Annotated in this window: 44 protein-coding genes and 1 pseudogene (2 of these 45 cut by a window edge); 24 read left to right on the top strand and 21 right to left on the bottom strand. The window is 31.3% G+C overall.

All coding sequences use genetic code 11. From position 1 onward, the window contains the following. Positions 1 to 756: the beginning of a putative porin gene (locus tag ASC44_RS13205; protein ID WP_055448098.1), read on the bottom strand. The gene continues 1206 nt to the left of window position 1, outside the view; only the first 756 of its 1962 coding nucleotides appear in the window; it begins with the start codon at positions 754 to 756; its stop codon lies beyond the left edge, outside the window. A gap of 211 nt (positions 757 to 967) precedes the next feature. Between ASC44_RS13205 and ASC44_RS13200 the strand changes: the two genes are divergently transcribed. The 4 genes from ASC44_RS13200 (at position 968) to ASC44_RS13185 (ending at position 7652) form a co-directional block, all read left to right on the top strand. Next, a complete protein-coding gene (locus ASC44_RS13200) occupies positions 968 to 1567 on the top strand; it encodes a ribonuclease HII (protein WP_055448097.1) in 600 nt (199 codons plus the stop codon). Between the two features lie 32 nt (positions 1568 to 1599). After that, positions 1600 to 4038 carry a hypothetical protein gene (locus ASC44_RS13195; RefSeq protein WP_055448096.1) on the top strand — a complete coding sequence of 813 codons (2439 nt, stop codon included), beginning with the start codon at positions 1600 to 1602 and terminating at the stop codon, positions 4036 to 4038. Between the two features lie 153 nt (positions 4039 to 4191). After that, positions 4192 to 4833 carry a hypothetical protein gene (locus ASC44_RS13190; protein ID WP_055448095.1) on the top strand — a complete coding sequence of 214 codons (642 nt, stop codon included), beginning with the start codon at positions 4192 to 4194 and terminating at the stop codon, positions 4831 to 4833. 68 nt (positions 4834 to 4901) lie between these two features. Beyond that, positions 4902 to 7652 carry a CHAT domain-containing protein gene (locus ASC44_RS13185; protein WP_055448094.1) on the top strand — a complete coding sequence of 917 codons (2751 nt, stop codon included), beginning with the start codon at positions 4902 to 4904 and terminating at the stop codon, positions 7650 to 7652. On the opposite strand, the gene ASC44_RS13180 is transcribed toward ASC44_RS13185, so the two are convergent. Both ASC44_RS13180 and ASC44_RS13175 read right to left on the bottom strand, forming a co-directional pair. Beyond that, positions 7649 to 8377 (bottom strand): tetratricopeptide repeat protein, encoded by a 729-nt coding sequence (locus ASC44_RS13180; RefSeq protein WP_055448093.1) that lies wholly within the window; start codon positions 8375 to 8377, stop codon positions 7649 to 7651. The two genes, ASC44_RS13185 and ASC44_RS13180, sit on opposite strands and share 4 nt — an antisense overlap. Continuing rightward, entirely contained in the window at positions 8377 to 8943 is a 567-nt protein-coding gene (locus ASC44_RS13175) for an RNA polymerase sigma factor (RefSeq protein WP_055448092.1), read from the bottom strand. Before ASC44_RS13175 ends, ASC44_RS13180 begins: the two co-directional genes overlap by 1 nt. 394 nt (positions 8944 to 9337) lie before the next feature. Here ASC44_RS13175 and ASC44_RS13170 point away from each other — a divergent pair, with 394 nt between their 5' ends. The 6 genes from ASC44_RS13170 (at position 9338) to ASC44_RS13140 (ending at position 14162) form a co-directional block, all read left to right on the top strand. Beyond that, the gene (locus tag ASC44_RS13170) at positions 9338 to 10159 is read left to right on the top strand and encodes a DUF4412 domain-containing protein (RefSeq protein WP_055448091.1); all 822 of its coding nucleotides are present in this window, start codon (positions 9338 to 9340) and stop codon (positions 10157 to 10159) included. Between the two features lie 193 nt (positions 10160 to 10352). After that, positions 10353 to 10913, top strand: coding sequence for a hypothetical protein (locus tag ASC44_RS13165; RefSeq protein WP_055448090.1), 561 nt, complete (start codon positions 10353 to 10355; stop codon positions 10911 to 10913). A gap of 114 nt (positions 10914 to 11027) precedes the next feature. Next, the gene (locus ASC44_RS13160) at positions 11028 to 12077 is read left to right on the top strand and encodes a nucleoid-associated protein (protein WP_055448089.1); all 1050 of its coding nucleotides are present in this window, start codon (positions 11028 to 11030) and stop codon (positions 12075 to 12077) included. Between the two features lie 84 nt (positions 12078 to 12161). Further along, positions 12162 to 12386, top strand: a complete 225-nt coding sequence (locus tag ASC44_RS13155; RefSeq protein WP_055448088.1) for a hypothetical protein — start codon at positions 12162 to 12164, stop codon at positions 12384 to 12386. A gap of 142 nt (positions 12387 to 12528) precedes the next feature. Next, entirely contained in the window at positions 12529 to 13086 is a 558-nt protein-coding gene (locus tag ASC44_RS13150) for a hypothetical protein (protein WP_055448087.1), read from the top strand. A gap of 659 nt (positions 13087 to 13745) precedes the next feature. Next, the gene (locus tag ASC44_RS13140) at positions 13746 to 14162 is read left to right on the top strand and encodes a hypothetical protein (RefSeq protein ID WP_055448085.1); all 417 of its coding nucleotides are present in this window, start codon (positions 13746 to 13748) and stop codon (positions 14160 to 14162) included. 391 nt (positions 14163 to 14553) lie between these two features. Here ASC44_RS13140 and ASC44_RS17735 read toward each other — a convergent pair. After that, positions 14554 to 14764 (bottom strand): annotated as a pseudogene (locus ASC44_RS17735) (hypothetical protein); the annotation flags it as partial. A 280-nt stretch (positions 14765 to 15044) separates the two neighbouring features. On the opposite strand from ASC44_RS17735, the gene ASC44_RS13135 reads away from it, so the two are divergent. Further along, a complete protein-coding gene (locus ASC44_RS13135; protein ID WP_055448084.1) occupies positions 15045 to 15473 on the top strand; it encodes a hypothetical protein in 429 nt (142 codons plus the stop codon). Positions 15474 to 15627: 154 nt separating this feature from the next. Here the strand turns inward: ASC44_RS13135 and lipB are convergent, their stop codons facing one another. Both lipB and ASC44_RS17730 read right to left on the bottom strand, forming a co-directional pair. After that, a complete protein-coding gene (lipB, locus tag ASC44_RS13130; protein ID WP_055448083.1) occupies positions 15628 to 16329 on the bottom strand; it encodes a lipoyl(octanoyl) transferase LipB in 702 nt (233 codons plus the stop codon). Between the two features lie 176 nt (positions 16330 to 16505). Next, complete coding sequence (locus ASC44_RS17730; protein ID WP_083476314.1) at positions 16506 to 16664, bottom strand: YqaE/Pmp3 family membrane protein; 159 nt, start codon at positions 16662 to 16664, stop codon at positions 16506 to 16508. A gap of 120 nt (positions 16665 to 16784) precedes the next feature. Here ASC44_RS17730 and lysS point away from each other — a divergent pair, with 120 nt between their 5' ends. After that, complete coding sequence (gene lysS / locus ASC44_RS13125) at positions 16785 to 18476, top strand: lysine--tRNA ligase (RefSeq protein WP_055448082.1); 1692 nt, start codon at positions 16785 to 16787, stop codon at positions 18474 to 18476. 439 nt (positions 18477 to 18915) lie between these two features. Here the strand turns inward: lysS and ASC44_RS13120 are convergent, their stop codons facing one another. Continuing rightward, complete coding sequence (locus ASC44_RS13120; protein WP_055448081.1) at positions 18916 to 20556, bottom strand: dipeptidyl-peptidase 3 family protein; 1641 nt, start codon at positions 20554 to 20556, stop codon at positions 18916 to 18918. Between the two features lie 184 nt (positions 20557 to 20740). Between ASC44_RS13120 and ASC44_RS13115 the strand changes: the two genes are divergently transcribed. Genes ASC44_RS13115 through arsB form a run of 4 tightly spaced genes read left to right on the top strand, consistent with a single transcriptional unit; the run spans position 20741 to position 23279 of the window. After that, positions 20741 to 21073 carry an ArsR/SmtB family transcription factor gene (locus tag ASC44_RS13115; protein WP_055448080.1) on the top strand — a complete coding sequence of 111 codons (333 nt, stop codon included), beginning with the start codon at positions 20741 to 20743 and terminating at the stop codon, positions 21071 to 21073. 47 nt (positions 21074 to 21120) lie between these two features. After that, on the top strand, positions 21121 to 21588 hold the full coding sequence (locus ASC44_RS13110; RefSeq protein WP_055448079.1) for a DUF6428 family protein: 468 nt from the start codon (positions 21121 to 21123) through the stop codon (positions 21586 to 21588). 24 nt (positions 21589 to 21612) lie between these two features. Then, positions 21613 to 22245: an arsenate-mycothiol transferase ArsC gene (locus tag ASC44_RS13105; protein ID WP_055448078.1), complete on the top strand. Its 633-nt coding sequence runs from the start codon at positions 21613 to 21615 to the stop codon at positions 22243 to 22245. A 2-nt stretch (positions 22246 to 22247) separates the two neighbouring features. Then, positions 22248 to 23279 carry an ACR3 family arsenite efflux transporter gene (arsB, locus tag ASC44_RS13100; protein WP_055448077.1) on the top strand — a complete coding sequence of 344 codons (1032 nt, stop codon included), beginning with the start codon at positions 22248 to 22250 and terminating at the stop codon, positions 23277 to 23279. Positions 23280 to 23717: 438 nt separating this feature from the next. Here the strand turns inward: arsB and ASC44_RS13095 are convergent, their stop codons facing one another. The 4 genes from ASC44_RS13095 to ASC44_RS18455 form a co-directional block, all read right to left on the bottom strand. Next, on the bottom strand, positions 23718 to 24299 hold the full coding sequence (locus ASC44_RS13095) for a GDYXXLXY domain-containing protein (protein WP_083476304.1): 582 nt from the start codon (positions 24297 to 24299) through the stop codon (positions 23718 to 23720). A gap of 6 nt (positions 24300 to 24305) precedes the next feature. Then, positions 24306 to 25637: a DUF2157 domain-containing protein gene (locus tag ASC44_RS13090; protein WP_055448075.1), complete on the bottom strand. Its 1332-nt coding sequence runs from the start codon at positions 25635 to 25637 to the stop codon at positions 24306 to 24308. A 165-nt stretch (positions 25638 to 25802) separates the two neighbouring features. After that, a complete protein-coding gene (gene yiaA / locus ASC44_RS13085; protein WP_055448074.1) occupies positions 25803 to 26216 on the bottom strand; it encodes an inner membrane protein YiaA in 414 nt (137 codons plus the stop codon). Beyond that, complete coding sequence (locus ASC44_RS18455) at positions 26159 to 26284, bottom strand: hypothetical protein (RefSeq protein ID WP_275044217.1); 126 nt, start codon at positions 26282 to 26284, stop codon at positions 26159 to 26161. Before ASC44_RS18455 ends, yiaA begins: the two co-directional genes overlap by 58 nt. A gap of 152 nt (positions 26285 to 26436) precedes the next feature. Here ASC44_RS18455 and ASC44_RS13080 point away from each other — a divergent pair, with 152 nt between their 5' ends. From ASC44_RS13080 to ASC44_RS13070, 3 genes are all read left to right on the top strand, one after another. Beyond that, the gene (locus tag ASC44_RS13080) at positions 26437 to 27948 is read left to right on the top strand and encodes a hypothetical protein (RefSeq protein ID WP_055448073.1); all 1512 of its coding nucleotides are present in this window, start codon (positions 26437 to 26439) and stop codon (positions 27946 to 27948) included. Positions 27949 to 28028: 80 nt separating this feature from the next. Beyond that, positions 28029 to 28517: a hypothetical protein gene (locus tag ASC44_RS13075; protein ID WP_055448072.1), complete on the top strand. Its 489-nt coding sequence runs from the start codon at positions 28029 to 28031 to the stop codon at positions 28515 to 28517. 124 nt (positions 28518 to 28641) lie between these two features. After that, positions 28642 to 28986 carry a hypothetical protein gene (locus ASC44_RS13070; RefSeq protein ID WP_055448071.1) on the top strand — a complete coding sequence of 115 codons (345 nt, stop codon included), beginning with the start codon at positions 28642 to 28644 and terminating at the stop codon, positions 28984 to 28986. Positions 28987 to 29058: 72 nt separating this feature from the next. Here the strand turns inward: ASC44_RS13070 and hemL are convergent, their stop codons facing one another. The 4 genes from hemL to ASC44_RS18350 are packed head-to-tail and all read right to left on the bottom strand — an operon-like array spanning position 29059 to position 32397. Next, the gene (gene hemL, locus ASC44_RS13065) at positions 29059 to 30339 is read right to left on the bottom strand and encodes a glutamate-1-semialdehyde 2,1-aminomutase (RefSeq protein WP_055448070.1); all 1281 of its coding nucleotides are present in this window, start codon (positions 30337 to 30339) and stop codon (positions 29059 to 29061) included. Positions 30340 to 30344: 5 nt separating this feature from the next. Continuing rightward, positions 30345 to 31154, bottom strand: a complete 810-nt coding sequence (locus ASC44_RS13060; protein ID WP_055448069.1) for a glucosaminidase domain-containing protein — start codon at positions 31152 to 31154, stop codon at positions 30345 to 30347. A gap of 3 nt (positions 31155 to 31157) precedes the next feature. Beyond that, positions 31158 to 32069 carry a 1-aminocyclopropane-1-carboxylate deaminase/D-cysteine desulfhydrase gene (locus ASC44_RS13055; RefSeq protein WP_055448068.1) on the bottom strand — a complete coding sequence of 304 codons (912 nt, stop codon included), beginning with the start codon at positions 32067 to 32069 and terminating at the stop codon, positions 31158 to 31160. After that, positions 32059 to 32397: a hypothetical protein gene (locus ASC44_RS18350; protein WP_055448067.1), complete on the bottom strand. Its 339-nt coding sequence runs from the start codon at positions 32395 to 32397 to the stop codon at positions 32059 to 32061. The genes ASC44_RS13055 and ASC44_RS18350 overlap by 11 nt, the downstream gene beginning before the upstream one ends. Before the next feature lie 119 nt (positions 32398 to 32516). Here ASC44_RS18350 and ASC44_RS18070 point away from each other — a divergent pair, with 119 nt between their 5' ends. Genes ASC44_RS18070 through ASC44_RS13040 form a run of 3 tightly spaced genes read left to right on the top strand, consistent with a single transcriptional unit; the run spans position 32517 to position 35248 of the window. Next, entirely contained in the window at positions 32517 to 32687 is a 171-nt protein-coding gene (locus ASC44_RS18070; protein ID WP_161805025.1) for a C1orf53 family protein, read from the top strand. Between the two features lie 5 nt (positions 32688 to 32692). Continuing rightward, complete coding sequence (locus tag ASC44_RS13045; RefSeq protein WP_055448066.1) at positions 32693 to 34684, top strand: urocanate hydratase; 1992 nt, start codon at positions 32693 to 32695, stop codon at positions 34682 to 34684. 21 nt (positions 34685 to 34705) lie between these two features. Then, positions 34706 to 35248, top strand: coding sequence for a DUF4136 domain-containing protein (locus ASC44_RS13040; protein WP_055448065.1), 543 nt, complete (start codon positions 34706 to 34708; stop codon positions 35246 to 35248). A 41-nt stretch (positions 35249 to 35289) separates the two neighbouring features. Here the strand turns inward: ASC44_RS13040 and ASC44_RS13035 are convergent, their stop codons facing one another. Next, on the bottom strand, positions 35290 to 35619 hold the full coding sequence (locus ASC44_RS13035) for a thermonuclease family protein (protein ID WP_055448064.1): 330 nt from the start codon (positions 35617 to 35619) through the stop codon (positions 35290 to 35292). A gap of 167 nt (positions 35620 to 35786) precedes the next feature. Here ASC44_RS13035 and ASC44_RS13030 point away from each other — a divergent pair, with 167 nt between their 5' ends. Both ASC44_RS13030 and ASC44_RS13025 read left to right on the top strand, forming a co-directional pair. Further along, positions 35787 to 36590, top strand: a complete 804-nt coding sequence (locus ASC44_RS13030; protein ID WP_055448063.1) for a DUF6503 family protein — start codon at positions 35787 to 35789, stop codon at positions 36588 to 36590. Between the two features lie 2 nt (positions 36591 to 36592). After that, the gene (locus tag ASC44_RS13025) at positions 36593 to 37168 is read left to right on the top strand and encodes a DUF2911 domain-containing protein (protein WP_055448062.1); all 576 of its coding nucleotides are present in this window, start codon (positions 36593 to 36595) and stop codon (positions 37166 to 37168) included. 268 nt (positions 37169 to 37436) lie between these two features. On the opposite strand, the gene ASC44_RS13020 is transcribed toward ASC44_RS13025, so the two are convergent. The 5 genes from ASC44_RS13020 to pgmB form a co-directional block, all read right to left on the bottom strand. Then, on the bottom strand, positions 37437 to 38861 hold the full coding sequence (locus ASC44_RS13020; protein ID WP_055448061.1) for an alpha-amylase family glycosyl hydrolase: 1425 nt from the start codon (positions 38859 to 38861) through the stop codon (positions 37437 to 37439). 7 nt (positions 38862 to 38868) lie between these two features. Continuing rightward, the gene (locus ASC44_RS13015; RefSeq protein ID WP_055448245.1) at positions 38869 to 40542 is read right to left on the bottom strand and encodes an alpha-amylase family glycosyl hydrolase; all 1674 of its coding nucleotides are present in this window, start codon (positions 40540 to 40542) and stop codon (positions 38869 to 38871) included. Between the two features lie 7 nt (positions 40543 to 40549). After that, on the bottom strand, positions 40550 to 44032 hold the full coding sequence (locus ASC44_RS18345) for a TIM-barrel domain-containing protein (protein ID WP_083476303.1): 3483 nt from the start codon (positions 44030 to 44032) through the stop codon (positions 40550 to 40552). A 211-nt stretch (positions 44033 to 44243) separates the two neighbouring features. Beyond that, on the bottom strand, positions 44244 to 46550 hold the full coding sequence (locus ASC44_RS13005) for a glycoside hydrolase family 65 protein (protein ID WP_055448060.1): 2307 nt from the start codon (positions 46548 to 46550) through the stop codon (positions 44244 to 44246). A gap of 60 nt (positions 46551 to 46610) precedes the next feature. Continuing rightward, positions 46611 to 47158, bottom strand: the 3' portion of a protein-coding gene (pgmB, locus tag ASC44_RS13000; protein WP_055448059.1) for a beta-phosphoglucomutase. 109 nt of this gene lie beyond the right edge of the window; 548 of the gene's 657 nt are visible here — the last part of the coding sequence; its start codon lies off the right edge, out of view; its stop codon occupies positions 46611 to 46613.

Below are 47158 nucleotides of genomic sequence, written 5' to 3'. Positions count from 1 at the left end.
TACTTCTAACGCTCCTCTATCGTTAAAATCCTCTTCTCCTGATTCGAAAAAAGTAACGCTCTCGTCTGTTAACCCTCCATTTTCCTCATTTAAAAAATCTTGAGACACAAAATGCATGTTTACTACATACTTTAAGTTCTTTGTTTTATAGCTAGTGGTAAATCTAAAGTTTCCTGTACTTGTAAGATTATTTTGGTAGTTCCCTAAGGAACGCATGCCTTTGTATGCAATTGAGAAGTTAAATTGTTTTGACGTATTTACTGTGAACAGCGCATCTAAAAGCTGTCCTTGCTCAAAAGCAGATTTATACATTAATTCTGTTAAAGGCGTTGGTACATGATAGTAGTTGATATCTTCTATTTCCATGTAATTAAAATGCCTCGATCTGGCACCGAACTGTGGTAAAAGTGAGATGTTCTCGAAATCCTTACTTAATGTATTATACGTTTGCCCCATATTAGCAAAGGGCATTAAATTGAACCCGTCTTTTCTAAGGTAGTTGTATTTGTACTCTTTTTGTATGGTGAGCGTAGTATCTACGAAAGTGGTATCGTTTTTATGAGAAATAATAAGGTAGTCTGTAATTTTCGCCTCTTTTCTTTTAAGGTTTTTTGCGCTTACACTTTCGCTACTTCCTCTAGAGGTACTATCGTTTTTATTAATTCTTTCTTTTCCTAGTCCTCTTTTAGGTTCGGTTTGCGTATAACTAATACTGACAAAAAATATTAAAAAAAATGTAAAAATTATTTTATTCATTAAATGATATCTATTTTTAGCCTTGCAAAGCAGAAGCAAGGTTGGAATTTAAAGTTTTGTCAAAAATATGAAATATCTCAATCTGTTTGACTAATAAACATAGAAACGCGTACGATTATAGACTCTAACTCTAAAATGAAAGATAATATTACAATTTATAATACTATTTTTTGTTAAGAATTGTATAAATGAACGCGTTTAAACTATATCAATGCTAAAATCAAAATATTCCAAATTTAAACTAGAATGTGGCACAGACGAAGCTGGCAGAGGCTGCCTTGCCGGACCTGTTACTGCTGCTGCTGTTATTCTACCTAAAGGATTTAAAGACCGAATTCTTAATGACTCTAAACAACTTACTGAAACCAAACGCGATTTTTTAAAGCCTATTATAGAAGATAAAGCAATTTCATTTGCTTTTACACACGTTTTTGAAGATGAAATTGATAAAATAAATATACTCAATGCTTCTATTTTAGCCATGCAACGGTCCATATTGAAATTAGAGCCTGCACCTGAATTTATAATTGTTGATGGTAATAGGTTTAAACCTTTAAACAACATTCCCTTTGAAACTATAGTAAAAGGAGATAGTAAATTTCTAAGTATAGCTGCTGCTTCGGTTTTGGCTAAAACATATCGAGATGCATACATGTGTAAAATTCATGAAGAGTTTCCTATGTATAATTGGAAACAAAACAAAGGTTACCCGACGAAAGAACATAGAGAAGCTATTAGAAAATATGGTGCAACTAAATACCACAGAAAAAGCTTTAAACTTTTACCTGAACAATTAAAATTAGAATTGTAATTTTGAATGTGAAAAAATCCCTCTATTATATAATGAAGCGTATTTATTTAGTATTAATTCTATTTACATTATTAACTAGTTGCACTAGCAATAGTCATAGACAAGCTACTATTTATGATTATATTCCTGATGAGGCTTCAATTATTGTTACTATAAACGATACCGAAAGCTTAGAAACCAATATTAATAATAATGATTTTATTAATGGCATTTCGACATCTTCGATTTATAAAACGATTTCTAAAAAGCTAAATCATTTAGAGTATTTAAATACCGACAACCCAGTTGTTATCTCTTTTTTAAAAGGAAAGAATGATAGTCTTGAGTTTACAATTTCTACAAAACAAATTGCTAATTTATTTACAGCAGACTCATTACCAAATCATAAAATTGAGACTTTACAGATTGCAAATACATCTGCACAAAAAATAACATTTAATAACGAAGTTCTCTACACTACTTTTAGAGACAGTATTGCCATTGCTACATCTAACAAAAGCCTGTTAGAAACCGTTTTAAATAAAAAAAGTCAAAACGAAACACGCAAAAAAGTTATTAGTACTATAAATAGCGACAACCCTATTTCAATAATTTTAGTTGAGACACCTAACAATATAATACAATCCTTTTTTAGTTCTAAAGCACTCCTTTTTAAAGATTTTAGCGATTACACCTCGATTGATGCTATTATTTCTCAAGATGAAATACTATTTAATGGTATTACCAAAGCTTCGGATTCTTCCAACAAGTTAATTAATATTTTTAAAAATACAGTTCCGCAAGAAAATGAATTAGCTAAAATTGCTCCAAATAACTGTGATGGTTTTTTGAGTTTCACTTTCGATAATTTTGATACTTTAAAATCTAATTTAAACACTTTTAATAAGAAAAAAGACAGTACGGCAGCTATCACTTTATTCGATAATATTATTGAAATTGGCACCATTTATTCAGGAGAAGACCAAGCGATTGTTCTAAATTCGATTGATGTTATTTCTACTAAAGACAATCTTATTAGTGAACATAACGAAGTTATGAACTTTAGACAAATTCCTATTTACGATTTTAGTAAGCCAGAATTGTTTAAAAACACCTTCTATCCTTTAGTAAACTACAGTGAGGCTAAATACTATTGTGTGATAGATCAATTCTTTATTTTCGCTAGTAACACTGAAACTCTAGAAAATATTATTGCTAATTATATTAATAAGACAACTTTAAACAGCCGTGATTATTATAAAAACATAACTAAAGACCTGAGTAACGCATCTTCAATTTTACAAATCTTAAATAATGAAAAGCTTAAGGATTTACTAGATGTAAATCTGGATACTCATTTAGAAGGTAATTTCAACGACTATAAAATTTCGGCCTTACAATTTGTTTACGATACCCATTATGCACACCTCCATGGTGCAATTAAAAAGAATAAAGTAAAAGTTGAAGCTAATGCAGTTGTTGAAGTACTAAATATTAAACTTGACGCAGATTTAATAAATAGCCCACAATTTGTAACCAACCATAGAACAAAACAAAAAGAGATTATAGTACAAGATGTAAATAACAAGTTATATTTAATTTCTAATAGTGGTAACATTCTATGGAAAAAACAACTCCATGGTCCTATTCTAGGAAAAATAGAACAAATAGATGTTTACAAAAATGGAAGACTGCAATTAGCATTTACTACACCAAACCGCTTGTATTTAATAGACAGAGCTGGAAACGATGTTACTGGATATCCTTTAAAATTTGAAGATAAGATTACGCAACCTCTTTCGGTTTTCGATTATGATAAAAGGAAAAATTACCGCCTTTTTGTAACTCAAGACAAACATGTATTATTATATGACGCCAAAGGAAAAACAGTTAAAGGCTTTAAATTCTCTTCGGCTAAAAGTACTATTAATCATCAACCACAACATATTAGAATCGCCAATAAAGACTATATTATAATAAAGACAGATAAGAAACTTAATATATTAACTAGAAGAGGTCAAACACGTGTTAAGACAGCTTCTAATTTGGTGTTTTCTGACGAAGCAGTATTTAATTATAATAATACATTTACAACAACAACTGCAGATGGTAAGATAATAAGCATAGATCCAAAAGGAAAACTAAACACAAAACCTTTTAACTTAAGTAAAAACCATCATTTAGCAACTACAACAAAGACTTTAGTATCTCAAAACGAAAATATAATTAATATAAAGAGTAAAACACTAGAGTTAGACTTAGGTAATTATTCTCCTGTTAAAATCTTTTATATTAAAGATAAAATATATGTTTCGGTAACAGATTTACAATCACAAAAAGTATTACTATTTGATAGCCAAGCTAAAGCAATTGAAAATTTTCCTGTGTATGGAAACTCATCAATAGAATTAGATAATATTGACAGAGATAGTAGCTTAGAGTTTATTACTAAAGGAGATAGTAATAGTATTTTATTGTACGAGATTAATTAGAGACAGCTTTCTAACCACATAAAATTGCCGATCTAAAAGCCACATAATCAAACTATTAAAACAATTTCAGTTACTTTTCTCATAAAAAATGTTAACTTTAGCAATTCCTATCCCATAAACTAACTACAAAACAACCTTTAAATATTAAAAACCATGAAAAAACGTTATGTAGTATTAGTATTAGTGTCATTTATCTTTTTTATCAATGTAAGCTGTGAAGAAGATGACAATAATAACAATGAACCTGTAGAAACAGAGTTTACTGAAACCAATTATATTTACGAAGGTGACTTACGTATGTATTATTTGCAAACAACAAACACAGAATTAGAAGCGCAAATAGAAGTTTGGCAACAAGTTCCTGATAGTGATCCGAATTATAATGATGCGCAAGCAAGCATAGTCGAAGCCAATGCGGAAATAGCAAATAACCTAGAAGAGTATAGCTCCATTATTAATCCTGACGATGCATTTATTATTATAAATCCTATCCTACCTCCAATTCCCTTGCCTTCTCCTTGTTTGTGCTTAAATTTATATAATTCTGTAGAAACAATTGTTCTACAACCTGGAACAGACCAAATGAATCTAACTATTACTGTAGTTGAAGACCAAAGTAATTTGGTAAACACAAATGCAACTACACAAATAAATACAATACAAAATACGAATGGCTTAGGTAGATACCAAGCTTTTGAATTATCTCAAAGCGGCTTTACTGGAGAGGCTACTATTACTGTTGCTACGGAGCATGGTAATTATTCTATTCTAGCTAATTTTCAAAATCTACAGTAGTAGACAAGAATTATTAATAATTTAAATATTTGTAAATTAGTCTTCAATTAATTTTGAAGACTTTTTTTATGAAAACTTATCTGCTTATCATACTTTTTCTCTTTTCATTAAATAATGCTATCGGACAAAAAGTAAATGATTCCATTTATGAGCAAAAAATTTACACTTTATACTCTAAAGTATATAAGCATATATACACACAACAAGATTCTGCTTATTATTATTTTAATGAGATAAACGAACTCACAATAAAAAATAATGATTTTGAATCCTTAATCACCAGTATTAATGCGGCGAATAAAAGTGCAGCCCATTTTTACGATTTAGAGAAAATGAAATCTAATTTTAAAAAACTAGATTCGATTCTTGTAAAGAATGATAAGATTTTACAAGAATCGGAAAACGTTATATACATACAGAACTCAATAAACTTCGATAAAGGCATCTATTATTATTTACTAAATGACAATGATAAATCTAGAAAAGCTTTTTCGACCATAATTAGTTCTATCCAAGATTTAAAAGAAAACGAATTGAATCTTTATTATATAGATATGTTAGTGACGGCACATAGTTTTATAGCAAAAACATATTTTAATGATGGCAAGTACGATTTAGCCAAAGAATACTACACTAAAACGATCTCTCTTCTAGAAACTAAAAAAGCAGATGACATTAAAAAAATAAACAGAAACTATAGCTTATTAGCCGAAGTTTTAAAAAGTCAAAAAAAATATACTTTATCTAATCAATACTTTAAAAAATCTCTTAAACATAATCTAGAAAACAATGGGAGTTCTAGTAGTATTATAACAGAAGCAAACCATCTATTAGAAAATTATTTAAACACAAAACAATTAGATAGCGCTAATTATTATCTAAAAATAATAAAAAGTAATTTAGTCGAAAATCATCCGAGATGGAATATTTTTCACAAAGCAAAAGCTGAAATTTTACAAGCTGAAAACAACTATCCACAAGCAGAAATAGAATTACAAACTGCTTTAAAACTTATAAAGCATAAATGGAAAAACCAACCACACAATGATATTGCCGAAGCATACAATGACATTGGTTTGCTACACACAAAATTTAACAACCCAGATAAAGCATTAAAAAATTACAATTTAGCATTACAACAATTTTCTAGAAACGAAAACCCATCAACTATAAGCCAAACTTCACTTTTAAAAATTTCAAAAAACAAAGCTCAAATTTTAAATGTATTGGCTAATAGCTCCGAGAGCATTACAATAGTAAATCAAGCCATCCAAACTTTGGATATTTTAAAACCAAGTTTTAAAAACAACACAGACAAACTCTTTTTAATGGAAGATGCTTTCCCTGTTTTCGAGTCTGGATTAGAAGCAATTTACACGTTATATCAAAAAACAAAACAAGATTCGCTTATAGACAAGGCGTTCTTTTATACCGAAAAAAGTAAATCTGTATTATTATTAGAATCGCTTTTAAGTACAAAAGCTAACACATTTGCTAACATACCAAAAACCATTACTGAAAACGAGCAGTTATTAAAATCCAAAATAAACTATATAGAAAAACAAATAAACATTTCTAAGGACAACAAACTAAAAGGCGAATTATTTGAATTAAAAAACCAATACAGGTCACTAATAAATACTATTGAAACTAGTTATAAAAGTTATTTTGATTTAAAATATAACTCCCAAGTAATCTCTGTAACTAATGTACAAAGTCTCTTAGACTCAAAAGATATTCTACTATCCTATTTTTATGGAAACAATGCTATTTACACAATTGCAGTTACCAAAAACTCGAAAACAATACACCAACTTAAAATAGGAGAAAATTTTAGTAACGAGGTTATTGCCATCTATCAAATGCTTAACAACCCGAAATCTAATCTTGAGGATTTAAACCACCAATCGTATTCTCTATATAAAAAGTTAATAGCTCCAGGCTTAATAAATATTAAACAAAATAATATTATTATAGTTGCAGATGGGCTACTTAATTATATTCCGTTTTCGGGCTTAAATATAGATTTAAACAAAACTCGATATTTAGTAGAAGACTATTCCGTTAGCTATGCCAACTCTGTAACACTATGGAAACAGCTTACTGAAAAAGAAGGCATAAATACTAAAGCGCTTGCCTTTGCTCCTAGTTTTAATAACACCCACTCTTCCCTATTGCCTTTGCCAAATAATGAAATTGAAGCAAAAAATGTTTTAAACTATTTTACAGGAACAGCATTAACAAGTAACCAGGCTACATTAAAAAACTTTAATACCGAAAGCAATAAGTATGGCATCTTACATTTTGCAACGCATGCCATTATAAATGACGATACTCCAGAGTATTCTTATTTGGCATTTCAACCAAGTAAAACAAACAATAACTTATTATATGTAAGTGACTTGTATAATTTAAATCTAAAAACCAATTTAGTAACCTTAAGTGCATGCGAAAGCGGTATTGGAAACTTAAAGCGTGGTGAAGGTTTTTTAAGTCTTGCTCGCGGTTTTTACTTTAGTGGAGCAGCAAGTATTTCCAGTACATTATGGAAAATTAATGATGCTTCGTCGTTAAGCATTATGGATGCTTTTTACAAAAACTTATCTGTAGGACAAACTAAAGACTACGCTTTGCAAAAAGCACAATTATCATTTTTAAATACCAATAAAGAAAACGCATTAGTGCATCCTTATTATTGGTCCGGATTTGTTATTTCCGGAAATACTTCGCCATTAGAAACAACTAACTATTGGTTATGGATTGTATTAACAGCAATACCTGTTTTACTATTATTATTCTATATTAAGCGTGAAAATTAATGCAACTCTTTTAATAAGGCTTCAGCCTTGGTGTTATTAAAATCGAAATCTTCTATTAAAATTCTAAGCTGTTTTATTGCTTCCGTTTTATCTTTTAGTTTAACAGCTATTAATGCCAAATACCAATGAGACTCTGCTACAAATATTTTATTGTTTGCAACTGTCTTTTCAAATAAAACCTTTGCTTTGTTGGGAGCGTTACTATTTAAATAGGATTGCGCAACATAAAAATCTAGATATTCTTTTTGTTCTATATCTGCAATAGCATTAAAATTTAAAATGGCATTATTATAATCTTGAGCTTCGTAAGCAACAAAAGCCTTACGCTCGAAAGAATCTATAGTGTCACTTCTTGTAATTGCAAACTCTGTATTTGGGTAATTATTAAAATTAGAATTATAGAGACTATTATAATCTACACCCAAAAGCGCATTATAACCAAACCAACCAGCACCCAAAAACAGCACTATTGATGCTGCTATTCGCCAATTAAACTTAGATGTATCACTAACTGTTTCTTTGGAAGATATTTCAGATTCAAAAGCTTTTAATTGATTCTTTAATGTAATAGAGTTGTTTTGTTTTATAGCTTTCTTTAAATTATTTTCAAATTCAAATTCGGTTTTAAACTCAGCATCAGTGTCTAAGCGTTTATTAAAATCTAGTAGTTGGTCTTCAGATAAACTATTAGAAAAATAGTGATAAAGTAGGTCTTCGTTAGTCATTAGTTGTTGCTATTAATGCGTTCTTTAAGGGTCTTCATACATCGTGATTTTGCACTTTTAATCACATTTTCGTTATTATAATTTCCTTGCTCTAAAATATCTTTAATGGTAAAGCCACGATAATAGAATAGGTTTAATAATTCTTGACATTGTTTTCCTAAGCTAGAAAAATGCTTTCGTAACAATTCTTGTTCATGTGTTAATGTTTGCTCTTCGATTTCTATAGTTTCTAAAATTTCATCTTCATCTCTAACAATAGCCAAATCAAAATTAGATCCCACATTTTTGTTATTCTTTTTCATCTTATCGAAAATTAAATACTTTCCTACACTAAATAAATAGGTAGACACACTACTTGTCATTGTTTCAAGCTTACCAGACATTACATTGTTATAGAAAATTACATAAGCGTCTTGATAAACATCGATTACATCGTCTTCTGGTAGATTATACCTTCGTGCAAAATTTATAAACTTCTCTCTATTATCTTCATACACTTTTCTAAGTGTTTGCTGAGATCCATGTTTTAAATCTTCCAGAATATTGTTTTCCTGTTGGTTTATCATTTAATGGTTGTACAGATTAATAGGTTAACACCTTCAAAGCTAAATTAAGTTTTTTCATATAAAAAATCAATTCTGTTAACCTTTTCTTTTTTAGCTTATTAAGTAGCATACAATAACTAAAGAAAGCAAATCATGAAATTACTAAAACTAATATTAGCACTTCTCGTTTTTGGCTTTACAATACTTGTAATAGCTCAAGAAAATAAGACAGACTATAAAATAGTAAAAAAGGATATTTTTTCAAATCAGCGATCTAATATACCAACCTGTATTTGATTACCTAATTTAAATAATAATGAGAATATAAAACCCATCGACTATTTAGAGTTTTTGAAATAAAAAGACTCCTCACGCATAGCAATAAAGCATTAATTAAACCATAAATATTTTAAAAATGAAAACCTTAAAGACACTATTAGTTATTATCACCATTTGCTTTAGTACAACTACCCAAGCGCAGATTTGGAAGAAGCTAGCCAAGAAAGCTGAAAAAGCGGTAGAAAAAACTCTAGAAAAGAAAGTTGAAGAAAAAGCAGAACGTGAAACCGATAAAGCTTTCGACTCCACTTTTAATAATTCTAACAAAAACACAAATAAAAAAGGAGCAAACATATTTGGGTTATCTAGTATCCCTCCTGCTAGTACATATAAATTTAGCCATAAATATGTAATGCAAATAGACAATGGCAAAAAACCTGTTAATATAATGTACTACTTAAATAAGAATGACAACTTTCTAGGTTTCGAAATCCCTGATGTTAAACACAAAACTATTACTGTTATGGATGTAAAAGCGGAAGTCATATTTATGTTTATGGACACTAAAGGTAATAAAACACTAATGTCTATGAATATGAATTTAGCAGAACTAACAGACGAAGCCATTGTAGAAACCGAATATTCTGTTACTGCAACTGGAAACACAAAAACAATTTTAGGTTATTCATGCAAGGAATTTGCTGTAAAAGGAAAAGACATGCATGGCACCGTTTGGATTACAGAAGATGCCGATGTATCATTTGCTAAAACCTTTTATAGAGCAAAACAAAAAAAAGGAATGGACCAAACCTGGATGTCTATGGTTAATGGCTTACCAATGGAAATGGCTATTACAGACACTTCTAAACGGAAACCAAAAACAACAACAATGCATTGTATTTCTCTTAATGCTGAAAATTTTTCGATAGATACTTCTGGTTATAAAAAGCTAATGTAAATAGTTATGGATTTACAAAAGGTACTATACATTTCAAACTAACATTATTATAATTAGGAGTTAGTCTTTTATAGTTTGTTTGAGAGTCGAAGTTAACGCTTCGGCTTTTTTTTTAGTCTTTATGTTAACCTTTTAATATAGCAACTCATTAATTAGTAAATAAACTATTAATCACATTTTAAAAATTAAAATTATGAAAACAATTGAATCAACAATTACAAAAACAAAGTATTTAGTATTAGCATTATTAGTTGCCTTTAGCTTCTCGTGCTCTCCAGAAGATGGCGAAGCTGGACCACAAGGCGAACAAGGAGCAGCAGGAACTAATGGAGCAGATGGTAATGCAAATGTAGAAGTATTAACATTCGATATGTCGGCAGCCTCAGGAACATTTGACGATATTGTAGTTACACAACTAACACAAGACGTTATTGATAATGATGTCGTATTAGGCTATATTAAAAGAGGTAATAATTGGCATCCATTGCCTGCCGTTCAAGACATTATACCTTTTAGTGTATCTGTAACCATTGGTGTAGGTTTTTACGCTTTAGACTATGTAGATGGTGGAGACGGAAGTGCTCATAGTATTAGTGCTGGAGATTTAGAAACTCTCAAGGTTGTAATTATAGAATCTACATCTTCTAGCAAAACTGCTAACAATAAACAACAAGTTTATAACGATCTTGCTCAAGCAGGTATAGATATTAGCGATTATTATGCAGTTTGCGATTATTACGGTATTGCATACTAATTTCAATTTTATTTAAAAATTAAACCGAAGGCATAAGTCTTCGGTTTTTTTTATTCCTTTTTTCTTCTGAAATGTTTACTATTGTAATTAGAATAATAAACTTCCTTTTTAAAGATGATTACACGTAAACTTGCAACAATTTCAAAATTTATAATACATAAAGTAGGTAATAAACATAACGACACAAAAAATGCTTTTTCAGATCAGGAAGTCCATTTTGATGAAGACAGCTACGAACTTATGTTACCCTTTTTACTAAGACCATTTGGCTCTGTTGTACAAAGTTACCGTTTTAACCATCATGCCAATGTGGAGTTAAACGAAATTAATGCCTACGCAAAAAACATTTTTACAGATGATGATGCCTTTGTTGAAGCTTCAAAAAATATTGTAAAGCATTTATACGAGCAAAGCGACTCGGCACAAATAAAAACTGGAGATGTTTTAGTTGCCGTTTTTGAAGGTATTGAATATAAAGACATGGTTACTAATGCTATTGGTATTTTTAAAATTGAAAATAAGATCGATTTCTTTCAAACTTATTTAGAAAACAAAAGTTACGATGTATTGGTGCAAAAGGGAATCTCTTCTAAAAAAGTAGATAAAGGTTGTTTGATTTTAAATCAAACAGATATGGAAGGCAATATTATTTTAACTGTAGATAATAATAGTTACGATGCGCAATATTGGTTAGACAAATTCTTGAACATAAAATATGCCGACGATAGTAATAACCACACACATAACTATCTTGACATGTGTAGTGAGTTTTCTACCGAAATTTTAAAGACCAGTTTTGGCGAGCAAGAACGAAATATTTTTTTAGCAAAAACAATCGACTTTTTTAAGGAAAATGAAGTTATAAATATCGAGCGTTTTAAAGAAGAGGTTTTTGAAGAAGAAAAGCATATTCAAATGTTTGAAGATTTTAAAAAGGAATACGAAGGCGAACTAAATGTAGTCCTCCGTAACCAATTTGATTTAGCCGAAGCCGTTGTAAAAAAGGACAAGAAAAAAATTAAAACAGATATAAAACTCGATACTAACATACAGATAAAACTAGATATCGATGCACCAGATGCTGCTAGCGAATATTTAGAACGTGGTTACGACGAAGAAAAGAAAATGCATTTTTACAAGGTATTCTTTAATGCTGAAGCGTAAATGTAAACTTCAACATTACTATAACACTTAAGTATATCAATAAAATAGTCGAACTTGTAAGTTAAACTGTAATATATTATAAATATGAAATTAAATTTATTATCATGCGATGCTCAAAGACCAGATAGGCGAGCAATAGCAAATTGTATTGCAGAAGTCTCTTCTAGCATAAGTGATTCTTTAGCCAACGAACTTATGGATATATTACTAGAAGGAGATCCGGTAGAGATTGAAGTAAGTGACAAAAACTCTGGTTCTGCCTTAAGGGCTTTACGAAAACTAGATATTGACTACGAAATTGTTGAATAAAATGTGCTACTAAAACTGTTTTCAAAAAAACATTAGACTTGACTTTCTAAAGAAAATAGTCGAACTTCGAAATTAATCTAACGTTGAATATAATTCATTGAAACGGAATCATATTCGAGTGACATTGTAGGTAATTTAAGAAATGAACAAACTATTAGATAAAATAGAAAATATTGAATTCACAACTGGACCTAACTTTAGTTATGACTTGGATAGAGAATTTGAACTCATTTCTTCTAATCTTGAATCTGATAAAAGAAAACTCTTAAAAGAAGATTTTAATCAATTCTCTGAAAAAGGAAGGTTTCTTGTTATGAATACATTTGGTGGCGGAATTTTGTTTCTAAAAGTACCTGAACGAATAGAAAAGATAAGGATTGATTCACGAACTGAATCGAATGACTTTAAAGCTTCTGTGATATTTGAATCTGATTCGAGAAAAACTGAGAATATTAAATACAAACCTGAAGTTGGAAAAACTGAATCTACAGAATGGAATGCCAAAGCCATATTCCCAAACTTCTACAAATACGAAAAGACAACTCAAAAAGCATTACTTATAATAATTGGAAAGATTGTCAAAAGAATTTGTGAATACGGACAAACAAATTTTGCCTATACGAAAATAGAAAATGAGTTCGAAATCGAATTGCTTATTGATGGACAAATCGAATATAAACTGAATATTGAATTGAAATAAAAACTACCTACAACACCGTATAAAAATAATTGCGGTTTAGTGCTTTATCAAAGGTCGTTGCGTGTTTGTAACGTCTGATTTTCCTTCGGAAAATCCTCGCATACAAACCCGCAACTATCCTTATACATTAACGTTAGATTAATTTCGAAACTATAAATTTCACCTATACATTCTGTACCAAAAAGCACTGCAAAGTGCTTCAATAATTTAGCTTTCACCTTCAGCTTTATCAACTGCTTTTTTTCATAATTCCACATTAAGCACAATCACAGATTTTCCACGAATATCACAAGTAATAATATTATCAAAGCACCCAAGATTAGCATTTACATTTAATGCAAAACCATGTATAGTTAGCAATCGAACTTATGGATATATTACTAGAAGAAGCTATTCTAGAGATTGGAGTAATCAAAAAAATTCTGGTTTTACCTTAAGAGTTTTACGAAAACTAGATATTGACTACGAAATTGTTGAGTAAAATGTGCTACTAAAAACTGTTTTTCAAAAAAAACATAAGACTTGACTTTCTAAAAAAAATAGTCGAACTTTGAAATTAATCTAACGTTAAATATAATGCATTGAAACGGAATCATATTCGAGTGACATTGTAGGTAAGCTAAGGATATAAGTAGACGGAATAGTTTTAAAAATTAAATATGAAAACAATAAAAAAAATAACTTATATTAATAGATTCATTTTGTTTCCTTTTATTTCACTTGTTTTGTTAGGTGCTCTTCAACTTGTTCTTCAAGATGAACAAAATGAGTCTTTTTGGCTGATTGCTGCAATACTAGCTATTCCTTTAGGAATATTTCAAGTAATATCTTCAATCAAGATATATTCACATATAGAAAAAACAAATATTAAGCTATCTTTAATAACATACTATATAGCTTCATTAATTTGTGTTTATACTTTCTTCATTCAAGGTTTGAAGAAAAAGGAGGGTGAAATTTACACTCAAATATTGATGTCATTAACACCAGTTCTTATAGCCATTGGTTTTACTGTAATTATTGAATTATTATATAGTTCAATAAAAAATAGTACAGAGGATATAAAAAATAATTGAAAAGGAGAATTAAAAAGGGTTAATTGTTTTGAGAATTGGAAATTGGGTTGAATCAATGAAAGATAATTTCGACTGAAAAAAAACATTATTTAAATTGACTTGTGATAAAGCAGTTACTCTGATTATAATCAAATTACTTGCTAAACTAAAATTAGAGGAATCAATTTGACGATTGACTGAATCATCGAATGATAAAAAATAATAGCGGAATAAAGCCTACCTACAACAACACCTATAATTAATACGGGTTTTCGTGTTTAATCCAAAAGTTAGTGTGTTTTTACTAAGTCCGCCAAATCATTTTGATTTGTCTTTGGATAGAAAAATTAAAAACAAACAAAATGCTTCGGCTAAGTGCTAAACAGAAAGTCTCTGACTTTCTATTCCCGTACTAACCATAGCTAACCGTTAGATTAATTTCGAAACTATAAATTTCACCTATACATTCTGTTTCAAAAAGCACTGCAAAGTGCTTCAATAATTTAGCTTTCACCTTCAGCTTTATCAACTGCTTTTCCACGAATACCACAAGAAATAATATTATCAAAACACCCTAGATTAGCATTTACATTTAATGCAAAACCATGTATAGTTAGCAATCGAACTTATGGATATATTACTATAAGAAGCTGTTCTAGAGATTGGAGTAATCAAAAAAATTCTGGTTTTACCTTAAGGGCTTTACAAAAACTAGATATTGACTACGAAATTGTTGAGTAAAATGTGCTACTAAAAACTGTTTTTCAAAAAAAACATAAGACTTGACTTTCTAAAAAAAATAGTCGAACTTCGAAATTAATCTAACGTTGAATATAATTCATTGAAACGGAATCATATTCGAGTGACATTGGCAACGATTTGAGAAAAACCCTGAACACAAAAATGACAAGAAAATATTTAAGTAAAAACCCGAAAGAATTGTTCTGGTTATTTTGGTTAGGAATTCCGTTTTTGATTTGGATTTACTCAATCGGAATTGAATTGAATAAGAAAATCCCTGAAAGCGGAAAACTGAATAAAATAATTCTGACTGGACTTGTAGCATATCCGATTATTTATATTCCAGTTGGATTAACTTTGCTGATATCTGGAATTGCTGATATGAATGCAATTATGCCTTTCCATTTCGGAGCAATGATTTGTATGTTTTTACTAATGATTTTGACATCAATAACTATAATAAAATTTGAAAAAGCCGAAAAATTAAAACAATCAAATGGAATTGGGTTGTTTTTTGGAATTTGGTATTTTATCATTGGAGTTTGGTATATACAACCGAAATTGAATGAATATATAAAGCGGATAAAATAAAAAACTGTGGGCAACACCGTATATAAAAAATTGCTGGTGTTGTGCTAAATCAAAGGACGTTGCTTGTTTTGTTACGTCTGATTATCCTTCGGAAAATCCTCGCATACAAACCCGCAACTATTCTTATACATAAACGTTAGATTAATTTCTAAATTCACCTTACAAACTCAGCTTCAAATAGAGTAGCAAAGTGCTTCAACAATTTAGCTTTAACCTCAGCTTCATCCACTTCTCTCTTGCCTAATTCCACATTAAGCGACGTCACTGCTTTACCTCGAATACCACAAGGAATAATATTATCGAAATAGCCTAAATCTGCATTTACATTCAATGCAAAACCATGCATTGTTACCCAACGACTTGCACGAACACCTAATGCACATATTTTTCTCGCAAATGGAGTTCCTACATCTAACCAAACGCCTGTTTCACCAGGAGAACGCTCAGCTTTAAGCCCATATTCTTCTAGTGTAAGAATTATCATTTCTTCTAAAAAACGAAGGTATTTATGGATGTCTGTAAAAAAGTTGTCTAAATCTAAAATAGGATAACCAACAATTTGTCCCGGACCATGATACGTAATATCTCCTCCTCTATTTATTTTATAGAAAGTGGCGCCTTTTTCGGTAAGTTGCTTTTCATCTAACAATAAATTAGACACATCTCCACTTTTACCTAAAGTATAAACATGTGGGTGTTCTACAAACAAAAAATAGTTGTTGGTTTCTAAACCAGCATCTTCTCTTCTGTTTTTAATTTTAGTATCTAAAACACCTTTAAATAATTCTTCTTGGTAATCCCAAGTGTCCTTAAAATCTTTAGAACCTAAATCTTGAAGTGCAATTTTTTTATTCATAGACTACAAAATTACAATAAAATAAGAATAAAATAGCTTTTTACATAAGAGTAAGCTATTACATATTCAAGTTTAAACGTTCTTTTTACAATGATACTTCGGCACTTTTCAACCAACTATTTTTATGAATTAATAGTAATTAAAATTGTGTGTATATATTAAGGACATACTTTATTTTATTTCTTAGGGTTATTTAATATTACTAAAGCCGCAATAACGCCCGGAACCCAGCCGCAAAGCCATAATAAAAAAGTGATTACTATAGAGCCACATCCTTTATCTAAGACTGCTAAAGGTGGACAAATGATTGATAGGATAACTCTCCATATACTCATAATTTGATTTGATTTTAAACTGAACACTGTCCAGTGATGATTGATGATTTAATTATAGGACGCAAATTATTGCGATTTGTTACAAAGCATTATCTTTGCAAGCTTAAACAAAATTATATTATGTCACAATTATCAGAGCAAGAGCTCGTACGAAGAGAAAAGCTAGCAAAGCTTCGCGATTTGGGAATAAACCCATATCCAGCCGATTTATTTCCAGTTTCTGAAACATCTAAACAGATAAAACAGGACTTTAAGGAAGGTAAACAGGTGGTTATTGCTGGAAGATTGATGGCAATTAATATACAAGGAAAAGCTTCTTTTGCTCAGTTGCAGGATTCTGAAGGACGTATACAAGTTTACTTTAATAGAGATGAAATTTGTACTGGTGAAGACAAAGAATTGTACAACACTGTATTTAAAAAATTATTAGATTTAGGTGATATTATTGGTATAGAAGGCGAGTTATTTACTACTCAAGTTGGAGAAAAAACAGTGATGGTAAAAAACTTTAAAATGCTAAGTAAAGCTTTAAAGCCACTGCCTATACCTAAACAAAAAGATGGTAAAACTTACGATGCTTTTACAGATCCAGAGATGCGTTACAGACAACGTTATGCAGATTTAGCTGTAAACCCTCATGTAAAAGAAGTATTTGTAAAGCGTACAAAGTTATTTAACGCGATGCGTAATTTCTTTAACGACGCTGGATATTTTGAAGTAGAAACACCAATATTACAACCTATTCCTGGTGGAGCTGCTGCACGTCCTTTTATGACGCATCACAACAGTTTAGACATACCATTATACATGCGTATTGCTAACGAGTTATACCTAAAACGTTTAATAGTTGGTGGTTTTGATGGTGTTTACGAGTTTTCTAAAAACTTTAGAAATGAAGGAATGGATAGAACCCATAACCCAGAGTTTACAGCAATGGAAATTTATGTCTCTTATAAAGACTATAATTGGATGATGGATTTCTGTGAGAAACTCCTAGAACATTGTGCTATTGCAGTAAATGGAACTAGCGAAGCTACTTTTGGAGAGCACAAAGTAAACTTTAAAGCGCCTTACAAACGTATTACAATGGCAGATTCTATTAAAGAATTTACTGGTTTTGATATCTACGGAAAAACGGAAGCTGAAATTTTTGATGCTGCAAGAGGCATGGGAATTGATGTGGATGCTACAATGGGTAAAGGAAAATTAATTGATGAAATTTTTGGTGAAAAATGTGAAGGTAATTACATACAACCAACCTTTATTACAGACTATCCAAAGGAAATGAGTCCTTTATGTAAAGAGCATAGAGATAACCCAGAATTAACAGAGCGTTTTGAGCTTATGGTTTGTGGTAAAGAAATCGCGAATGCGTATTCTGAGCTTAACGACCCAATAGACCAACGCGAACGTTTTGAGCACCAATTAAAATTGGCTCAAAAAGGAGATGATGAAGCTACAGAGTTTATAGACGAAGACTTTTTACGTGCTTTAGAATATGGTATGCCTCCAACATCTGGAATGGGAATTGGTATGGATAGATTAATTATGTTCTTAACCAATAACCAATCTATACAAGAAGTTTTATTCTTCCCACAAATGCGTCCTGAGAAAAAAGGAGTCGCTATGAGTGATGATGAAAAAGCGGTTTTCGAAATCTTAAAAAAGAATTCTCCTTTAGAATTAAACGAACTGAAGTCTCAATCTGGTTTAAGTAACAAGAAATGGGATAAAACAATAAAAGGATTAACTAAACTTGGCGTTGCTAAAGTTAGCAAAACCGATGATGGCTTATTTGTTGAAATGGTTTAATACATGATTACATCATAAATAAAAAAGCGTACATTTTTTAGATGTACGCTTTTTTTATGCTTTATTTTTTTTTTATAATAAAATACTATTGCTGTAATATGTCGTTTAAGAAGGTAAGTTTTGAAGGAATATACTTGACAAAAATCTATAATAACTATTTTTATTTGTAATATTAATACCTCTTCTTCTTAATGCTTTAATCTTATTTAGTGTTTTAAAAACCCTAAATACAATAAACAGTAATATTACAGATGTGATAATAATATAAGTCATAATTAATATATTCTTATGTAAAGCTAGCACTTTAGCTTATTTATTCTATTAAAGAATAAACTATCTACTTTTTTTTCGCTGAAACACTAAAAAACAAGTATTAAAAGCAAAAAAGCTTCAGAAAAATATCTGAAGCTTTTTTATTTAATTAAAATAAAATGACAACTTACAAACCAAGAGCGTCTACACCTTGCTCGAAAACAACATCTACAGGAATGCTAGCTTGACTTAAACGATCTAAATCTTTTTGTAATTGTTCTGGTATACTACCATAGTTTCCAACAAATTTTGAAACACCTTCGTAATCCCCATCTCCTTGATAGGTTAATATAACCTTAGAAAGCATTTCCATAGCACTTTCCATTTTCTGAAAATTCACCTTATAGGTGCCATCTTCATTTCTAGTAAAAGCGCCCATTTGTTGAAAAAAGTTAAAACGAATCATGTTTGCCTTACCGTGTGCACTTGATGCACCAAAACGCACAGATCTAAAAATACCAGCCATAAACGTAACCATGTTATCTTTTAAATCTTCTTTTAACTCTCCTTTTTTATGAAGCTGCTGTACCATATATAGACCTAGAATATCTGCTTTCCCTTCTTCTAAAGCACTTGCGTGTTCTTTAAGCGACGTCCTAACGGTTCCATTTCCATTAATTGTATTCTTAATTCCTAAACCATGCGCTACTTCATGAAACATAGTGTTTGCAAAAAAGGCATCGAAAGTAACATGCTTACGTTGGCTTTCTTCAATTAAAACATCAGAAATTGGCATTAGTATCTTGTCAAACTTCGCTCGCATTGCGTTTTTAAGTTGCAAGCGTCTTGTTCCTTTTTTAAGCTGCACTTCCTCATCGTTAGGCAAGTTAATAGCAATAGTTTTACTTCCTGAATTACAATCTCCAGCATAAAACACTACATCGTAAGCGTTTAAATCGCTATCTGTTCCCGGCTTTTCTGTTTTGTATTTAGGCTCTACTGGTAATCCTTCTTGAAGTTCTGGTAAAAAGCTGCTAAACTTTGCTAGTTTCGCGCTCCATTCTTGATCTTTAATTAACACATAACCTTCGTGCGATGCTTTGTTTCCAAAAAGTTGATCTTCGTAAGTTTCAATAGGACCTATAACAATATCTAACGTATTGTTTTTCATATCCATCCATGCAAAATCACTTTTTTGGTAGTTATCATCCAATAGTGCAGCAGCTCTTAATTCTAAATAGTTTTTTAAACCTTTATCCTCTGCTAACTCGGCAGCTTTCAATAACAATTGAGAGACTTCTTTTACTTCTGTTTCAAATTGCTTGTGATAAGGTATTGTAAATAAATCGCCATTTCCATCACGTCTTACAAAGTTGTAAATACTCGATTTATTTTCCATAGAAGAATTTTCAAACTCTTCTTTAGTCATATCTTTAGGGTAATAATTCGCTCCTTTTGGCTTCTCTCCTACACCATCTACAAAAGGTTTGTTATTATCTAATCTATCCCAAGGACCATAATTTATTTTCACATATTTCTTGGTATCTTCATCTGTAATGCCATTTAATAATGCATCGCAATCTCCATAAGACTCATACCAAAACAAGTCATTCATTTTATTGGCAGCGCTAATTAATATTGGCAGCATTTCTTTTTCATTCTCAGAAAGAACACTTAAATCTGCAGTTAGTTTCACACTAACATATTTATCTAGATTACTCTGCATTATGGTTTTATTTGACTCTGGTTCTACTGTTTCAATTTGCTTTACGTCTTCTTTACAGGAAAAGATAGAGGCAAATGCTAATAGGTATATTGCTTTTTTCATGGTATTTATTAAGTTAATTGTATTTCTGTAAAGTTAAATAATTTTTGAGACTATGTATATTTAATACTAGATGCATATACTAATTGCTAGATAACAAAGTCCAGCAGTTCTAAAAAAAAGTAAATAAAAAAATTAAACATTCAAAAATTAATCGCAATATTGCAATGAACAAATAGATTAAATTATGGGATTAGCTAAAACTGAAATGTTTACAGATCAACAAAATGAGATTGCCTTATTTGCAAAGGTTTTTGGGCATCCTGCAAGAGTTTCAATATTACAACATTTGTTTAAAATAGACTCTTGTGTTTGTGGCGATTTGGTTAATGAAATAGGATTGGCTCAGCCAACAATCTCTCAACATTTAAAAGAACTAAAACATTTAGGCTTAATAAAAGGTAATGTTGAAGGCACAAGTGTTTGCTACTGCATAGACAAGAAAAACTGGACAGCAATGAAAACTGTTATGTCAGATTTTCTTAATCAAGACCTTACTAAAAAAGAAGAATGTTGTTAAAACATTTGAAAACATCAATCGTATTATCGCAATAAACAAATAGAATTATGAAACTATCACAAGTTAAATTAGCATTAAAAGAATTAGAAACAATAGGTTTTCAATTACCAAACGGAACCTTAGTTGCCAATCACTTTCACGTTACAGAAGTTGGAAAAATCACAAAGCATTTTATTGATTGCGGAGGGACTGAAAGAACTGAAGAGGTTGTAAACTTTCAATTATGGGATGCCAACGACTATGACCACAGATTACACCCAGAAAAACTATTACACATTATTGAGCTTTCTGAAAAAGCATTAAAAATTGGAGATTTAGACATCGAAGTTGAATACCAAGCAGAAACTATTGGGAAATTTGGACTTGATTTTGACGGAAAAAATTTCTTATTAACTAATAAACAAACAGATTGTTTAGCACAAGACAAATGTGGGATTCCTGCTGAGAAACCAAAATTGAAATTTTCTGAACTTCAATCTGGAAACTCTTGCGAACCTGGAAGCGGTTGCTGTTAAGCCATTCTAAAAAAACTAAAGAAAATGACTACTTCCAAACCTCTATTATTCCCGGAAATACAGACCGTAATTAAGGCATTACATCCTGAAACTATTTCTGAAGACCGAAAAGCCGTTTTAAAACCTTTAGTAGATTTTATTCAATTAAAAACTTCTACTAACCAAGACATTAGAATCAATTTTATCTGTACGCATAATTCTAGAAGAAGTCATTTATCTCAAGTTTGGGCACAAACAATGGCTAGCTATTTTAATATTAAAAATGTGTTTTGCTACTCAGGAGGAACAGAGGCTACAGCTCTATTTCCCATGGTTGCAAATACTCTAGTGCACTCTGGTTTTAGGATTAAAGCGCTTTCTAAGAATGACAACCCAATTTACAGTATTAAATATTCAGAAAATGCACATCCAATAATAGGTTTCTCCAAGAAATTAGATGATGATTTTAATCCAAAATCTAGTTTTGCGGCAATCATGACTTGTTCTCAAGCCGATGGAGGTTGTCCATTTATTGCTGGTGCAGAAAAACGCATTCCAATTACTTTTGAAGATCCGAAAGTATTTGACAATACACCTAAACAAGCACAAAAGTATAATGAAAGAAGTTTGCAGATTGCAACTGAATTATTTTATGTATTCTCTCAAATAAACTTATAAAAATGGCAGCAAAAAAATTAAGTTTTCTTGATAGAAACCTAACGTTATGGATATTTGTCGCCATGGCTTTAGGCGTTGGACTGGGTTATTTTATACCAACATTTCCAAACCTTATAAACTCCTTTAGTAGTGGAACTACAAACATTCCAATTGCAATTGGTTTAATTTTAATGATGTATCCACCTTTAGCAAAGGTTAACTACGCCTTATTACCAAAAGTTTTTAGAAATACCAAAATACTTTCAATCTCACTTATTTTAAACTGGATAATTGGTCCTGTTCTAATGTTTGTTTTGGCTATTACATTCTTACGTGATCACCCTGAGTATATGGTTGGATTAATTTTAATTGGTCTAGCGCGTTGTATTGCAATGGTTTTAGTATGGAACGATCTCGCTGAAGGAAGTAGTGAATATGGTGCTGGTTTAGTTGCACTAAATAGTATTTTTCAAGTATTCGCTTATAGTTTTTATGCATGGCTTTTTATAACTGTCCTTCCTCCTTATTTTGGTTTCGAAGGAGCCATTGTAGATATCTCGATTGCCACTATTGCAGAAAGCGTTGCTATCTATTTAGGAATTCCATTTTTAATGGGAATATTAAGTAGACTTATTTTAGTAAAACTAAAAGGAGAGGCATGGTATACCAATACATTTATTCCAAAAATATCACCAATAACATTAATTGCTCTTTTATTTACAATTGTGGTAATGTTTTCATTAAAAGGAGAATTAATTGTTGAAATACCAATGGACGTGTTAATTATAGCGGTTCCATTACTTATATATTTTACGTTAATGTTTATTATTGGATTTTTCTTCACTAAAGCAACAGGAGCAGAATATGATAAAACTACAGCCGTAGCCTTTACAGCAGCAGGAAATAATTTTGAGTTAGCAATTGCAGTCGCTATTGCCGTGTTTGGATTAAATTCGGGACAAGCCTTTGCGGGTGTAATTGGTCCTTTGGTTGAAGTTCCCGCACTAATTTTACTGGTAAAGGTATCCTTTTGGTTAAAGAAAAAATACTATTAAAAATAGTAAATGTAAAAGATGTTAATCGTTTCTATTGTTAACCAATTAAAGATGAGTTAAAACAAGTAACTACCTATATAAAAAACAGGATAAAAGAGCTAAACTTAATGTTTAGCTCTTTTATTATATATTTGTTTGCATCTATAAAATAATTATTTCAATCCGCTACCTTCCTGTTTGTAACACAAATTGGAAATCATTAAAAAACTTATTTGGAGATTTAAATTTATAATCGTTTTCAAGAACTAAAAATTTATTATGAGGTATCTAAAAATAACGTTCGTTAGAATTCTTATTAGTTTCTTTGGTGCTAATTTAATCAACGAATTAATATTTATTAGTACTGGTCGTCCTTCTATGCCTATAATTTTTACGATTCTACTTGCAGCACTTTTATATTATGGTTTAACACTCTATGTAAATAATAGAAGATAAAGTCTATTCTTCATTTTTATTAATAGTGACGTAGTCTTTAATAGAAACTTCATTTATAAATAAATCTTTTAAAACAGCTTCTCCTTCTTTAACATATACCAAAGCATAAGTATTATTTGGTAAATTATCTCGTTGGGCTATTCTAAAAGCATCTTCTGCCGGTTTCGCCTTGCTTTCTTCCATATAAAAACGATCGAATGGTAAATTAAATTTCACACTCTTATCATATTTATTAAACCAATCTACTTTTGTTTTCACAAAGTCTTTTGCCGTTACCAAAGGTATTTTACTTACTTCTGTTAATTTAGCAAAACCCAAACTATCATTTTCAAAATAAACATAAATATCTTGTTTTCTCTCCCATATAGTATCACTAGTAATAAAAGAACGAATATCGTAACTTAAAGTTACATATTTACCTCGATAAGGATCGCTTGGATCTACTGGCTGTGTTTTAAACTTGTACGCAGTACCTTTATTCAAAACAGTTTCTTGTCCAAAAATCATTTGTGCTGGGACAAGTAATTGCGCTATAACTACGAGTATAAAGAGCACAAAAACGTATTGTAATTTCATGTTTTTCATAACTAATTATTTTAATGTTTTAATGTCTTCCTCTTTAATTTCAATGGCATCTAATGATTTAATACTAGTGTTCTTATTTTTTTGCTTTCTAAACATGATATAATTAGTTGCAAAAAAACCAATTCCAACAAATACAAATAATAAACCACGAATAACAAAACTCATATCAGTATCGAAAAAACGACAAAATATTAAACCAGTAATAATAACTAATCCATAATTTAAAACACCAAAATGCATTTTATCCGCTCCTATTTTTATAGCATTTATTCCTAAAATCAATAATAAGATATTAGTAATAATCGTTGGTGAAACATCATTTTTCAAACCAACAAAAAATAAGATGGTCATTATTATAAATATGTAATGAAACATGTTTAATTTATTGACTTCCTTTTTTAGAAACAAATAAACTAAAACACCTAAGCTTATTACAAATAACACAGTAACCAAAGTTGTTTCATTCCCAGAGAAAGAAGAAATAGTTAATACTTCTTCCCAGACTATACGAAAACTTGAAATCAATAATAAAACAACAGTTCCAAAGGAGCCTAGAACTAAATAACCATTCTGTCTTAACTTTAAATTATTGAATACTGGGAGTTTTCCTAAATTATAAAACAAACCAAATAAAATAATATAAGACAAGAAAATAAGTTCATCGAATTTTGTAATAAATGCTCCTAAAGTAATAATAAGACTAATGGGTAGTAACCAGTTAAAAACAGATGTAATATTTGCCTTCGGTTTGCTTTGTAAAAGACTTACGTAATATGGAATTAGTAACAAAATAAGCACCAAAAACAACCATGGCGCTTTAGTTCCATCGGCATAACCATAGTTACAAGCATAAATAGTTGCATATACAAGATGTAAAATTGCTAATGCATGCGACTTTAAAAGGTATATTAATGGTGCACATAATAAAATCCAGACTAGCATATAATTGGTGAAGTCTCCTGGTATATTATAAATCTGACTTACCATTGCTATGGAAGCACCAACCGTAAAAAACAGGAAAACACCTGAGGCTTCTTTCCATGTTTTGCTTTTTTTATTCAAAATTGAAAAACCAACTAATAGCTGCCCAATAACTAATGGTGCAAAAGCAAAAATTGTTTTAATAGATTTTGAGAAATCATCCCAATTATGTGCCAATATTAACATAATACCAAGTCCTACTAAAATGGAACCCAACACTCCAAAAACAGTAAATAACCTATTAGGCGTATTGTTAGTTTTAGATTGGTAATAACGTTCTATTTTAGAAGCAATATCTTGAGATATTATATCGTTTTCTACCAATTCTGGTAATTCTTTTATGAGTTTTGAATTCATTTTGTTGTGTATTTAATATTTTCTAAATTTATGTTATTTTTAAGTATTAGCATATAACATGAATTATAATCCTTGGAACTTATTTATGCTTTGATATAAAATTTAAAATGGCGCAATTAAAAATCACGCCATTTAAGGTTAAACAACCCTCATCAAAACAAAATTTTAAATGTCTTCCGTTTCGTTATTATCGATAAAAGCAATATCTCTAGTATTTTTTTGCACTGCAATTCCGGCAAATAAACTTAATGTAAAAGACATGCCATAGAATCCTTTTTCACTTAATTGTAAATCTGCATTCCATAGCCCAATAACTAACAAAGCTATTGCTGCAGTACTTGCAAACCAACTTATACCATAATACAACTCTGTAACTTGAATATTTTCCATTTTATCTCGTACTGCTTTTTGCACTGATATTACAGAGAATAAACCAAACAGTAAAATGGTGAAGTAATAGCCTTTCTCATTTAATGCCATAGTTGCATTCCATAAACCTACACAATAAGCAACTATACCAATTAACAAAGCTGTCCACGATGCTCCAACAAATGCCGATGTTGGTTTTTGGTCAAAAATTTGTTCTTCTTTTTTATTCTTTTTCTTTTTTCTGTTTCTTTTGAAGAAACTGTTGTTTGATAATCCATAATTATTTTGTTTTAATGATTATGATGCAAATATGGGACGGAATCTAAAGTTGAGAAAAACAACATCTTAGTATAACTGACGATATATTTATTATATTTAAACAATAATTTGATATATAATTAGGATTAAATAATAATTAACCGACGATTAAATGACCAATTTAAATGAAATAATAAGTAACCTTTCTAAAGATGAAAAGCTACTCTTCGTTAATTATCTCGAAAAGAAGAACAAACGAAAGGACACCAAAAACATCGCGTTATTTAAACTACTATCTAATAATCAATTAGATTCTCAAGCTATTTTTTTAAAACTATATAACAAAAACCAAAAGGACGCTTATCATGCCTTAAGAAAACGACTACACCAATCTATTATAGACTTTATTGCAAACATTAGCTTAGAAGAAGAAAACTCTATAGACATGCAAGTGATAAAATATATTTTAGCATCACGCACATTCTTAAATCATAAGCAATACAAAGTGGCTTATAAGGTTTTAGCTAAAGCTGAAATTATAGCCAACGAACATTTACTGTTTCCTTTATTAAACGAAATATATCATACTAAAATTCAATATGCTCATGCAAATCCATCTGAAGATATCGATGGGCTTATTCAAAAGTTTAAAGACAATCAGAAAAATGCTTTCTTAGAAGATCAGCTAAACATCGTTTATGCAAAAATAAGACAGATTATATCGCAAGATAACCACCAGAGAAACAGTATAGATTTCGAGAACTTACTTATTAAAACTTTTAAAGAATACAACGTTAACATTAATGATTCAATGTCCTTTAAATCTTTATATCAATTAATTACAATTGTAAGCCTATCTGCTTTTGTAAGTAAAGACTACTTTAAAATTGAACCGTTTTTAGTTAAAACGTATCAAAAACTCCAACAGCACAAGAATAAGCAAAAACAATTATACTACCATATTGAAGTACTGTACTTAATAGCCAATGCATTGTTTAGAAATAAAAAGTTTAATGAGTCTATAGACTATTTAAGACTCATGAAAAACCACATGTTAAAACAAAATAGAAAATACAATTCCACATTTAAACTAAAGCACAACCTATTATTAGCATTAAACCTCAACTACTCTAATAAACAGGAACAAGCAATTTTGTTATTAGAAACAGTATTACTTAAAAAGCACAAAGACCTAGAAACATTACTAGACATCAACCTTAGTTTAGCTATGTATTATATTCAATTTAAAGACTACAAAAAAGCGCACACCATATTTAAAGCATTCTATCACACAGATAATTATTACGAATCGAAAGCAGGAAAAGAATGGGTTATTAAAAAAAATCTTATTGAAATAATTTTACATATTGAATTAGAAAACATAGACTTGGTAGATTCTAGATTACTCAGTTTTAAAAGAAACTACAATCCTTATTTAAAAAGCATACATCAAGATCGGGTTATTACCTATCTACAGTTTGTAGAAATCTATTATAAAAATCCACACGCTATAAAAACAGAAGCTTTTATTAATAAAGTAAAACATGCCTTTGTTTGGTTAGAAGCAAAACGTGAAGATATTTTTGTCTTGAGTTATTTTGCTTGGTTAAAAAGTAAAATGGAAGACAAGCCTCTATACACTGTTACATTAGAGCTAGTTAACAAAGCCCAAATTGTTAATTAAAACCCAAATATTAAATTCCATTTAAACCATTCTGTTTTTTTATTGTCTTAGGAGTGTATAACAATTTAAAACAAAACAGCATGAAAAAATTATTAATAGTAGCATTAGCTTTATTTGCATTGCAAGTTACAGCACAAGAAAAGAACGACGATAAAAAAGAGTCAAGAAAAGAGAGAATGGAAAAACGCCAAGATATAGATCCTGTAGAAATGGCAAAACTCAAAACTAAAAAAATGACACTTGCTTTAGATCTCACAGAAGAACAACAAATTAAAGTTGAAAAGATAAATATAAAAAATGCGGAGTCTCGTAAAGCACAAATGGCAAGTAGAAAAGCATTAAAAGATGCGAACAAAAAACCAACTGCAGAAGAGAAACTAAAGAGGGAAAATGAAAAATTAGACCAGCAAATTGCTACCAAGAAAGAGATGAAAAACATCTTAACAGAAGAGCAATATGAAAAGTACAGCAAAATGTCTAAAAGAAGAGGCAAAGACGGAAAGCATGGTAAAATGAAGCACAAAAAAGGAGACAAAAAACAAAAAGGAGAAAGTAAAAACGAAGAATAATTACAATTCGATAAACACCTTTTAAAAGCGAAAAAATGCCGATTATCTATTCGGCATTTTTTTATTTGCAATAGTTAATGAAATAGCTTTACTTTGAGTTATAAACACATAACAACTTACGACCATGAAAAAAATATTTACTTTTTGCTTTTTTGCATTTGCATTATTAATAGGAACACAATCTGCATCTGCTCAGGATCAAGTTAGTCTTAAAGAGAAAGCTTATCTTCAAGCAAAAGAAATGCGTACTCAAATAAAGTTTGACGACACTACTTTAGAACAAGTTTATGAAGCATATTATGCACACGAAAAGAACTTATTATCTATTGAGGATTCTAAAAGTACTGGTGAAAAAGAAATTATAGCAAAAGCAAATACAACACTTGAAGCTAATTTAAAATCGGCTTTAGGTGAAGACTTATACAAAAGATATTTAATTCTTACTGAGAAAAAAGACAGTGCTGAATAGTATATTTCTACCAGTTAAAAAAGGCGATTACTAAAATTAGTAAATCGCCTTTTTTATTTATAAAATTTTCTATTATTTAAAAACAGCATTACAAGCCTCTATGGTCTTATCTAAATCTTCATAAGTTAACGCGTCTGTAATAAACCAAGTTTCGAAAGCACTTGGAGCTATATAAATACCATTATTAAGCATACCATGAAAAAAGGTTTTAAACGTTTCGTTATTCCCTTTTGCTGCCGTCTTAAAATCTACAACTTTCCCTTCGTCAAAATGAACAGAAATCATAGAACCTACTCGATTAATAGTATGTGTTATATTGTTACTTTCTAAAACCTTAGTTAAACCTTTATGCAAATATTCGGTTTTTTCAGCTAAACGATTAAAAACTTCTTTATCAGAATTTAAAGCTTTCAACATTGCTAAACCTGCAGCCATAGCTAACGGATTACCACTTAGAGTTCCTGCTTGATATACAGGGCCTAAAGGCGCAAGATGGTTCATAATTTCATTTCTAGAAGCAAAAGCACCAACAGGTAAACCTCCTCCTATAACCTTACCAAAACAAACAATATCTGCATCTACTCCATATAATTCCTGAACTCCACCTTTTGCAAGACGAAAACCAGTCATAACCTCATCAAAGATTAATAATATATCATTAGCATCGCAAAGCGTTCTTAATCCTTGAAGAAAGCCATCTACTGGAGGAATACAACCCATATTTCCAGCAACTGGTTCTATAATAATACAAGCTATTTCATTATTATTGGCGTTAATTAATGCTTCAACATTTGCTAAATCATTATAATCTGCCAACAAAGTATCTTTTGCAGTCCCTTCTGTAACACCAGGACTATTTGGGCTACCAAAAGTTACTGCACCACTTCCTGCTTGTATTAAAAATGAGTCGCTGTGTCCATGATAACAACCAGCAAATTTTATAATTTTATCTTTTCCGGTATAACCTCTTGCTAATCTTACAGCACTCATACAAGCTTCTGTTCCAGAGTTCACAAAACGGATTTTATCGATATTTGGAACCATTGAAACTGCTAATTCTGCAATTTCAGTTTCAATTTCTGTAGGCATACCAAAAGAGGTTCCTTTTTTAGCTTTCTCTATAACAGCATTCACTACAGGTTCGAAGGCATGACCTAATATCATTGGTCCCCAAGAATTAATGTAATCAATTAAAGTGTTTCCATCTTCATCATACAAATAAGCGCCTTTGGCTTCTTTAACAAAAATTGGTGTTCCTCCAACTGCTTTGAAGGCTCTAACTGGAGAATTTACACCTCCAGGAATTACTTTTTCTGCTGCTGCAAAAAGAGTACTACTACGTTTATAAATCATTATAATTAATCTTTAGGAATGGGTTTAACAAATAACACTTGTCCTACAAACAAGTCGTTAGTTTCCATGCTATTTAATGCTTTTAATTCTGGTACTGAAATATTATATTTTCTAGATAAACCAAATAAAGTATCACCTGAAACAACAGTATGTTTGTCGCTTACACCAGACTCAACACCTAACACATCGTTATCGAAACGGTATAATTGGTAACGTTCTATAAGGCTTATTAATTTTTGAGGGTATTTTCTATCTGTTGCGTATCCTGCAGCTCTTAATCCTTTTGCCCACGATTCGTAATCTCCTTTTCCCAAAGCAAACAATCCTGCATAACGAGAACGCTCCTTTAAAAATAACGAATGATCTCTAAATGAGTATTTTGAATTTTTATATTTTCTAAAACATTCTTGAGACGCATCATCATCATGGTATATTTTTCCACCAGTCCAACCAGAATGGCATTTTATTCCAAAATGATTATTTGCTTCTGTAGATAAACGGCCTTTTCCAGAACCAGATTCTAAAATACCTTGAGCTAAAGTAATACTTGCTGGTACTCCATAATTACGCATTTCGTCTTGAGCGATATCGCTATATATAGCAATATACTCATCTGTAGGTGTTGCATAACTTTCAGGCGTTTCGGTAATAATCACCTCTGGTGTTTCTACAACTTTAGTTTTCCTTTCTCTCTTCTTTTTAGTTTTAACAACGCGTTCTGTTTTGCTTTTAGCTTTTTTAGTTGTTATTTTTTTACTTGAGCCACAACTAGAGACTAATATAAGTAGACAAATAAGTGTAAATATTCTTTTCATTAATTATTGTATTAACGGTAAATTTTTCTGTTTTAATCTGCTATTCATTCCTGTAATACCTTGTAATCCTCCAGTATGAATAACTAATATTTTTGAGCCTTTTGGAAAATAGTCCTTAATAATCATATCTTGAATCCCAAATAACATCTTCCCTGTATAAACCGGATCTAATCTAACATTATTGAGTGCTTTAAACGCATTCATAAACGTTATTAACTCCGCATTTATTTTAGCATAACCTCCAAAATGGTAATCGGTTATTAGCTTCCAATTATCTTGTTTCGCAAATTTACTAATATCTTCTTGCAAAAAGTCTCCTTTTAAGGCTGAAAAACCCAAAACTTGTTGATTAGACTTAGAAGCATTTATTAAACCTGCTAAAGTACCTCCTGTACCAGCAGGTGCACAAATATAATTAAAATTAGAATCTGCTTTAGTTAAAATCTCTTCACAACCTTTTACTGCTAAAGTATTTGAGCCACCTTCTGGAATAGCGTAAAAATCTCCAAATTCTTGTTTTAAATTTCCTATAAAATCTAAATCTTCTTTATTTCTAAAATCTGTTCTACTAATAAACTTAAATTGCATGCCACAGTCTTGAGCATATTTTAATGTGGCATTGTCATTAATTTTAGAGCTTAATTCTTCTCCTCTAATTATACCAATGGTTTTTAAATTATAAACTCTACCAGCTTCTGCTACTGCTGCTATATGATTTGAAAATGCACCACCAAAAGTTAAAAGTGTATGCTTACCTTCAATTTTAGCTGCTTCAATATTGTATTTTAATTTCCTGTACTTATTTCCTGAAATAATAGGATGTATAGCATCTTCCCGTTTTATAAATAATTCTACATCTATTGTATTAGGCAAATAAACACGTACATTAATACTATTTTCTAACTTAAAAATCATGAGTACGAAGATACTTTAAAAAGCTCCAAACTTTGCGGTTTTTTAAATAGCTGAAATTTGCTTGATTTCGATAAGACTCGCGTTCAAAAGAAATATTTATATAAGCAGTGTACCAATTTCTATATTGAATTAATCTTACTAGAAATTCAATGCCATAAATAATATAAAATGGAAGAATTAAAAGCTCTAATTGCTGTCTTAAATGAATCTTCTCATGGTTAATTAAAACCATATTTGATTTCAAAGATTTATCCTTCAGAAAAACAAATGGAAAAATAGTTATTCCAGTATAACCTTTAGGCACTATGTATTTAGAAATTAATATCACAAATTACTGGTTTCAAAAATCACTCCATACTCAACCACTTGAGTATTATTGTTTCAATAAAACCTTAGTTTTAACCAAGGAAATTTTACTCGAAATTACAGTATATTTGTAATATACTTATGAAAAAACACATTCCCATAGAAGAAGGCGATTATTATTTAACGCCTGAAGGTTACAAATGCTTCACCGAGCAATACCATTTAAAACGTGGTTATTGTTGCGAAAGTGGTTGCAGACATTGCCCTTACGGGTTCAATAAAAATACTAATTCAATACATAAAAAGAATTAACCCTAATGAGTTCTACTTTTAAAACACAGATTCTAGAAGGTATTCCTGAGCATTTACCGGCTCCTAAACCTTACGAAAAAGACATAAATCATGCACCTAAACGTAAAGCTATTCTTTCTAAAGAGGAAGAAAAATTAGCGTTAAGAAATGCATTAAGATATTTCGACAAGAAAGACCATAAAGAACTTATTTTAGAGTTTAAAAATGAATTAGATACTTACGGTAGAATTTACATGTACCGTTTACGTCCAGATTACAAAATGTATGCTAGACCCATAAGTGAGTATCCTGCTAAATCTAAACAAGCAGCTGCAATTATGTTAATGATCCAAAATAACTTGGATTACGCAGTCGCACAGCATCCTCACGAATTAATTACCTACGGAGGAAATGGAGGTGTATTTTCTAATTGGGCACAATACCGCCTAACCATGAAATATTTAGCTGAAATGAACGATGAGCAAACATTAACCATGTACTCTGGTCACCCGATGGGATTATTTCCTTCTCATAAAGAAGCTCCAAGAGTTGTTGTAACCAACGGCATGATGATACCCAATTATTCTAAACCAGACGATTGGGAAAAATTTAATGCATTAGGTGTTACACAATATGGACAGATGACAGCCGGTAGTTACATGTACATTGGCCCTCAAGGTATTGTACATGGTACAACTATTACCGTTTTAAATGCATTTAGGAAAATAAATAAAGAACCAAAAGGAAATCTTTTTGTCACTTCTGGACTAGGCGGAATGTCGGGAGCACAACCAAAAGCAGGAAATATTGCAGGTTGCATTACTGTTTGTGCCGAAGTAAACCCAAAAATCACTCAATTACGTTTAGATCAGGGTTGGATAGATGAAAAAATTACCAATTTAGATGATTTAGTTACACGTGTTAATAAAGCTAAAGCTGAAAAAGAGACAATTTCAATTGCTTACTTAGGAAACATAGTAGACGTTTGGGAGAAGTTTGATAAAGCTAATGTACATATCGATTTAGGAAGCGACCAGACTTCTCTACACAATCCATGGGCTGGTGGCTATTATCCTACGGGAATATCTTTTGATGACGCCAACGATATGATGGCTAATAAGCCTGAACAATTTAAAATAGAAGTTCAAAAAACATTGTGTCGTCACGCTGAGGCTATTAACAAACACACTGCAAAAGGTACTTATTTCTTTGATTACGGGAATGCTTTCTTATTAGAAGCCTCTCGTGCTGGAGCAGATATTATGGCGGAAAATGGTATCGATTTTAAATACCCAAGTTATGTTCAAGATATAATGGGCCCTATGTGTTTTGATTATGGTTTTGGGCCATTTCGTTGGGTATGTGCATCAGGAAAACCAGAAGACTTAGCAAAAACAGACGCTATTGCTTGTGCTGTTCTAGAAGAAATAAAGACCAATTCTCCAAAGGAAATTCAGCAACAAATGACTGATAATATCCAATGGATTAAAGGTGCTCAAGAAAATAAATTAGTCGTTGGTTCTCAAGCCAGAATATTATATGCTGATGCAGAAGGTCGTGCAAAAATAGCAGAAGCCTTTAATCAAGCAATAGCAAATGGAGATATTGAAACCGTTATTCTAGGCCGCGATCATCATGATGTTTCAGGAACAGATTCTCCCTATAGAGAAACTAGTAATATATATGATGGATCTCGCTTTACAGCAGATATGGCCATTCAAAATGTTATTGGAGACAGCTTTCGCGGCGCCACTTGGGTAAGTATACACAATGGCGGTGGAGTTGGTTGGGGAGAAGTTATTAATGGAGGATTTGGTATGGTTCTTGATGGTAGTAAAGAAGCCTCAAAACGCTTAAAATCAATGTTATTCTGGGATGTTAATAATGGTATTTCTAGAAGAAGTTGGGCAAGAAATGAAGGTGCCGTTTTTGCTATAAAACGAGCAATGGAAATCGAACCGAACCTAAAAGTAACTTTGCCAAATACTGTGGATGATGCTATAATAGACTCGTTATAACCATTAAAAAAATTGAAAAAGATGAAATTATTAAAAACATTACCCATTTTATTGCTGCTTATTGTGGCAAGCTCATGCACTTCGGTTCGTGTAGCGGCTGATTATGATAAAAATGCTGATTTTAATTCTTATAAAACCTTTGCGTTTTTTAAAACAGGCATAGATAAAGCTGAAATTAGCGATCTAGATAAACGTAGAATGCTTCGCGCTATAGAAGCCGAACTTTTAGCTAAAGGTTTTACAAAATCTGAGAACCCAGATTTATTGGTTAGCATTTTCACAAAAGAAAGGCAAGAAGTAAACGTGTACAATAATGGCTACGGTGGTTTTGGTTATGGTTGGGGATGGAGCCCTTTCTATAACAACTTCAACAATAATGTAAGCACCTCAACTCAAGGCAGCTTATATATTGATTTAATAGATGCCAAAAAGAAGGAATTGGTTTGGCAAGGAAAAGGTTCCGGTTACCTAAGCACCTCGTCTAATGTGGATAAAAAAGAAGCTAGAATTAAAGAGTTTGTAGCAGAGATTATGACTAAATATCCTCCAGGATTAGAAGATTAAAACATATAAAAAAGCGATTCTTAACTGAGTCGCTTTTTCTTTTATAAAAGATAAGGTTTTGCATGACCATTATCTACTAACCATTGGTTAACTTCTAAACCATCTTCTAAAATAATATTCGCCAAATAACGTCCATACTTGCCTTGCTTATCTTTATAAGAACGGATAGTCACCTCTTTATCAAGAATCATAGTTCTTAAAATATCTCTTACTTTTTTACCTTCTATTTTTTCTGGGCCTCTCATTTCGGGAGTGTCAATACCATAGAGTCTTAATTTCATTTCTTGAGAATGAAGAAACCCTAAGTCTACAACTGCAGTAACAGTGTCTCCATCATAAACTGATATTATTTTCGCTTTATAAGTATACATTGTATTTATTTGTTTTAATAAATATAAAGGTTAACTCACTATAAATCAATTAAAAGTGAAAAATATCTAAATTATTATTCCTAATTAATTCTTAAATATTCATTTATTGAAAGTTGTTCTCTTTAAATTCGACAAACCTAATAGTTTCTTAAAAATAAAAATCTATAATGTCTGTATTAAAAACCATTTCAATTTTCGTTTGTGCATTCGCCCTGTTTTCTTGTAATAATAAAGAGAAAAATACCAAAATCGATTCTTTAAAAGAAGTCATAACTCCCACTGAAAGTAATAAATTAACGAAATCTCAGATCATTTTAAATGAAACAATTTCTGCTCATGGTGGTGATTTATATAATTCGGCACATTATTCTTTCGTTTTTAGAGATAATACGTATCAATTTAAAAACGACGGAAGCAACTATGAGTATAAAAAAAGCTCAAGCACAGGCGACTCTATAATAAACGATATTTTAACAAGTGGAAGTTTACAGAGAATGATTAATGGAAAACTTATAAAACTCTCAGCTAAAGAAATTACAAGCGGAACTGGAGCAATAAATTCTGTTATCTACTTTGCAACTCTCCCATATAAGTTAAATGATAAAGCTGTTAACTCTAAATATATTGAAAGTATCGTTATTAAAGACAAGAGTTATGATGTTTTAGAAATCACATTTAACAAAGAAGGCGGTGGAGAAGATCATGATGACGAATTTTACTATTGGATAAATAAAGACACAAAAAAAATAGATTATCTAGCATACAGTTATAAAGTAAACAAAGGTGGTGTTCGCTTTAGAAGTGCTTATAATACAAGAGTAATAGATGGCATTACATTTCAAGACTATATAAATTATAAAGCTGAAGTTGGAACACCTTTAAAAGCGCTGCCAGCTCTTTATGAAGCTAACACACTAAAAGAACTTTCAAGAATTAAAACAGAAAACATAATTAACTTAAATAAAAACTAAAAATGAAAAAATTACTATTTATTATCGCAGTTGCATTAATAGGAACTACTGTAAACGCACAAAAATTCGCAAAGATGGACAAAAGCACAATGGATCGTGCTTATTATCCAGATGGAGCACCACACAGAAGTTTTGAAAAAGATGATGCTAAACAAAAAGCCTTATCTCCCCAAATGAGAGTTACTTATTCTCGTCCTGCTAAAAAAGGCAGAGAAGTTTTTGGAAAACTTTTAAAATTTGGAGAAGCTTGGAGAGTTGGAGCAAACGAATCTACAGAAATATTATTTTTAAATGATGTCACTTTTGGCGGAAAAGAGATCAAAGCTGGACGTTATTCTATTATTATTATTCCTACTGAAAAAGAATGGACATTAAAACTTAACACAGAATTAGATGGTTGGGGAAATTATGGTTACGATGCTAGTAAAGATGTTGCCAGCCTAAGTGTACCTGTAACAAAAAGCACTAAAGAGATAGAAAACTTATCTATTGCTCTTTATGAAGCCTCTGCTAAGACTGTACATTTAAAAATAGGTTGGGATACAACAATTGCTGAATTTCCTATTACTACTAAGTAATTCTATTAAAAGGTTAGAAATAGAAAAAGCTTCACATTTGTGAAGCTTTTTCTATTTTATTAATTCACTTTAAATATATTGAACGCATGTACTAATAATTAGTACTACGTATTTTACTTCTATACAAATCTTTCATATTAATAAATAGTAGCTCTATTTTCTATTTCTCAAAAAGCACTCTTTTTTATTCTAATCTAAATATCACAAAGCAATAGCTAAATATAAATTAGGAATATAAACAGAGTCAATTACATATATGTAGTAGAATTTAATCCTCTAATATTTTATAGTCCCACGGTTCTAAAGCGATGGTATCACCCAATTTACATTCTATTGTTTTATTAACCATATAATCTAAATACGTTCCTTCTAACTCTAGGTTAAACACCTGTTTAATGCTTGATAGATTTGCCAAATAAATTAAATCACTTCCGTTTTTACTTCTTTTAAAAGCTAAAATATTTTTATTAGCAACGTCTATTTCTTCATATAAAGCAGCCTCTTTCCCTCCATTCAAAGCAGAACTTGTGCTTTTTAGTTTTCCTAATTTTTCTAAGACTGGCCACATCTTTCCTTTTGTGTGTGGAAAACTATCCTTTTCAAAAAACAACAACTTATGATCTAAATCGTATTCCTGACCTGAGTAAATTAAAGGCATTCCAGGAGTTAAATAACTTAGAGCTGTCATGGCTTCACTCGCATTTCCCATACGTTCATTAAGAGTTCCGTTCCAAGAGTTCTCGTCGTGATTAGTTACAAAATTCATGAGAATATCATTAGCCTCATAGGCATCCATTCTTTTCTTCATATACTCAGAAAAAGCAGCTACTTTCTCTTCACCTTTTGCTATCTTATTCATGGCATGGTGTCCATCCCAGGCATACGCCATATCAAATAATCCTTTTTTCAACAATTCCGGTTCCCAAGCTTCTGCTAACATAAAAATATCCTTTTTAGCACGTAATTCAGGAATGGCTTGTTCCCAAAAATTGGTGGGCACAGATCCAGCAACATCACATCGAAAACCATCTACACCTTCTTTTGTTAACCAATAACTCATGTCTTCAATCATTTCCTTACGCATCTCTTGATTGTCGTAATTTAAATCGGCAACATCTGTCCAATCCGTATCTTCTGGATGCATTACTTCTCCTTTATCATTTTGCGTATAATAATCAGGGTGGTTTTTTAACCAAACATGATCCCAACCTGTGTGATTTGGAACCCAATCCAAAATCACATAAATACCATTGTCATGCGCTGTATTTACTAACGCTCTAAAATCTGAGATAGTCCCAAATTCTGGATTAATTTTAGTAAAGTCTGACACTGCATAATAACTCCCTAAATATTTACTTTGTTCTGCTTCTGGGAAATCTGTTGCAAACTTGCTATCTTCTCCTCCTGTTGCTTTACGCTTGGTTTCTGAAATAGGAAATACAGGCATTAACCAAATCACTTTTACACCTAATTCTTTTAACTGTGGAATGTCTTTAGTAAATGCTTCAAAAGTCCCTTCAGCCGAATATTGTCTAATATTTGCTTCGTAAATAACGGCAGTTTCTAAATCTGAATCTGATATGGGTTTAAGCGCTACTTTTTCTTCTAAAACAATCTCTTCTTCCACTTGCTTTTTTTCTTCTTTACAACCAAAAATGGCTATCAAGAAAGATAATGCGATAATTTTTTTCATGTTACTTTTATTTTAATTTTTCTAATAAAATGATGTTTGTATCAACTTCTATAGTAATCGTTCCGTTTTTTACTTCTAGTGTTTGTCCCGAATAAAAATCTTTAACCTGCTGTCCATCTTTAAATATGGAACTCACATTAACCGTATGTTTACCTTTAGAAAAATCTAAACCTATTACAACACTATCGTTAAAAGTACCTTTCGTGTAGCTTCTACTAAACACATAAGGGCTATCACTAATTATACTATGTTTTCCTGCTCCTACTGCTGGATGATTGCGTCTAAACTGACCTAATTTCTGCCAATGAATTAATACATCTTGTTTTTGAGAAAGCTCATTCCAATTCATGTTACTTCTTAACGTCGCATCACCAATAGTCCCTTCGATAGTTAAATCCCTTGCAGATTCATCTCCATAATAGATTTGAGACGTTCCTGGAGATAGTAGTAAACGTGTTGCAGTTTCGTACGATTTTTCTCTGTTTTCATCAAATGGCTGACCATCGTCATGAGAGGTTAAATAGTTTAAAACACCGTAATCTTTTAGGTTACTGTTTAAAATACTATCATAGGCTTTAAATTGTGTTTCGTAAGTTTTTTGATTAGCATCCCACTTAAATTCAAAATTGATTAAGCTATTAAAAGCTTTGTCAAAATAGTTGACTTTTTTATCTCCAAAATCAAAAGTTGTTCCAGCTGAAATTCCGTAGTTATACACTTCTCCAACCATATAAAAGTTATTATCATCCAATACCTTATCCGGGTTGCTTTGTTTAAATTCCGTGAAAGCGTTATCACAAACCACCCTAAACTCCTGCCAAACATAAGACTCTGTATGTTTTACGGTATCTACACGGTAACCATCAATACCAAATTCTTTAACATAATCACTCAACCATTTCATGATATAAAAACGAGGTGCACGCGGATAACCTGTTGCTTTAAAAAAGGCATCCAACTCTGCGACCTCTTGCTCGTAACGTCCTTCTGCTTTCCACTTTTTGACTAATTCAGGTGGCAAAGCGACAGTATCATTACTTTCTGTTTTTATATCTGGAAGATTTTTAACTAAAGTACACGTTACCGTATTATCGTAATTTTTATAATCACATTGTGGTCCTGTTCTCACCCAATCGCTAGGCCAAACAGCATCTTTATCTGTTACTGGGCCGGTGTGATTAATAACTGCATCAAGCACAATACGGATTCCTTTTTTATGCGCAGCGTCTACTAAATTTTTAAGGTCTTCTTTAGTTCCTAAATTGGCATCTATATTAGTCCAATCTTTAGTCCAATAACCATGGTAACCATAAGTATTTCCAGTACCCTCATTGGTTGCGCCATGAATTTGCTCCACAATTGGAGACATCCAAATAGCGTTAACACCCAAATTGGTAAAATAGCCGTCTTCAATTTTTTTGGTAATCCCTTTTAAATCACCACCTTCAAAACCACGTAAAACTCCTGTTTCTTTTGTTCTATCGTAGTTAACATCGTTGGTTTTATCGCCATTATTAAAACGATCCGTTAACAGGAAATATAAGTTTGCTGCTTCCCAAACAAAAGGTGTTTTCATGGTGTCTTGTTTTTGGATTTTAGCTAAATCTTGTTGTTCTTTTTTATCAGTTTTACAACTGAAAGTAAGAATTGATAGTGCTATTAAAAGTATGCTTTTTTTCATATTATACTTAATATTTAATTTGTGCTTCGGCATTTTTAGAAGTTTCCCACTTTACCTTAAAACGTAATATTTTAGACTCTTCGTTATAATTAAATTCTATTTTTTTTCCATTGAGTTTTATGTGCTTCGGATCCTTTGTAAAATTATGAATAACAACATCTATATTTTTTCTGAAAGACAAAAAACCTTTCCCTATTTCTTGTTGCCATCCAATATTCAAAGATTTTTTTGTTGTCTTAGCATTGAAATGTATAATTTCAAAATAGCCTTTTTCAAAAGCATTTCTAGTTTTACCGTCATCATTATACATGCTGCTTTCGCTTTTGGCCACAGATAAATCGAAATAATAATGTAAGTCGAAATTAGTTCCCTTATACTCCTCTGTGCTTTGCATTGGTTTTGCAGTCGGAATAAAGGCACCAGCACGAACGTAAGTTGGTATATTATTTTCTTCAGTTTTAACCAATAAACTTTGGCCTCCGTTTACTTTTTTGTCTGTGTAGAAATTAAACCAATTACTGTTTTTAGGAAAATAGACATCAACTTCCGTTTGATTAGGGTTTACAATTGGAGTGACTAGAAAATCTCGTCCCCAAAGATAGGTTGATGCTATTGTTTGCAACTTGGTATTATTATCCTCTTCAAAAAACAACGGTCGCATTAAAGGTGCTCCTGTTTGGTTGTTTTCAAACACTAAATTATAATTGTATGGCAGCAATTTATACCGCAATTCTATTGCTTGTTTTGCTAACGCTTTGGCTTTATTGCTTCTAAATACAGGTTCTGCTGGCACCTCTTCTTGTGCGTGTGGTCTATATATAGGTTGAAAAACGCCATATTGCAACCAACGCGCATATAGCTCATCATCTAAATTATTACCAGCAAACCCACCTAAATCGCTATGCATATATGCTAAACCTTGCATTCCCATTTGCAGCGCAATTTCTGGTTGAGACTGTAATCCTCCCCAAGTCCTATTAACGTCTCCAGACCAAGGTACCATACCGTAACGTTGTGATCCAGAATAACCGGCTCTCATTAAAATAAACGGTCGTCTATTAGGATTGCTTTCTAAACTAGCTTCTTGAACTAGTTTTGCCCAATCGTGACCATAAATATTATGAACTTCATCTGCTGTACCTGTTGCATGTAATAATTTTGAAGGATGCACTTCTGGCTCTCCTAAATCTCCCCAAAAACCATTTACACCTAGTTTAGATAAGTCTTTGTAAATATTCTTAAACCACTTATTTCCTTTGTTACTATAAATATCTATTAAACCTGTATTACCAAAATAAAAATCATATTTAAAAGGATTTCCTATAGAATCCTTTGCTAAGACATCTTCTTTTACAGCTTCTTCCCAACGCTTAGACGTTGTTAAAACGAAGGGTTCTGTAATTAAAATGGTTTCAACATTCTTCTCTTTTAAATCCTTAATCATCTGTTTTGGATTTGGAAACGAATCTCTATCAAAAGACAAATTTCCCATAGTACCTTGAACCGTTTTACCAAACCAATACAGGTCTAAAATAATTGCATCAACAGGAATATCTTCTTCTCTAAACTTATTAATTGTCTCTAAAACTTCTTTTTGCGAATGATAACCAAATCGGCTAGAAAAGTTACCTAAAGCCCAACGTGGCAACATAGGTTGCCTTCCTGTTAGTTGAGTGTAGTTTTTAGTTAAATCTAACCAAGAATCGCCAACCACAACTTGATAGGTTTTTCTACCAGAAATAGTTTCGTAAGTCAGTGTATTATCTGCTTTAGAATCTAAATCTAAAAAGCCAATTGGCGCATTATCAAAATGAATTAAATATTTATTAGAAGACACCACAATTGGCATGGTGTAGTTCATTAATTCGCTTCTCTTTTCGTAACCATAATGCGCTTTATTATATAACTCTAAACGGTTCCCTCTTCGGTTCATACCCAAAGCTCTTGCGCCTCCACCATATAAAACTTCCTCAGGTTTTAAGTTAAAACTAATGGTTTCAAAGTCGTCTGTTTTTTGATAGCCATTTTTTATTGAAGTTATTTCTTTTCCGTCTTTTCTATAGGAAATATAAAAAGGTGTTTTCGTGATTTTTACAGTTAACTGATTTGATTTAAAATTGATTTCGTTTTCTGATTCATTGAAAGTTACCTCTGAAAAAGCATCATTTAAAACTACTGCATGCGATTTTTTAGCATCTGCCATTTCTCCGGTTGGTAGAAAAGTAGTTTCTATAATTTCTGATGAAAAGAACTGCATATTGTAGGTTCCGTCGGAAACGTTTATTTGTAGTTGATTGTTAGTAAACTTCGCATCTACAAATTCTCTTTTTTGAAAATCATCTTTAAATAGCCACGTAATAGCTTCTTCAAAATTATTACGCCATAATTCTTCATTATGCTGTCCTTCTGGAACGACTTTAGATTGTATGTTTTTATCAGGAAAACCATTATTTTTTAAAACAGTTAACATACTATTCATGTCTTTAACTGTTTGACTAATTTCGGTTCGTGACGTTTTTGTGCCTTCTTTTCCACCAGCTAAAAAGTACATTTTAGTATCTTGAATATTAGCATGTGCTTTAGAAAAGTCATTTATTGCTTTTGGAGCAAACCAATACGATGGTGAGTACACTCCTACTTTTCCAAAAACCGTCGGGTATTTTAAAGCTGCATAATGCGAAATTAATCCTCCCATAGAACTACCAAAAATTGCTGTATTGTTCTTTTCTTTTTTTGTGTTATAATTAGAATCAATGTATGGTTTTAGAGTATTTACTATAAAATCTACATATTCGTCGCCTTCTCCTCCTCCATATTCTTGGTGTTTCCATGGAGAATATTCGTCTAAGCGTTTAGAATCACCATGATCTATACCAACCACAATAAGCTTAAGGTTATCTTTAAATAATTTGTTTAAAGTTTCATCTACGCTCCACTCTCCATAACCAGAAGTTTTAGCATCAAAAATATTTTGACCATCATGCATATAAACTACAGGATAATCTTGTTTTGATGTGTTATAATCTAGAGGCAAATAAATTGATACACGACGTTTTCTATTTAATTCTGGTATATAAAATTCTTCGGAAACAATAGTTACGTTTTTTGAAGCGGTAGAAGCTTCTTCAACAGCAAACAAATGTTTCCAACCTGCTATTTTTACTTGTATTGTATCGTTTGAATTATTGAACTTATAAATACGATTATCTATAGCTTCACCTTTATTTGTACTCTCTGAAGTATCCCAATTACCTAAAGTAAACTTATATAAAATACGTTGTTCTTTTTTAGGTAGCGTAATTTGATATTGCCCATTTATTTGCTGTAATTGGTAGTCTTTATGTCCACCAGACCAACCTTCAAAATCACCTGAAATAAAAATAGAAGCCTCCTTTGGAGTATCATCTGGAAGTGCCTCAATAATTATTGTGACCTGTGCAAATGTTACTTGAAAAAGTAAAAACGATAGTATGTATATAAATTGTTTCATTCTTTAATTTTAAAGGATTCTTCACTTCGTTCTGAATTACAAATCGTTACAATTTTGTGCTTCCTTTATAAGGTGAAAAAATCTCATCTTGTTAAATAAAGGGTTCATCAATTATGATTTTATTCTATTATTTCTATAAGAAAAACTAACACTAATTAAAATGATTAATACTCTGTGTATTATTTTTTTCATCCTAATTAGCGTATTTAATTTATGGTTTTACCAAATTATTTGGAGAAATCGTCAAGGGATTACTATTTACTATTATATCTAAATCATGATCTCCTTCTAACTGGAAAGTAGTTTCAGATTGTGATACATTCACTTTTAAAATTTGATCTCTAAAATTAACTATAAAGGAATATGCATCCCATTCTTTTGGAATACGAGGCTCAAAATTTAACATATCGTTTTTAATACGCATACCTCCAAAACCTTCGACAATACTCATCCAAGTTCCAGCCATACTAGTAATATGCAAACCTTCTTCAACCTCTTTATTATAATCGTCTAAATCTAAACGAGACGTACGTAAATAAAATGTATATGCTTGATCCATTTGGTCTAATTTAGCAGCTTGAATACTATGCACACAAGGTGATAATGAACTTTCATGGACTGTAAATGGCTCGTAAAAATCGAAATGACGTTTTAATTCTTCAGTTGAAAATTGGTCTTCAAAAAAGTAAAAACCTTGTAATGTATCGGCTTGTTTTATGTAAGGTGAACGCAATATTCTATCCCAACTCCATTTTTGATTAATTGGACGGTCTACTTTTGGTAAGTCGGCAACGGTTATTAATTCTTTATCTAAAAAGCCATCTTGCTGTAAAAATACTTGATGCTTTTCTGAATAAGGGAAATACATATTATCGGCTACTTTTTGCCAAGCATGTAATTCTTCGTGCGTGATTTTTGTTTTACCTGAAATACGCAAGTAATCTTCGTGATGCCCTTCTTTTACCTTCTCTATATTTTCTAAGGCATAATCAATACACCATTTTGCCAAATAGTTTGTGTACCAATTGTTATTAACATTGTTTTCGTATTCATTTGGTCCGGTTACACCTAAAATAACGTACTTACTTTTAGCTTCTGAAAACGTGGCACGTTGTTGCCAAAACCTAGCAATTCCGATAAGGACTTCTAAGCCCATTTCTGGGATATAGGTGTAATCTCCAGTGTAACGATAGTAGTTAAAAATAGCGAAAGCGATAGCTCCATTTCTATGAATTTCTTCAAAAGTAATTTCCCATTCGTTATGGCATTCTTCACCATTCATGGTAACCATTGGATATAATGCTGCTCCGTTTTTGAAACCTAACTTCTCCGCATTTTCAATCGCTTTTTCTAAATGGTTGTAACGGTATTTTAATAAGCTTCTTGCAACTTTTTGATCTTTTGTAGCCATGTAAAATGGGATGCAATATGCTTCCGTATCCCAATAAGTACTTCCTCCATATTTCTCGCCTGTAAATCCTTTTGGACCAATATTTAAAGTAGAATCCTTCCCTAAATAAGTTTGATTTAATTGGAAAATGTTAAAACGAATTCCTTGTTGCGCTTTTACATCACCTTGAATAGTTATATCCGAACGCTCCCAAATTTTAGACCAAGCTTCTTTTTGTTTTTCTAAAAGCGAATCGAAGCCCATTCTTCCAGCTGTTTCTAATGCTTTTTTTGCAGCAGAAACTAATTGGTTTTTATCATGATTTCTATCGACTGTATAGCCTGCAAATTTATTAATACTTGCAGTTTCGTCTTTTTTAACCTCAACTTTATAAGTGAATGAAATTGAATTTGTCTGTTTGTTAATCTCTGGTTTCTGATCTTGTTTTTGGTTATTTACATAAACCGAAGACTCCATGAACGTACAGGTATGAAACGCAGTTTTCATTGTTTTAGCTTCAATAAAAGCTTGCTCCGCTTCCGTAGTAACGTTTAATGTATCCCAAAACTGATCGTCCCAATTGGTGTCTTCATTAGTAATACCAGAATCTAAATATGGTATAAATTGAATAGTAGCGTCATTATTTAAAGGTGTTACTTGGTAATTAATGGCCCCAACTTCATCTAAATCTAAACTTAAAAACCGTTTTGTTTTAACTTCAACTTCTAATTTATTTTGAAGCGTTGCTATAAACGATCTAGACAACCAACCTTCTTTCATGTTTAGTTCTCTTCTAAAATTAGAAACCTTAGCACATGTATTTAAATCTAATGATTCGCCATTAATAGTAACGTTAACACCTATCCAATTTGGTGCATTTAATACTTTAGCAAAATACTCTGGATAACCATTTTTCCACCATCCCACTCTGGTTTTATCTGGATAATAAACACCTGCAATGTAGCTTCCTTGAAAGGTTGCTCCGGAATACTGCTCTTCAAAATTAGCACGCTGACCCATTGCACCGTTTCCGATACTAAATAAACTTTCTGAAGATTTTACGCGATCTGCATCAAAACCGTCTTCAATTATAGACCAATTGTCTGGTTGTATATAATCTTGATTCATTTTTTTATATTTTTTTGATGACAAACACTTCGACTATGCTCCGTGTAACAATCACTATTTTTATCTATTTAATAATTCTTGAATGAAGTCATTTTCCATTTCAGTAAAATCTGAAAAAATATAATCGGCTTCATTTAATATGTTTCGTTCTCCAATACCAATGGATATCATGTTTGCCGCATTGGCAGCTTCAATACCTGCAACAGCATCCTCAAAAACGACACAATCTTTAGCGTCTACGCCTAGCTGTTTTGCTGCAAGTAAAAACACTTCTGGATCTGGTTTTGCTTTGGTTACATTATTGCCATCTACAATAGCATCAAAATAATGGAGCAACTTAACTTTCTCTAAAATTGGGCGTGCATTTTTACTTGCAGAACCTAATGCAATTGGAATGTTATTGTCTTTTAAAAACTGTAGCACCTTAGGAACATCTGGTAGAATCTCTGACTCGTCCATGTTTTCTATGTAGTGTAAATAGTCTACATTCTTTTCGACCATCCAGATATCAAATTGCTCTTGCGAAGCTTCTATTTTTCCTATATCTAATAAAATCTCTAAACAACGTTTTCTGCTAACGCCTTTAAATAATTCGTTTTCTTCTTTTG

The sequence above is a fragment of the Lacinutrix mariniflava genome, assembly GCF_001418015.1.
In the GTDB taxonomy this organism is placed as follows: Bacteria; Bacteroidota; Bacteroidia; order Flavobacteriales; family Flavobacteriaceae; genus Lacinutrix; species Lacinutrix mariniflava.
The sequence above is the reverse complement of the archived record's forward strand: the minus strand, read 5'-3'. Positions and strand labels throughout refer to the sequence as shown.

What these genes read in the sequence shown, in the direction of transcription:
- ASC44_RS13190 (WP_055448095.1), top strand. Translation starts at nt 4,192, where the DNA reads ATGAAAAAACGTTATGTAGTATTAGTATTAGTGTCATTTATCTTTTTT.
- ASC44_RS13070 (WP_055448071.1), top strand. Translation starts at nt 28,642, where the DNA reads ATGAAAAAAATATTTACTTTTTGCTTTTTTGCATTTGCATTATTAATA.
- ASC44_RS18455 (WP_275044217.1), bottom strand. Translation starts at nt 26,284, where the DNA reads ATGGATTATCAAACAACAGTTTCTTCAAAAGAAACAGAAAAAAGAAAA.
- ASC44_RS13080 (WP_055448073.1), top strand. Translation starts at nt 26,437, where the DNA reads ATGACCAATTTAAATGAAATAATAAGTAACCTTTCTAAAGATGAAAAG.
- ASC44_RS13040 (WP_055448065.1), top strand. Translation starts at nt 34,706, where the DNA reads ATGAAATTATTAAAAACATTACCCATTTTATTGCTGCTTATTGTGGCA.
- ASC44_RS13135 (WP_055448084.1), top strand. Translation starts at nt 15,045, where the DNA reads ATGACAAGAAAATATTTAAGTAAAAACCCGAAAGAATTGTTCTGGTTA.
- ASC44_RS13200 (WP_055448097.1), top strand. Translation starts at nt 968, where the DNA reads ATGCTAAAATCAAAATATTCCAAATTTAAACTAGAATGTGGCACAGAC.
- ASC44_RS13165 (WP_055448090.1), top strand. Translation starts at nt 10,353, where the DNA reads ATGAAAACAATTGAATCAACAATTACAAAAACAAAGTATTTAGTATTA.
- lipB (WP_055448083.1), bottom strand. Translation starts at nt 16,329, where the DNA reads ATGAATAAAAAAATTGCACTTCAAGATTTAGGTTCTAAAGATTTTAAG.
- ASC44_RS13060 (WP_055448069.1), bottom strand. Translation starts at nt 31,154, where the DNA reads ATGAAAAGAATATTTACACTTATTTGTCTACTTATATTAGTCTCTAGT.
- ASC44_RS13160 (WP_055448089.1), top strand. Translation starts at nt 11,028, where the DNA reads ATGATTACACGTAAACTTGCAACAATTTCAAAATTTATAATACATAAA.
- ASC44_RS13155 (WP_055448088.1), top strand. Translation starts at nt 12,162, where the DNA reads ATGAAATTAAATTTATTATCATGCGATGCTCAAAGACCAGATAGGCGA.
- ASC44_RS18070 (WP_161805025.1), top strand. Translation starts at nt 32,517, where the DNA reads ATGAAAAAACACATTCCCATAGAAGAAGGCGATTATTATTTAACGCCT.
- ASC44_RS13030 (WP_055448063.1), top strand. Translation starts at nt 35,787, where the DNA reads ATGTCTGTATTAAAAACCATTTCAATTTTCGTTTGTGCATTCGCCCTG.
- ASC44_RS13120 (WP_055448081.1), bottom strand. Translation starts at nt 20,556, where the DNA reads ATGAAAAAAGCAATATACCTATTAGCATTTGCCTCTATCTTTTCCTGT.
- ASC44_RS13015 (WP_055448245.1), bottom strand. Translation starts at nt 40,542, where the DNA reads ATGAAAAAAAGCATACTTTTAATAGCACTATCAATTCTTACTTTCAGT.
- ASC44_RS13140 (WP_055448085.1), top strand. Translation starts at nt 13,746, where the DNA reads ATGAAAACAATAAAAAAAATAACTTATATTAATAGATTCATTTTGTTT.
- arsB (WP_055448077.1), top strand. Translation starts at nt 22,248, where the DNA reads ATGGCAGCAAAAAAATTAAGTTTTCTTGATAGAAACCTAACGTTATGG.
- ASC44_RS13115 (WP_055448080.1), top strand. Translation starts at nt 20,741, where the DNA reads ATGGGATTAGCTAAAACTGAAATGTTTACAGATCAACAAAATGAGATT.
- hemL (WP_055448070.1), bottom strand. Translation starts at nt 30,339, where the DNA reads ATGATTTATAAACGTAGTAGTACTCTTTTTGCAGCAGCAGAAAAAGTA.
- ASC44_RS17730 (WP_083476314.1), bottom strand. Translation starts at nt 16,664, where the DNA reads ATGAGTATATGGAGAGTTATCCTATCAATCATTTGTCCACCTTTAGCA.
- ASC44_RS13175 (WP_055448092.1), bottom strand. Translation starts at nt 8,943, where the DNA reads ATGATAAACCAACAGGAAAACAATATTCTGGAAGATTTAAAACATGGA.
- ASC44_RS13055 (WP_055448068.1), bottom strand. Translation starts at nt 32,069, where the DNA reads ATGATTTTTAAGTTAGAAAATAGTATTAATGTACGTGTTTATTTGCCT.
- ASC44_RS13180 (WP_055448093.1), bottom strand. Translation starts at nt 8,377, where the DNA reads ATGACTAACGAAGACCTACTTTATCACTATTTTTCTAATAGTTTATCT.
- lysS (WP_055448082.1), top strand. Translation starts at nt 16,785, where the DNA reads ATGTCACAATTATCAGAGCAAGAGCTCGTACGAAGAGAAAAGCTAGCA.
- ASC44_RS13150 (WP_055448087.1), top strand. Translation starts at nt 12,529, where the DNA reads ATGAACAAACTATTAGATAAAATAGAAAATATTGAATTCACAACTGGA.
- ASC44_RS13195 (WP_055448096.1), top strand. Translation starts at nt 1,600, where the DNA reads ATGAAGCGTATTTATTTAGTATTAATTCTATTTACATTATTAACTAGT.
- ASC44_RS13035 (WP_055448064.1), bottom strand. Translation starts at nt 35,619, where the DNA reads ATGTATACTTATAAAGCGAAAATAATATCAGTTTATGATGGAGACACT.
- ASC44_RS13095 (WP_083476304.1), bottom strand. Translation starts at nt 24,299, where the DNA reads ATGAAAAACATGAAATTACAATACGTTTTTGTGCTCTTTATACTCGTA.
- ASC44_RS18345 (WP_083476303.1), bottom strand. Translation starts at nt 44,032, where the DNA reads ATGAAACAATTTATATACATACTATCGTTTTTACTTTTTCAAGTAACA.
- ASC44_RS13005 (WP_055448060.1), bottom strand. Translation starts at nt 46,550, where the DNA reads ATGAATCAAGATTATATACAACCAGACAATTGGTCTATAATTGAAGAC.
- ASC44_RS13170 (WP_055448091.1), top strand. Translation starts at nt 9,338, where the DNA reads ATGAAAACCTTAAAGACACTATTAGTTATTATCACCATTTGCTTTAGT.
- ASC44_RS13105 (WP_055448078.1), top strand. Translation starts at nt 21,613, where the DNA reads ATGACTACTTCCAAACCTCTATTATTCCCGGAAATACAGACCGTAATT.
- ASC44_RS13185 (WP_055448094.1), top strand. Translation starts at nt 4,902, where the DNA reads ATGAAAACTTATCTGCTTATCATACTTTTTCTCTTTTCATTAAATAAT.
- ASC44_RS13045 (WP_055448066.1), top strand. Translation starts at nt 32,693, where the DNA reads ATGAGTTCTACTTTTAAAACACAGATTCTAGAAGGTATTCCTGAGCAT.
- ASC44_RS13075 (WP_055448072.1), top strand. Translation starts at nt 28,029, where the DNA reads ATGAAAAAATTATTAATAGTAGCATTAGCTTTATTTGCATTGCAAGTT.
- ASC44_RS13110 (WP_055448079.1), top strand. Translation starts at nt 21,121, where the DNA reads ATGAAACTATCACAAGTTAAATTAGCATTAAAAGAATTAGAAACAATA.
- ASC44_RS13020 (WP_055448061.1), bottom strand. Translation starts at nt 38,861, where the DNA reads ATGAAAAAAATTATCGCATTATCTTTCTTGATAGCCATTTTTGGTTGT.
- ASC44_RS13090 (WP_055448075.1), bottom strand. Translation starts at nt 25,637, where the DNA reads ATGAATTCAAAACTCATAAAAGAATTACCAGAATTGGTAGAAAACGAT.
- ASC44_RS13025 (WP_055448062.1), top strand. Translation starts at nt 36,593, where the DNA reads ATGAAAAAATTACTATTTATTATCGCAGTTGCATTAATAGGAACTACT.